Origin of the sequence: Candidatus Tisiphia endosymbiont of Nedyus quadrimaculatus, from assembly GCF_964059235.1 — a bacterium.
Classification (GTDB): Bacteria; Pseudomonadota; Alphaproteobacteria; order Rickettsiales; family Rickettsiaceae; genus Tisiphia.
This window is the reverse complement of record NZ_OZ060452.1, coordinates 519,045-576,715: the sequence shown is the minus strand read 5'-3', so window position 1 is coordinate 576,715 and position 57,671 is coordinate 519,045. Positions and strand designations below refer to the sequence as shown.

Genomic DNA, 57,671 nt, shown 5'->3' with positions numbered 1-57,671 from the left:
TTAGCTGTTTATCTATTGCTGATTCTTGTATTAATAACGTAGCAATTTCTTCAGCTATTACCTTCATTTCCTTATACATTCTCTCTGAAATCACACCAGCATTTTTGGCATCTTCTACTATATTTAATGCCTCACGGGCAAATTTAGATTTACTCATTTTTATGTAATAACCAAATTCAAGTAAATCACTCATTAAACCATTACTATATTGTACTCTTTGTCTAATAATATGTTGCCGACGTTTATGTAACCAACTAATCTCTTGTTGTGATATATTTTTTATACGAACCGATTTTAACTCCGGATCTTTTCCTGCTCTTGCTATTGCCAAAGCATCATTTGTATCATTTTTTTGCCGAGTTTTTGCAAAAGCTTTTACATCACATGGTTTAAGTAATTTTACTGTAAAACCTGATTCCATAAACTTATTGCTCCAATAATGACAACTGCCACATGCTTCCATTACCAATAAACTATTCTTGGGAATGTTTGTTAAAATGTAGTCTTCAAATTCTTCTCTGTGTAATTTTTTAGCTAATATTTTTTCACCATCTTTATTTAATGCAACAATATGAAAAATTGTTTTTGCTAAATCAATGCCTAGTATGTTAATATCTTTCATGGTATGGACTCCTTTTTAATTATTAAATAGTATAATTATGTGACCGAATTATATTCGTGATCACGGTAGTAAGTAAAGTTTCTTTTACTTACTCGTCCATACCATCATTCTTAGCAACGGCGGGAATCTAAAAAAAATAAGCCTGAAAGACTATTAAGTAATATAGATCCCGCACCGAAGCAGGGATGACATCGGTAGTGGTTAAATTTGTATCTATAGCAACTAACGATTGTGACTTTTAAATTACCCTGCATATACTGCAGCAAATAAGTTGACCATTTTACAAAAAGAGTAAGACCTATGAATAATAATTTACTTGAATTAGTATCAATTACACAAAGTTTTACAAAAGATGATCATAGTACGCACAAGATACTAGATAATGTTACTCTAAAACTAAAACCTAATGAGATAGTTGCGATACTGGGAAAATCTGGATCTGGAAAATCAACATTACTAAGAATTATCGCAGGTTTTGCAAAACCAGTTAAAGGTAAAGTAATACTAAATAAAAAACCTGCTTTTCGTGATCGTTGCGATATTAGTATGATTTTCCAAACATTTGCACTTTTTCCATGGTTGACTGTTTTTGAGAATGTTGAGCTAGGTTTAAAAAGTTTCAATATTTCTGAATATGAACGTCGCAAGCGTGCATTAGAGGCCATAGATATGATAGGACTTGATGGTTTTGAGTCAGCATACCCAAAAGAATTATCAGGTGGTATGAAGCAACGAGTAGGTTTTGCTAGAGCATTAGTTCTCAGACCAGAAATTTTACTTATGGATGAAGCTTTTTCCGCTCTTGATGTTCTAACGGCTAATACCTTAAAGAATGATTTTCTTGATCTGTGGAGTAGTGGAAAAACTCAAATGCAGTCGGTGGTACTGGTGACTCATTCGATTGAAGAAGCAGTAACTATGGCTGACAAAGTGTTAATACTTTCATCTAATCCTGGGCGTATTGTATCAGAATTAGCAATTACCCTCCCTCGTTCACGTGATGTTCAAAATATGGAATTTCGTACTGTGGTAGATAAAATTTATGCTCTCATGGTATCAGCCTATGAAAAACCACCTTTGCCTATTAGTAATAAACAGAAAGCTATTGTTGGCAACATCGATCAAAAAATTCATTTGTCGGTAACTGAACTGATCGGTAGCATTGAGGCACTTTCTGCATTGCCATATAAAGGTTCTGCAAATTTATCAGAATTATCTAAGATTTTTCACATTAACAATATGGAGGAAATTTTACATATTGTTGGAGCTTTACAAATATTAAATTTTGCTAATGTTACTTCTGAGAGTATAAAATTAAATAAACATGGCAAGCTTTTTTTCACAAGTAGTTTAGAAGATAGAAAAAAAATGCTTGCTCAGCATTTACTTGACAATATTCCTCTTGCATCCTACATCTGTGAAATTTTACATCAACGTTTAGATCATAAAGCACCTCTTTCGCGTTTTAAGACACAGCTTGAGGATACATTATCTAGTGAAGATGCCACTATAACTTTAAAGTCTATAATAGGTTTAGGAAGATATGCAGAAATCTTCTCCTATGATGATAATAAAAAGGTTTTTAGCTTAGATAATCCAACAGCTTGAAAGTCGAATTGTATATATCGTATTATTTAGTAACTATTAATCTTTTTAATACTTTATACTTTGAAGTTACCGACGTCCCACAAATCTAGAGATGTGGGTAATAGGAAGCTACTTTCGCAGGGGTTGTTTTTACTACTAGACTTCTTGCATAATTCGCTTATGCTGAGGAATTTAAAGAAGCCACGGAACGCAGAACCGCAGCAGACGATGATGTGTGTGAGAAGCAGAGTACCGGGAGCACGAATAAATTACCAGCAGAAGTAGAGTGTCGAAAGATATCTATTTTTTAGCTCACTATTGTATCAACCTGATCAACACATGTTTTTTCTTACCTGCAGAGATCTTAATAAGCTGGTTATCCTGCATAAAGGTCAAGTCAATAACCATGTTTTCGTCTTGGATTAATTGATTATTGATTTTTGCTCCAGCCCCTCTAATCAACCGACGCCCTTCGGATTTTGATTTAGCAAGACCTGCTTCATAAAGTAATTCATATGCTGGAATACCTAGAGCTAACCTCCCCTGCTCTACATAAACAGTTGGTAAATTTGTGTCAATTTCTCCTTGTTCAAAAACCTTGCTAGCTGTTTCTAAAGCTGTCATAGCTGCCTCTTCACCATGACAAAGTTTGGTTAAATTAAAGGCTAATTGCTTTTTGGCACTATTAATATCAGAGGCACTAAGTAAGATAAACTCTTGCATGGCATCTTCCCCTAACTCACTATATAATTTTGCGAACTTGACTACATCTTGATCTTCACAATTCCGCCAATATTGATAATAATCGTACGGGCTTAACATATCCTCATTTAGCCACACAGCTCCACCAATAGACTTGCCCATTTTGTTGCCAGAAGCAGTTGTTAGTAAGGGCGTAGTCATACCAAAGACTTCATTACCTGTTAGTTTCCTTGTAAAATCGACGCCCATTACTATATTACCCCACTGGTCGCTACCACCTATTTGTAAAGAACAACCATATAGTTTATTTAAATGATAAAAATCGTAGGCTTGTAGCAACATATAATTAAATTCTAAGAAACTCATATGTTGCTCTCTCTCTAAACGTAATTTTACAGAGTCCATAGATAACATACGATTCACAGAAAAAAAACTACCAAAATTGCGAAGAAAATCTAAGTAATTTAACGATTCTAGCCAATTTGAATTATCAACTAATATTGCATCATTTTCCCCAGTACCAAATTTAATAAATTTTGATAATGATTTTTTTATACCTTCAGCATTTTTGGCAATTTCTTCTTTTGCTAAAGATTTCCTTGCCTCATCTTTACCGGTAGGATCACCAATTTTACTAGTTGCCCCTCCTAGGAGTACTATTGGCTTATGACCATATTGTTGCAATAAACGCAGTATCATAATTTGCATCAGACTACCTACATGTAAAGATTGTGCTGTACAATCAAAACCAATATAAGCAGAGATTTTGCTGTTTTTCATTAGCTCTGTTAGTTTTTCTAAATCAGTACATTGATATAGAAAACCTTTACTATCAAAATTTTTAATAAACATTTTTAAAACTAATTTTTTTAATGAGAGTTCTTGCAGAATTCGCTTATGCACAAGGATTTAAAGAAGTCACAGAACTTCGACCCACAGCGTACTCAAATGTATGTGAGGAGCAGAGTACCGGGAACACGAATAAATTACCAGCAGAAGTAGAATTATGCAAGAACTCTCTTCATAATTGCTGAATTAAAGGTTATAATACTTGACAAAAATAATACTTCAACTAATTTTAGTAGTTACTAGTGTTCACCAAGTATGCAAGTTTAACTCGATAATCAAGTTTTTATTGAGTTATATAATTCATGGCAGTTTAAAAGTCATAAAAAGAAGTCGAGAAGATGTCATTCTCAGCAACGGTGGGAATCTAAAAATACAAAAACACCTTAGACGTAAAGGTTTTTGAGATCCCAGCCGCAGCTCGGATGACATAAACTACCATGAATTGTATGCCTTAGAAAAAACTTGATTATCGAGTTTAAGTAACCTAAGTTCAACACAACAAAGGTAGTGTCATTTTACAATCCCTGCTTTCGTAGGGATCTAAAAATAGGAGTTTAATTTATGTCCTCTTTGCAATATAAACGAGTCCTGTTAAAAGTTTCTGGCGAAGCCTTAATGGGCAACAAACAATTTGGTCATGAATACTCTATAATCCTAGGAATTGCTGAAGATATAAAGGAAGCAATTGATCTTGGGATAGAAGTATGTGTGGTCGTCGGCGGTGGCAATATTTATCGTGGCACTGATGTCTTATTTGGCATGGAAAGAGCTGCTGGTGATTATATTGGCATGCTTGGCACGGTAATAAACGCACTTACTCTACAAAATATTATGGAAAGTTTGGGTGTTCATACTAGAGTCCTTTCTGCAATCCCTATGATGAGCGTTTGTGAGCCTTATATACGTCGTAAAGCAAAAAAACATATAGAAAAAGGTAGAGTAGTAATTTTTGCCGGCGGTACTGGTAATCCATTTTGTACTACTGATAGTGCAGCTGTTTTAAGAGCAATTGAAATGAGCTGTGATTTATTACTAAAAGGCACTAAGGTTAATGGTGTATATGATGCAGATCCGACAAAGAATCTTAATGCAGTGAAGTATTCTACTATAAGCTATACTAATCTTTTAAAAGACAATTTACAAGTTATGGATATTGCTGCTATTGCTGTGGCTAGAGAAAACAACTTGCCAATTAAGGTATTTTCCATTAAAGAGAAAGGTAATTTTGCAAAAGTACTGCAAGGAAAAGGTGAATATACAAAAATTCAAGAAGGTGAGTAAAGTATGGATAAAGCAACTATACGCAAAGAATTACAATCAAAAATGGATAGTTCGATAAGGGTATTAGATCACGAACTTAAAGGACTCAGGACTAGTCGAGCTTCAGTTAACTTACTTGACCCTGTATTGGTTGAAGCCTATGGAGATAAAGTACCATTGTCGCAAGTAGCAAGTCTTTCAACTCCAGATGCACGGACTATTACTGTACAGGTGTGGGATAAATCTATAGTAAAATTTGTAGAAAAAGCTATTGTGGATACAAATTTGGGTCTAAACCCATCATCAGATGGACAGCTAATAAGAATCACAATACCGCTACTTACTGAAGAACGCCGCAAAGAGCTTGTTAAGTTTGCTCACAAATATGGAGAGAATACTAAAATTGCCTTGCGTAATATAAGAAGGGATGGTAATGAAGATTTAAAAAAGTTAGAAAAAAACAGTATCATAACTGAAGATGAACAACATAACCTATCAGAAGAAATCCAAAAATTAACTGATGAGTATAGTAATAAAGTGGACTTGCATGTTAAACAAAAAGAACAAGAAATATTGACTATTTGAAGTCTAAAAAGAAGTGTCATTCCTCAAAGAGATGCCACCTAAATGACTTAGGTATATTTTTTCATAAAATAGCCATAAATTATTAGTGCAAACATATTTCATGCTATAATTACTATAAATATTTAAGGTATATAAATGATTACGAATGAAGAAGTGCAAAAAATAGCAAAACTTGCTAGGTTTAATTTTACCCAAGAAGAGATAAGCAGTTTTGCCTATCAATTAACTGAGATGATGAATATGATCGACATTTTAAACGATGTAGACTGTAGTAACATTGAACCACTTACTTCTGTTTGTGATATGCACCAAAGAATGCGAAAAGACCAAGTATTGTATGGTGACATTTCTGATGAATTATTTGCTAATGTGCCTAATGATAAGGCAGAACTTGCCAAAGAAGTAAAATGTTTTGTTGTCCCAAAAGTAGTAGAGTAACATATGTCGGAAATTATAAAATTAACCATTACACAAGCCGTTAAAGCCTTAAAAAATAAAGAATTTTCGTGTGTTGAGCTGACTAAAGCACATATTAAGGAAATGGATAAACATAAAGAGTTAAATGCTTATATTACTGAAACTACAGATATTGCTTTAGAGCAAGCTAAAATTGCTGATCAAAATTATCATAATGGAATAGCAAGACCATTAGAAGGAATTCCTATTGCTGTAAAAGATCTTTTTTGTACAAAAGGAGTACGAACTACTGCCGCCTCAAAAATACTCAGCAACTTTGTACCAACATATGAATCTACTGTAAGTAAAAATGTTCGAGATCACGGCACAATAATGCTTGGTAAGGCTAATATGGATGAGTTTGCTATGGGATCGGCTAATATTACTAGCTATTTTGGTAACGTTATTAGCCCTTGGAAAGCGGTAGATGCACCTACAACTCCGGTAGTCCCTGGTGGATCTTCTGGAGGCTCGTCAGCTGCTGTCAGTAGCTTTTTAGCTATGGCAGCTCTTGGAAGTGATACAGGAGGTTCTGTTCGCCAACCTGCCAGTTATACTGGGATTGTCGGATTCAAACCAACATATGGTCGTTGTTCTAGATATGGTATGATTGCTTTTGCCAGTTCGCTTGACCAAGCTGGAGTACTTACAAGAACTGTTGAAGATACTGCTTTAATGCTACAAGCCATAATTGGTTTTGATGAAAAGGATTCTACTTCTATACACTCTGAGATACTAGAGCTAAGATCAGCATGTAATAGTAGTGCAAAAAACATGAAAATAGGTGTACCATTTGATATTATGAAACAAGATGGTATACAACCGGATATTATTAAGATGTGGCAGCATACTATTGATATTCTAAAAAATGATGGGGCAGAAATTATTGATATTTCATTACCCTATTCTAAATATGCTCTAGCTGCATATTACGTTATAGCACCTGCTGAAACCTCATCTAATTTATCTAGATATGATGGTATAAGATATGGAATCAGGGTAGGAAATGAGGGAATATCCATTGAGGAAATGTATGAAAAAACAAGAACTGCTGGCTTTGGTGCTGAAGTTAAAAGACGTATTATGATTGGTACTTATTTGCTTTCATCTGTTTTTATGGATGCTTATTACTTAAAAGCCCAAAAAATAAGACGCTTGATTTCAGATGATTTCAAGAAAGCTTTTGCACAAGTTGAAGCAATAATTTTGCCATCTGCACCATCCGAAGCTTTTAACTTAGGTGAGAAACAAGATAATCCTGTGACAATGTATTTAAATGATTTATTTACTATTCCAGCTAGTCTTGCCGGTCTTCCTTGTTGCTCTGTACCTGCTGCATTATCTTCTAGGGGTTTACCTCTTGGCATGCAAGTAATAGGAAAAGCCCTTGATGAATATAATACTTTAAAGGTAGCAGCAGCAATTGAGCGTGGTTCAAGAGATATTAGTTTTGTATATTCTAATAAACGGTAAAGTTATCGGTGTTAATTTGATTATTAGAGCTTAAAATGTCCGGGTTACCAATCTTATCAATAAGTATTTTTTTGCCTTTAGTAAGTGCATTATATATTCTGCTATTTATCAACCACAGTAGGTCAGTAAATAAGCAAGCTAAAAATAAGCAAGTTTATGCGATGTATGTCGCAGTTTTAAGCTCTATCCTAACCCTAATATCTACTATTTATTTATTAGTTCAATTTGATAATACATCAAAACTTTATCAGTTTGTAGAATGCTATAGTTGGATTCAATCTATAGGTCTTGAATTCCACATTGGAGTTGACGGAATCTCAATATTTTTTGTTGTTCTGACAAGCTTTTTAACCCTTATCTGTATTATAGCTAGCTTATTTACCGTCAAAAAATATATCAAAGAATTCTTATTTTGTTTTTTATTAATTGAGTCTTTTTGCATTGGGGCTTTTTGCTCAATGAATTTACTATTATTTTACTTATTTTTTGAAGTAATATTGATCCCTATGTATATAATTATAGGAGTTTGGGGAGGTGAAAATAAAGTTTATGCTGCCGTAAAATTCTTCCTCTATACTTTTTTGGGGTCGGTATTTTTCTTATTGTCACTCATATATATTTATAGCCAAGTTCATAGTTTTAATATGCTTGATCTAAACGAATTAGTACCTTCATTAACATTACCGGTGCAGAGAGTTTTATGGTGGGCAATCTTTATAGCCTTCGCAGTGAAAGTTCCTATGCTACCGTTCCATACGTGGCTTCCTGATGCACACGTACAAGCACCAACTGCTGGATCTGTCATTTTGGCTGGTATATTGTTAAAACTTGGAGCATATGGGTTTTTACGTGTATCATTACCAATGTTTCCAAATATATCAAAAGAATTTGCATTTTATGTATTAGTGCTGAGTATTTTTGCTGTAATATATGGTTCACTAGTAGCACTGACTCAAAGAGACATGAAAAAGATGATAGCTTATTCATCGATAGCTCATATGGGCTATGTGACTGGAGGAATTTTTAGCTTAACAGAAGCTGGGATTAAGGGAGCCGTATATCAAATGATTAGTCATGGCACTGTGGCATCTGCTTTGTTTTTGATAATTGGTACTTTGTACGATAGATTGCATACTAAGGAGATAGACAAATATGGTGGAGTGGCAAATAAAATGCCAATACTCGCCACCTTTTTCATGATTGCTATGCTTGGCTCTATAGGTTTACCAGGTACTAGCGGTTTTATAGGAGAATTTTTAAGTTTGGTAGGTATTTATCAAGCTAATGCAGTAGCAGCTATTATAAGTAGTGTTGGCATTATTCTTGGAGCTGTTTATATGCTAAAACTTTATAAGGAAGTAATGCTAGGACAGATTACTAATAACCAGGTTGTAAGTTTTAAAGATCTATATCTCTATGAGATACTAGCAATTATGCCGCTTTGTGTAGCAATAATTTATTTAGGTTTGTTGCCAAATACAATTATGAACATACTGGATTTATCAACTCATAAAATCTTATCACAAATACCTGATGTTGTAAAATAATTACTTAAATTAACTTAATTATTATTATTCTAATGATTTAACGATTTTTTTAGATATTTATAAATTAATTTTATATTATTACTTGTAAGACTCAAACAACTATGCTAGGCTCGATTAAAAATCTTCTTAACTATAGAATTAATAGGTTATACAAATGTTAAAAGACAATTTAGATTCAGAAATTATTGCTAACGAATTAAATGTTGAAACAGAAAAGATTGAAGAAACAGAAGAAGAAAGAGAAAACCGCTTGGATCGTGAAGAATCAGCTAGAAAATTAAAGGCAATTATATTTGTTGTTATCCCACTTTTGGTTGGGTTTCTAACGTTTACTTATTTTTTTCTTAACTCAATAGAGGAGAAAAGTAAGCTTTTGAAACAAGAACAGTCAAATCAACAGCTAGATCGACAGACTGATCAAAATACCCAAACAAAAACCAAGTAAAACATAATTGCACATGCTCTGTTGAATATAGGGGTATTATATCCTAGTTCAACATTCCTGCAGGGGCTGTCCTTGCAAGCAAGGTTTTGTTACGTGTATACTCGAATGATCCTACGAATTGGATTTGAAAATGAGGGGCGAGTGAGCGAAGCGTACATTTAGTCACACTACTGGACAAAAATGAAAAATGGTTAAAACAACTATATTAGTTTAAGTACAAAATGTTATTTTTTGGGGTAATAATTGCTCAAATTTAGTCTGAGCAGATAACAATTTTTGTACTTTTTCAACCATTTTTTGTCCAGTAGTGTGACATTTAGTACGTGGCTACCTACGATCCCTGAAGATGACAACACAATTCTTGATTTTCATCGAGTATATATGTAGCATCCCTCTGCACTAAAGTACCCACTTTGTCTAGACCAATTTTTATCTAAATTAACCTGAGTTCGATATAAAACATCGGTTTAATCCCGATATCTTCCCTACACCTTCGGATGTCACCCCTGCGAAGGTAGCGGTCTAAAATAACTTAACCTGAATTCGATGTAACAAGTTACATCGAATTCAGGTTTAATTAGCAATTTAGAAGCATTGGAATTATCAATAGTAAAGTTAGATAAAATACCAAGACAATATGCTTGAAAATAAGGCACAAGCCTATCTTACCTTTCGGAAGCCGGATGCGGTAGCTCTGCATGTCCGGTTCTGAGAAGAAACCTAATTAAGTGATTGGTTAGGTCTACTCACAAGTTAATATATATGCGAGTAAGGAAAGCCAAAAAGCCAGTGGGTAACAGTTGGAGAATGGATGAAACTTATATTAAAGTAAACGGTAAATGGGTATGTCTTTACAGAGTAGTTGATTCATTAGGAACTACTATAGATTTTTTACTACGTAAATACCGAGATGCATCGGCTGCAAAGGCATTCTTCCGTAAAGCTTTTAACATAATGGGCGTCCTAACAAACTAACGATAGATAAGAGCGGTAGTAATATTTCTACTTTTGAGAATTTTGTTATGCTCATGGCATCATAATGTCCAAAACCTGAGGTTTTACGATTTTCGCTAGATCACGATTTACAAATGCGACAAAACCTATAACCTAAATTTCTCTAGCACTAACCCATTGATAGGAGCTGCGATCACTAAATACTTGTCGTAAGAATTGGTTATTCAGAGCATGACTAGTTTTATAACCCGTGATGTCAGCTATTAGATGACCTCCTGTAGTATATAAATCTCCGAACAGGTCGAGAAGTTTGTGACGCACGAATTCATCAGTATATCTTAGTCCATCGTGGTTTATTATAATATCTTGATCTATACCTATAGCGTTATCGAGAGATGCCCCCCGTGCTAAGCCCTTACTTTTTAAATATTCAAGTTCATGGACAAATCCAAAAGTTCTAGCATCAGCAATATTACTTTTGAAAGACTCATTTTCTGAGAAGACTAAATTTTGCTTGCCAATAGCCTTACTAGCAAAATCTATTGTTATATCAACCGTCATGCTATAAGCAGGGCTACACACTAACTCACAATCTTTGTGAATTGTCCTAATTTCTTTTAAGATTTTTAGGTATTTCTTTGGAGCATTTTGTAATTGTCTACCAGCACATTCTATCATAAAGACGAATGGTTTACTGCTACCATCCATTATCGGGACTTCAGGACCATCGATTTCAATTATTAAATTATCGATTCCACATCCCCAAAGAGCTGCCATTAAATGTTCTATAGTTGAAACATAAATATTATGTTCATTTTTTATGGTAGTAGATAAAGAAGTTTCTGAAACATTTAAACAACTAGCTTGAATAAAATTTATCTCTTGCCTTACATCAGTTCTGACAAAAACAATACCGGTATTTTCTACAGCTGGTCTTAAAGTCATCTGAGTAATGTTACCGGAATGAACGCCCACACCATAACAACTTACTGGGTTTAGTATTGATACTTGCATTGGTTAATTTTACTAACATTTTAGGAATTCAACTTATTCTAATGCCTTAAACAATTACATGCAAGTTACATTATGTTACAAAATATTTCATCAATATATACTCTTCTGCTTTAAAGAATTGGCACTTGTTAAGATTTTTGCTATTTTTAGTTCGATGTAACAAGTTAATACTAGGCTCAGTATTATCTCCATTAGGGGTGATGTCTCCCTGTCTAGCCCCTAACTGTCGAAAGTTTACAAACACCTATACCACAGCGTCATTGCGAGCGTAAGCGAAGCAATTATATAGATAAATGATGTTACTGGATTGCTTCGCTTACGCCTTACAGCCTCCTCGCTAATAGACGTATAGGGAAGCTGTATTTACTAACTTTCGACAGTTGTGCCCTGCGAAGGTAACGGGGTCTAAATAAATCTAAACAACTTGTCTGTTTATTTTATGGATTCCGCTTTCGCGGGGAGTGTGACATCTTTCGCAATTCTTGATTTTCTATCTGAGTATATACCTTCATAGCGCCCTACATTTTTTGTGTAATCGCACCTACAGACACCACAATCGTCATTGCGAGGAGCTGCGACGTGGCAATCTTTATGCAGTATTACAGCTCACTTTACTAGATCGCCACGGCACCTAAAGGTGCCTCGCGATGACGATTATACAAAAAATGTAGGGTGCTATGATATACCTTACTCTGTTGAATCTGGAAGTCTGTTCTTCAGTATAAAAGGTAGTTGTAGTAAAAAGAAAATGATCGTTACAGGTATTGCTCCAAATATTTTAAATATAACCCATGTAGATTCTGCAAAATTACGCCATATTATTTCATTTAACACTGCCATGAACAGTAAAAAAGCAGCAGATCTATAGCTTAAAATATTCCAGTTCTTATCTTCAAGTTGGACAAAATGATTAAACATATATTTCAAAAAGGCCTTATTTCTTACGGCACTGATAAAAAATGTACTAGCAAAAATTACATATAGAATAGTTGGTTTGATTTTGATATACATAGAGTTACCACTAATCAAAACTATACTAGCTGAGACTAACAACACTCCAGAAGATATTAAGGAGGATTTGGAAACTTTGCCTTCTATAAGATAACACAGACTAACACAAATAATTGAAGTAATAAGTATATATAACGTCGCACTTTGTATACTACCACCATAAAAATAGCCAATAAAAAAAGCTATAAGCGGAGCAACTTCTGATAAAAAATTAATCATAAATAGTTTTATTTCTCTGTTGCTACTTTTGTGTGTCTGATTTTTATTTGTATTAAGATATTAATTAAACCTAGAGTGCAAATATAAAACACAACTTGTAACCCGTTAGGTCTAGCAATATATCCAGTAATCATTTTTAGGAATTTACCATAGATACTTCTGTCAGAAATGAGCCAAGAGCTATCCCAAAGCTGGTCGGATAAAATAGTAATAATCCCTGAAGAGCTCAATATACCAGCAGCTTCTGCTGCAAAGCCACTAGCAACAAACATTAATAAAATAGAAGATATGCGAAATATATATTGTTGGTTTACTATTTTTATTAAACCTAAATAGATAATGACACCCAAGGTTAGGCCACTGACCATACCAATAATTAATCCTAGTAGATAGCTATTACTGTCAATAATTTCGACTGAAGAAATACTATAAACTAATATAATAATTTCCATTCCTTCTCGAAGAATAGTTGCCGCAACAATCAGTACTAGCATTATATAACTACTATCGCCGCTACTAATTTTTACAGACAAATCATTAAGATTTTGTTTTATCTTAATACCATAACCTTGCATCCATACTATAGTCCAACCAATTAATCCAACTGTTAACAAAATAATTCCAGAGTTAAATATCTCATCACCTAGACCACTAAATGCTACGGTTATACTACGAGTAAAGAAAGCGAATAACGCAGCAGAAACTGTACCAAGCATGACTCCAGCAATTATATAAATTCTAGATTTTTCTAATTGTTTTGTCACAGCAAGTATTACACCAAGCAACAAAGCTATTTCTAGGCATTCCCTGAATACCACTAATGCTATTTTAAACATCTAAACCTAAATAAATTTAATTAACAATGAGAGACCCTTGTGCTGTCTCTTGATGAAAGTCTCCAAAAAAATCATATTTACCCGGGGCTAAAGGGGCAAGGATGATATTTATAGAGTCATTTGGCATAATAATCTTTTCGCGGTGCAGATCATGACTCTCAAACTCTTCTACTGTACTATCTTGGTTGTGGATAGTAAAACGAATCTTCTTACCACTTTCTACTCTAATAATATTTGGCTCAAATCTATGATTTTTTATAACCGTTACAATTTCTACTATATTAGTATTTACATCATTCTTAGATGTGCTTCGATGATTAATTGCAAAAATTATTACACCTATCAATAGAATAATACCTCCAAAAAATTGAAGGATAGTTTTTTTTTCCATAGTTCTAACTTGAAAGCTTTATTAAAGTTACAAAATACACCAATACAATCATAGCTACAAGCACATATAACAAAGTGTAGTTTTTTTGTTTTTTATGGTTCTTCATTTTTTTGGGTAAATTCATAAGCACCCTCCCTATATTATACAATATATTAGATTTCCACTAAGTCATCAAGGATCAAATATTTTAACAATACGTTGTTTCTCCTCTAGCCAACTCTGACAGTTTGTACAGTAGGTAATTATAAATGATCACCAATAAAAAGACAATTATAATCACTGGAGCTTCTAGCAGGGTAATTAGCTATTGACAAAATGATAAAATCTTGTATACAGAGTATCTGTATAATGGGTAAAGTTTAATTGGCGACCAAGTAAATAATAGTGTCTATAAGTTCAAATCTTCTACAATTTTTTATGCTAGACAATGTTGCTAAGATTTTTTTAAGTTTTAGTCATGATATAGTCATTATCCCACTACTTATACTAGGCTATATTTGGTTAGAGCAAAAAGTGTTTTTTAATGCAATATGTTTAATATTAGTAAGTATGTTATTTAATTTTGCTCTAAAAATTATATTTCAAATACCACTATCTGCTCATATTGGTAAACAAGGTTTTGCTTTTCCAAGTGGTCATATGCAGTCTTCAGTTGTTTTGTATGGTTGGCTGATGACAAAAACACAAAGCCGTATATGTAAAATTCTGATAACTGGCTTGCTATTTGGAATAGGAATGAGTTTAGTTTATTTTGGCTATCATAATTATTTTGATATTCTAGGAGCCATATTTTTTGGTTCTTTATTAATAGTCTTTTATACATTTCTTGCAAGCACAAAACAGCAAATATTGCCACCAGTTTTATTGACTTTTACTACATTTTTGATGTTGTACATTGCATCTATACATAAGGTAGAAGAACATCTATATATGGCATATTACGCTCTTATTGGAGTAATATTTTCTGAGAACATTTTTACAAAAAAAATAACAATTATAAATCTACGAAGCAAAATATTAGCAACAATACTGTGTTTTTTCATGCTCTTTATAGTCAAAATGCTTTTTACAGTTGGTTATATCTCCTCTTTACCATTAGCTATCAGGCAAATACAATGGGCTATAATCGGATTTTGTATCCCAGCATCAGTTTTTATTGCAAACTATATCAATCATTATAATAGTTCTTTTCATGATAGATCCTAGTTGGATTGTAGAAATAAGAACAGATTTTCTAACAACCATATTTAAGTTATTTCCATTTTTTGCTAGTGATTACTTTTACATTACCCTTACTGCTTTAGGATATTGGTTAAATCCATCGGCATTATTATTTAGATCATTAGGATTTTTAATACCTTTTTGTACTTTACTTAATTGCTTGTTAAAGAATTTATTTAAAATATCGCGCCCTGACATATCTTTACATTTAATATCTGTGTATGATCCTTTTGGCTTTCCTAGTGGTGATGTTCAAGTGGCAACCACTTTTTGGCTAGCAATCTTTTTAAGTCTTAAAAATAGTCCTTTCAAGTATTTATGCTTATTGCCAATAATTGGTATTGGTTTTTCAAGAGTATATCTTGGTGTTCATAGTATATATGATGTAATTGGTGGTTTGATATTTGGATTTTGTGTTTTCCATATATGGAAAACATATTTAGAAAGAGCATTGCTTGTAGAAGTGTTTCAACATAGTTGCAAAAAATTTTGGTTTTTACTTGCTATAATAATTTCACTATACACCATAGTGTCTCAATCTTTACCATGGCCACCTATGATACCGATGGCAATAGGAACTCTCATTGGCTTTGGGTTATCCTTACGATGGATAGAAAATCAGGCAATTGGTCGTCTACAGCACAAAATTAGTATTCCAACCGCTCTAATATCCCTAGCCATTTTAATTGGCATAGCAAAATTCATACCTACTGTAAAAATAAACATTTTTATTTTCTATTGTAGTATTATATTAAAATATAGTGTTCTTGTTTTTGGAATTTTTGTATTAATTCCTAGTACTATCTCTAAGATCACTAGATCTAATAAAATTGATATATTATAAAATACCCCAATTCGGGATAAGAATTGACAAATTCTTATCCCGAGTTCGCGTAAAATGCAATAAATTATCCGTTATTTAGATACTAAGGCAGCATATGGCAAGACCAGATTTCATCAATTCAGACAATATTATAAAAGAAATTATTAGAGTGAATCATGCTGGAGAATATGGGGCTAAACGAATTTATCAAGGGCAATTAAATTATTGCAAAAACCACGAAGCTTCCTCTACAATAAAACATATGATGCAGCAAGAAGAAGTACATTTGAGCTACTTTACTAATTTGTTATTACAACGTAATGTTAGACCAACTATTTTGATACCATTTTGGCATATTATTGGCTATATACTTGGTAGTGGATCGATATTGATAGGAACAAAAACTGCCATGCTATTAACGCAAAGTGTAGAAGAAGTGATTGAACAACATTATCAAAAACAAATAGATTATCTCGAATTGTATAATTTAGAGAAAGAATTAGTAGATAGCATAAAACAATTTCAGGCTGAGGAAATTGAACATAAAGATATAGCTCTAGTACAAGGTAGCAGTAAGGTAGTATTTGCTTCCTTAATCAATAAAGTTATTAAATTAATGTGTAATATGGCTATTAATGTGAGTAAAAAAGTTTAACTCGATAATCAAGTTTTTATTGAATTATACAATTCAGGACAGTTTAAAAGTCATGAAAAGAAGCTGAGAAGATGTCATTCCTGCGAAGGGATTGTAGGGTTTATGTCATTCCTGCGTAGGCAGGAATCTAAGAAAAATAGACCAAGAAGGTGTGTTATACTGATTATCTTTCAAAATAGAATTAATAATTTAATTCTAACTAATGATAGACCTAATACTAAATGATACCATGTTAATTCTATTTTGAAAGATAATTAGTATTAGACTTTTTTAGACCCCTGCTTTCGCAGGGGTGACATCGTAAGGAAGGGATGACATACACTGCCATGAATTGTAGCCCTTCAGAAAAAAACTTGATTATTGAATTTAAGTTAACTCAAATAACCTGATTCGATGTAACTTGTTACATCGAACTTTCGTGTTATATTTTAACAATCAGGTTTGAAGCGGCTGCCCACCTGATTGTTAAAATATAACACTCCATTCAATATGTGATTTTAATTATTAAAATCACATATTGAATGATAAAAAAAGTTAAAATGCATTCGTGCCAGCCGTTTCAAGAGTGCATTTTTCCTTATAACAAAGCCAGTTCGATATAAGAATTAAATGAATGAATTACAACAACAAGCATCTGACCCAGAATATTCTGTTTGGGTTTCTGCCTCAGCTGGTACAGGCAAAACCAAAATTTTAACAGATAGGGTGCTGCGGTTACTAATTAAGGGAGTCCCATTTGAAAAGATCCTATGCTTAACTTTTACTAATGCAGCCACCCTTGAAATGCAGAGTAGGATTAAAAATAAGCTTGCTAAATTTGCTGCAAACGAAACCGCTAAATTAACTGAAGAGTTAGGTTTATTACTTACTAGAGAGCCTTTAGAAAGTGAGGTACAATATACCAAAACTTTATATCACAGACTACTAAACTCTGAAGATGGTATTAATATTTACACTATCCATGCTTTCTGTCAGAAGATGCTTAAATTATTTCCTTTTGAAGTTGGTATTAATCCAAAATTTCAGATTCTTGACGAGATTACAGCACAAGGGGTTCTTAGCAAAATAAGAAACCAAATCTATTTAGATCCGACTTATAATGAGCTGATTAGTTTTTTTCTGACAAATTTCCATGAAACAACTATCAATGATATTTTCTCTGAAATAATCCAGCAAAAAATTAAGTTTAAGAAATTATTTGCCAAACAAATGGATTCTGTAGAGTACGATGCTCAAACTATTTTTGCACAATTATCAAATATTTATGACCAAGCTAAGCAATTATTAGCAAAATACTCAATATCTATTGACCTAGATCAAGAAATTCAACAATTTTTCCTTACTAAAGAAAACCTGAAGCGTAAGAACATATTGCCTAAATCTGTGGCAATGCAGTACCCAAAGTTATTGAATGAACTTGAATATATTCAAGAGAAAATTTTTCAGCTAGATCAACAAGCTAAAATGCAAGATATGGAGAATTACTCAAATTCGTTACGTAACTTGGCAAAGATTTTTCTTGATAAATATGATTCCTACAAAACCCAGCATAGTTTGCTTGATTATGATGATTTAATTTATCTTACGCAGTTATTATTAACGGATAATGCTGCAAAAAATTGGGTGGCTTATAAACTTAATGGCGGGATTGACCATTTGCTTGTTGATGAAGCACAAGATACTAGCCCGGAACAATGGGGCATTATCACTGCAATTATAGCAGACTTTACTTCTAGCACTAAGCAAAAAAGTACTATTTTTGTCGTAGGCGATGAGAAACAGTCGATTTTTAGCTTCCAAGGAGCAGATCTTAGCTCTTTTAGTTATGTTAATGAAAATTTGTACAAAAACCTATCTGATGCAAATAAGAATTTCAGAAATATTACCCTCCAGTGGTCTTATAGATCTACTAAAGAAATTATTGATATTGTCTATCTAATTTTTCAACAAATTAAACATACTACCCCACAATTATTTACATCTGATAATCCTAAAATTTTGCCATTTCGTCAAACTCATAAAGGTAGAGTTGAAGTTTGGCCATTAGTTAAGGGTGAAAAAGAGAATAAGTTGTTTTGGCCTTTACTAGAAGAGCATAATAAATCCAAATCTGCTCAGCAATTACTTGCACAACAAATTGCTAGTTTTATAAAAAGCCAAATAGCAAGTCGAAGAATCCTGCCTGCTACTAATTCCGAAGTCAAAGAATCAGATTTTATGATTTTGGTACGCAAGAGAGATGAGTTGATTTTTGAGATTATTAACTGCCTTAAGCAATATGGTTTGTCAGTAGAAGATGTTGATCGGATCACTTTAAATAAAAGTTTGTCAGTATTAGACTTAATGAGCATAGCGAAATTTGTACTACTACCTCAAGATGATTTGAATTTGGCTAGTCTGTTAAAATCACCAATAATCGGTATGAGTGAACAGGCACTACAAACTATTGCAATTTCTCGAGGCAAGAATTCTATTTGGGGTTACCTACAAACTATCCCAGACTATGCAAGTATATATAAGAAACTGTGTCATTTCTTGCAACTATACAAGGTTGCCAATTGTGAGAATTTTTTTTCACTTATTGTCGATTGTTTGGATGTTAGAAAAGTTTTAGTTGAATCTAATGGATTTGATAGTAATGACGTAATAAATGAATTGATATATTTGAGTAGCAATTATGCTAATAATATAGATAGCTCTTTGCAAAGCTTTGTTTATTGGTTTGAAAATAACAAAATTGAGATTAAAAGAAACTTAGAATCGTCAAGTAAGATAAAAATTATGACCGTGCATGCTTCTAAAGGTCTGCAAGCACCTATTGTTATTTTGTGCGATACTAGTTCAGTACCAACTAATAGTAATAAATTCATTTGGGACGAAAATCAAGTGTTCTCTACCACTCAATCAGCCAATAGCCCAGAATTCTTTAAAGCTCTCAAAGAAAAGGAGCAACAAAAAGACTTACAAGAATATATCAGACTACTTTATGTTGCAATGACTAGAGCCGAAGACCATTTAGTGATATGTGGTTATCAGTCAAGTAGTAAGCTGCCACAAAATTGTTGGTATGAGTTGGTTGCTAGGACAATGAATATGCACGGGAAGGTACAGGAAAATGGTATTATAGTTTATGAATCAATTATTGAAGGAAATGGAAATGGGCTATGTCATCTTGCTTCGGTGCAGGATGTAAGTACCATAGAGTGTTACCCTTGCGAAAACAGGGATCTAGATTCCCGCCTTCGCGGGAATGACATAAAGGAAAGTAGGGATGACATAAAGGGAAGCGGGAATGACATATACGATGAAACGATGTCATTCCTGCGAAAGCAGGAATCTAAAGAAATAAACCAGAAGGGTGCTCTAGATCCCTGCCTTCGCAGGGATGACATAAACCATTGCAGGGATGACATTGAAGACAGCGGGAATGATATTGAAAATTGGATACCAAATCTTTTTTTAATTAATAAAATCACCAAAAATACAAAGCAAAATTATTCAGTCAATTCTCCTCTTATAGTTAATGATCATTTGGAATATGGTAAGATATTTCATAAAATTCTAGAAGATGCCACAAAGATCAATGATTTTTCTAGTATGAATAAACATCCGTTTATTTACAAGTTACCAACAACTCTGCAAGAAAAGATTCATAGCAATATTGATAAATTACTGAATAATATAGAATTTATGGCACTTATTTCTCAGGAACTAAAAACTGAGGTGACGATAGGAACAACTATAAATGATGAGATTAAGATAGGACGAATTGATTTACTTGCTATTGATACGGGGAAAATAACCATTATTGATTACAAATCTGATGCTAGTCCACCTAAAACCTGTCAATTAGTTAAGGAATCTTATATTGATCAGTTGAATTTTTATCGACATATAGTAGCAAAACTGTATCCTAACAGTGAAATCATTTGCAAAATTCTATGGCTAGAAAATGCCAATTTTATGACTATTAGTTAACCTTCAACCTATAATCACCTGAATTCGATGTAACAAGTTACATCGAACTTTCGTGTTATATTATCTAAAACAAGAGGCTGGTATTATCATAGTTAGAGTATTACACAAACATATGTGCTATAAGCTTCATAACTTTCCAAACCTTAAATAAAATCATTCCAAAAAAAATATGTCATCTTTTTTACAGTATTATATATAATGCAACCTAATTTATTTTTGTTAAGTAAAAAACGTGAAAAAAAAGCTTTTTATTAAAACTTATGGATGTCAAATGAATGTATATGACTCCATCAAGATGCAGGATTTGCTAGAGCCATTCGGTTATCAGCCAACTGATTCTATGCACCAAGCTGATATGATTATTTTAAATACTTGTCATATTAGGGAGAAAGCTGCAGAAAGAATGTATTCCGAGCTTGGTCGCATCAAACAAATTAAAGATGATAGAAAGTCAAAGGGAGAAGGTAATGTAATCGTTACTGTTGCTGGATGCGTTGCACAAGCTGAAGGTGATGAAATTTTTAGAAGAGCAAGTTACGTAGATATAGTAGTAGGACCACAATCTTACTACGATTTACCAGAGTTGATAGCAAAGATTGCTAGACATGAAAAACATGTAATTAAATTAGATTTTGTTGAAGAAGCTAAATTTGATAAGCTGCCTGAACAGTCTAATATACAAGGGGTAAGTAGCCTTATTTCAGTTCAGGAAGGTTGCGACAAATTTTGTACTTTCTGTGTTGTACCTTATACTCGGGGTGCAGAATTTTCAAGGAATCTAGAACAAATATACATAGAAATTGTAAAATCCGTTTCAAACGGAATAAAAGAAGTAATCTTGCTAGGTCAGAATGTTAATGCTTATCATGGAAAAACTATTGAAGGCAAAGAGTGTAGTTTAGCAGATCTAATCAGCTACGTAGCAGAAATACCAAATCTTGAGCGTATTAGATACGTTACTTCTCATCCTATTGATATGACAGAAGATTTAATTATGTTACATGGGTCTGAACCAAAATTAATGCCGTTTTTACACTTGCCAGTACAGTCAGGTTCTGACAAAATTTTAAAATCAATGAATCGTAGACATAACAGAGATTATTATTTCGATATTATTAATCGTTTAAGAAATGCGAGAAGAGATATAGTCTTTTCATCTGACTTTATTGTAGGATTCCCCGGAGAAACGGATGAAGACTTTGCTGATACTTTAGATCTAGTAAAGAAGGTTGGTTATGGTCAGTGTTATTCTTTTAAATATAGTCCAAGACCTGGTACACCTGCTGCGGTTAAAGAGCAAGTGCCTGAACATATCAAATCTAGGCGTTTAGCAATTTTACAGCAAGAAATCTCTCGCCAACAATTATTGTTTAATGAAAGTTGTATTGGTAAAATAATGCCAGTATTGTTTGATCGTGACGGTAAATTGGACAATCAACTGATAGGGAAAACATGTTATATGCAGTCGGTGCATGTAATAAACCCTGCAAGAGATTTGTTCGGTCAGATTATCGATGTAAAAATTATCAAGGCTGGGGCAAGTAGTTTGAGCGGAGAAATGGTGCTGTGACCTGAATTTAATTTTATAGTTTGGTTAAAATTATCTGTCAGGAATATGAAGACAAAACCGTTGACTACGGTTTATTATATGTTACTATGTTACCTATAATTAAAAAAAGGAACTAATATGCCTATGACCCCTAATGAATTACTATCTTCTATAACAGAAGATGATATAAACACTGCCGATACTCCTTATGCTGATTGCAACCCTGACCTAAAAATCCGAGTAGCAAATTATATTAGGATTCTAAAACTAGCTCCAAAGTTTTTAAACTTTATTAAAGATTCATCAATATACATAAGTACTAAAAAATATTCTGATGATTGTATATCTACTGCAGTTACCATGCAGCCAGTTGAATTAACCTCAGACAATATTACTTACAAGGTCTTAAATGACAAAGATGAAATAATAGACGCTATTGTAGATTCAGAAATAATAGAAAAAACTAAAAAAATGTTTCATGCTGACCCTAGATCATGGGAGAATATCTCTAAAAGCGGAATATTTTCCTTTGAAATAACAAATTTTTTTCAATTTATGGTAGATAGCCAACAATTAGAAAGATTAAGATCTATAATCCAGCCTAACCTTGTTTCAGAAGAAGAATGGACAGCAGCATTAAGCTTAACCAAAAAATATAAGATAGTATCTAATTATATTCATACTAATTTAGAACATCATGATACTAGAATATCAGAAGATAATACAATACATGATGTGGTAGTAGCGGCACAAAAAATAGAGAAAATTGTTTCTGACGGTGATGTTGTAGTATTTGTAGGCAACACACCTCAGCTAATTCGCTATCCTTTCGAAAAAATTACTACCCATACTAAACCAAATATAAAAACCGTATCCCTAGCAATTTCAGGTCATCCTGATCAAATTAAAGAAGATCAGCTCACCGGTATTATTCAAAATGTATTAACCTGTGAATCACATGATATATATAAGGAATATATGCGTCATATGGGAATTACTAAAGAGTATGTTAAAAATCACAAAGTTTATTTAATAGATTGCGTTGGTTCTGGTGGTGGGCTCGCATATTTAGCGAGATGCATTAATGAAATTGCTTATGATGGCAAGCTAACAGATGATGCTATTAAGGATGTTAAGATCATAGCTTTAAATGAAATAGATCCGCAATATGCAAAATTTAGTGACAAAATAGAACAATATAACTTAAAAATGAATAAATTGACACAGACTTTAGATCGCGTTTCAGATAATGACTCATCTTTAAGACTCATGCCTAGTGCAAGTTCATATAAATGGACTTCAGAATTTATTAAACAAGTTGAAGAACATTCGATGCATATTTTTGATCACTTAAATCCTTTTTTTACAAGAGTATTTAATGAAATAGATATGAAAATGGAAATGCTTTTAGGTCAAGTTTCAGATATGGACTAGAAATTTACTTTATAGTCTATTGAGGAGAAGTAGGTAGTGTTGTCTTCGATCGCTCGCCTATTACATATAGGTGTCGCTCCATCGCTCCTGCTACCCAATTCTCCTGAATTGACTATAGACAAAAAGCTGATAGCAGAAATATTATCTAAGATAAAACTTTTACTTAAATAAATGTGAGAAACACTTTGTCAAAAATGCTCAAATTTTTTTATATATCTTTTAAATTATTTATAATATCAGGCATAATAGCTCTTAGTGCTTGTATATATTTGTTGTATCATTACTCTAAAGATCTACCTGATTATTCTCAACTTGCCGATTATCATCCACCATCGGTAACAAGAGTTTATGCACAAAATGGAAAATTAATGGAGGAATATGCTTTGGAACGTAGAGTTTTTGTACCTATTAGTAGTGTACCACGCTCTCTTATAGAAGCGTTTATTTCAGCAGAAGATAAGAATTTTTTTGAACATCCAGGAGTTGATTTTATAAGTATAATCAGAGCAGCCATATTCAATATCTCTAATATTTTGCATCATCGTAGAGTAGAAGGAGGGTCAACTATTACTCAACAAGTAGTCAAGAATTTTTTATTAACCTCTGAAGTATCAATAGAACGTAAGATCAAAGAGGCAATTTTATCCTATAGGATATCAAAAACCTTTACTAAAGATCAAATTTTGGAGTTATATCTTAATCAAACATTTTTTGGTAGGGGAGCTTATGGAGTTGCCATGGCTGCTCAGAATTATTTTAATAAGTCTATTGAAGATTTAACTGTTGCCGAATCAGCTTTTATCGCTGGTCTACCAAAAGCACCATCAAATTTTAATCCGGAGAGAAATTATGCTAGGGTGAAAGATCGTAGAGATTATGTTATTATGAGAATGTTGGAAGATGGTTATATAACGCAAGAAACAGCAAAAGAAGCAATAGATAGCCCTATTACTTTGCAAAAGCGGGATCGTAACGAAACCGTTACAGCCGGTTATTATGCTGAGCAAGTACGGGAAGAAGTCATTAGTAAAATTGGCAGTAAAGAATATTTCTATACTGGAGGGTTAACGGTCATTACTTCACTTGATGCTGGTTATCAGCAAGCTGCAGAAAATGCTCTTAGGCAAGGCATAAGAGCATATGACAGGAAGCATGGTTTTAGAGGAGTCATAACTAATATTGATCTAAATAACTGGCAAGATAATTTAAATAAAGTAGCAAAGCCTCCAGCTATTTTAGAATATCAGTTAGCTGTTGTGTTAAATGTTTCGGATAATCAAGCAGAAATTGGTCTTTGTGACTTGAGTCAGTCAAAAATAGTTTTATCAGAAATGAAGTGGGCAAAAAGTGATCTTAAATCAGTAAAAACTCTTTTAAAGAAAGGTGATGTTGTAGTAGTCGAAAAAGTAAATGCTAATTACGGATTAAGGCAAATTCCTACCGTTAATGGTGCGATTATAGTGATGAATCCTACAACAGGTCAGGTACTTGCCAGCGTTGGTGGATATGATTTCACAGTTAGTAAATTTGATCGTGCTACTCAGGCACTGCGACAACCAGGGTCACTCAGTAAAACTTTTGTTTATCTTGCTGCTTTAGAAAACGCAATCCAGCCAAATAGAATCTTTGAAGATGGTCCAGTAGAGATTCCGCAAGGTCCTGGCATGCCAGTTTGGCGACCAAAAAATTATAAAGGGAATTTTTTAGGTGCAATTACTATGCGCAGTGGTCTTGAGAAATCACGAAATCTTGTTACTGTTAGGGTAGCACAAGCTATAGGACTAAGCAAAGTTGCTGAGATAATCAAGCGATTTGGTATTAATAATGAGCCGAAGAGATTTTATTCTATGGTACTTGGTTCGCTCGAAACCACACTAGAAAAAATGACCAATGCTTATGCAATAATTGCCAATTCAGGAAAAAAAGTTACGCCGCATTTCGTAGAGCTAATTAAAGATCGTAATGGTAAAATAATTTATCGTAGAGATAATAGAGAATGTAAAAATTGTAATGTATCTGACTCCCAGCTTACTGATAACTTATCACTCCCTATCCTACCTCAACCCGACTATCGGATGATTACCGATGAAGCAAGTGATTATCAGATTATCTCATTTCTCACTGGAGCAGTTGAAAGAGGTACGGCAACCACTGCAAAAAAACTTGCTAAGGTTATAGCTGGCAAAAGTGGTACTACCAACGATAGTATGGATACTTGGTTTATTGGTTTTACTCCAAAAATAGTTGTCGGAACATATATTGGTTATGATACGCCAAAAACACTAGGAAAAACTGCAACAGGGTCAAGTGTTGCCTTGCCTATATTTATTGATTTTATGGAGAAGGCTTATTCTGATATTCCATCACTGGCATTTAAAGTACCAGAATCAATTAGATTGTTACCAATAAATCCAACAACTGGTAAAGTTACTTCTTCTAGTAGTATTATGGAAGCATTCAAAATTCATGATATACCAGTATTAGATTATCAAGAAGAAAACCAAGGTCAAGATAATGATGCTTTCCATAATATCCCTCCCGAAAAAGATACTTCTCAGGAGATATATTAAGCTCAAATATACTCAGATAGAAAATCAAGAATTGCGTTGTCGTCTTCAGGGATCGTAGGTAGCCACGTACTAAATGTACGCCTAGCACCTCGACCCCTTTGACCATAGTACCCTACATTTTTTGTATAATCGTCATCGCGAGGCGTCTTTAGATGCCGTGGCGATCCAGGTAAACAGCGAAGCTGTTTTTTTAGAGTAACGCTTCGCGTATCTTGGATTGCCGCGTCGCCGCTTTCAGCGACTCCTCGCAATGACGATTGTGGTGTCTGTAGGTGTATCGCGATGACGATTACACAAAAAATGTAGGGTACTATGCCCTTTGACTCCTACTCTACTATCATAATTTTAATCTTCGTCTATCAACTCTTCATTTACGACTAGTATATCATGAAAAGGTAATAGTTCAGGTTCATTTTTAAGATTTTTAATCTTTTCCGGTAAGTCTAAATAAACGGCTATAGCTAAAAATAGCCCTAAATATTGTTTAGGATTCACTAAAATTGCTAGATCTTCGTAAATTCTTGAAGGGGTTACAGAGGAGAATTGTTTATATAATTCTACAATCTCAAAAGAAGGGTTATGTGCGAAGGCAGCTTTTAATATTTCAATGTTTTTATTATTCCAGCTAGAAGAATTTAGAGGTAGATAAAGATTTAATGCGAAGGTATGTGAAGGTATAAGTTTAATAGCTGATTCTAAATAATGTATAGCATCTTTTTCTTCATTAGCTTCCAGCATATTTTTGGCAGCGTCAACATAGTAATCAGCAATTTTGTTCTTTATAGAGTCTAGTTTTTGTGCGTCAACTCTGCTAAGTTTAGATACCACAAAGATAAATTTTGTCCACAGAGAAAGTTGAGCATAACAATCAAGTAAAATTTCTAAAGTTTCACTATCAAATTCATTTAGGTTAAATGATCTAACAGCATAATTCTCAGCTGTTTCATACATATTATTTTGATAAAATATTTGTGCAAGTCTTTTGGTAACAAAGGCACTATAATGTTTAGATTGCTCTAATTCCTGAAAATATTTTATTCTTATTGAAGGATCTAATTCTGCTTCTGCTAAAAGTAAAGTATGAAATACCTTGTTTTCTTCGCTTAAACGGTAAGCTATTTTTTGGATCAAAGCTACTGACTTTGATTTTTCACCAGCAATATATTCTGCCATAGCCTTCATCAGTAGGTAATTATCAGTAGTGGCTCTTTTGGAAAAGAAAAGATCTTTTAAATTAGCAGGTAGGTCAATAATTAGAAATATTATTTTTAAAAAAATAGCACTAAAAAGTGTAAATAATATATATAAAATAATGAAAGTAAAAAAGGAGGTTTCTATATAATAATCATATAAATTTAAGGTTAATGTTGAGTCAAGCTGATTTAAGACAGAAAAGCCTAAATATAATAACAAAAATGTAATACAAATTATTAATAATCTTATCATTATTTTACTCTACAAATTTTTGCTGTAATTCTTCTGAATAAAAGAAATTAATAAAAAAATCTAGATCGCCTATTATTCTCAACTTTAGTTTTTCTTTATCTTTGGTAAAACTAGATTTTCTTTCAATCTTAATAAATTTCTCGATCCAACAATTTGCTTTTGGAAAGATCTTGACTAAACCTAAACTATTATTAAGTAAATAATTTTCATTATAATTGTGTAGGTCTAGCAAAATATTTTTTATTTTTGTAGGTAACTCTACAGTTTCAATTTGACGAATTTGCTGTGTATAATCTTTATCTTGTAAAAAATTCATCACTAAAAGATTAACGCTAAGTAAATAAATGGTATAATTAGGGGGGGTCTTAGATGGTTCGGGCTGGTGGTTTAATAAGACCTTTTCTTGTTCTGGACTATTATCTTCTTGAATTACATCATGTTCTGACATATCTTCTGTTTTAGAAATAGTTGTATTATTGGGTAATTCAGAATCGACCTTTTTATTATTTAAAAAAGTCATATATGTTACCGATATTGCAAATAACACAATTAGAATAATTGTGAGAATAATAGGATTATTACTACGAACTTTTATTATATTAGTTTCTGATTTTTGCATTATAAATTAATAACTCTAACATTTGTTGTGGCTGTCCATTATCACAATAAACCACATTTTTGGCAAAATATCTAATAATATTTGCCACTTTTTCACTTATAGTAATCACTAAACTATTATCTAGTAGTTTTAGCAAATTATTTTTTATTAATAATTCAATGAAAGTCTTAGTGCTGTTCTGTGAATATAGTAAAATAAAATTGATGCCCTTTTCAATCTCTGCTATTTGGTATAGCTGGGTCGCGTATTTTACCTGATAAATAATGTGTCTTTTTATTTTTTGGGGCAAATCTTGAGTAATTTCATTTGACGATAAATATATGGTTTGATCATATATTTCTTGAGGAATGTTTTCTAGTAGATCTTGAATATTTGTAGCAACATATCGTACTACAAAATTTTTTTGTTCTAGAATTAACTTTGATGAATTGCCGACTATCCATACGTTCTTTTGTTCTACCTCTTGATGTCCAGCAAGGATTCTAGCAGCAAATTTACTGGTGACAATTATGTTAACATAATTATGCAAAATAGTGCTATTTAATGGCAAAGCTTGATATTCCACTAAAGGAGAACAGATATATTTAAAACTACAATTTTTCTCCAATTCTCTAATGATTTCATCATTATCCTCTAAACTTCTAGTTAATAGCACCGATTTCATAGAGCTAGCTTATGGCATAATTCTTGATAATCTATGGCAAGTGGTTTAGGACCAATAATAGATAAAGTAGGTTTTGTAACAAATATTTTGTTAGCAATATTTATTAGATCTTGTTTTGTTATATTCATAATATGTTCAATAATTTGTTCAGTAGGTATATATTTGCCAAAAACAGCAAAATTCTTACCAATTTCTTCTGATTTATAAGAAGATTTTTCTTGAGCCATATAGATACTAGTTTTTAGTTGTATTTTAGCCCTATCAATTTCTGAGTCTTTGATGTCTGTAGAAATTTTTTTTATTTCATTAACTAATTGTTCTGCAAGGAATGGTAGTTTATCATGATTAGTGGAGGCATATATGCCAAAAATTCCACTATCATAGTAGGAGCTATTATAGCTACCAATTGAATAAACCAGTCCAAGTTTTTCCCTGATTTGTTGAAATAATCTCGATGACATACCATTACCAAGTATTAGTGAAAGAACTTGCGTATGATATAATTGTTGTATGTTAAAATATGGCACACTCTCAAAACCTAGAACTAGGGTAGTTTGCTCAAGATTTTTAGTGATAAAGCTATGTCCCCCAGTATATCTAACTTTCTCAAAATGACTATTTTGTTTATTTTTTAATGAACAAAATAATTTTTTGGCAAATTCTACAACTTGCTCATGGGAAATATTTCCTGCTACTGATAAGTAAATATTTTCGGCATTATAATGTTTGTCAACATAATTACTAAAATGTTCTCTATCAAATTTAGCCAAACTGTCGTGAGTTCCTAGAATTGACCTGCCAAGTGCTTGATTCTCATAAGCACTACTGTAAAATTTTTCGTGGATAAGTTCATCAGGGTTATCTTGAACATGAGCAATTTCTTGTAGAATCACCTGATATTCTTTGGCTATTTCTTCCTTTGAAAAAACTGAATTTTGTATGATATCCGCCAGTATTTCTAAAGCTTTATAGCAGTTTTCATTCAATATTTTTGAATAATAAACAGTTTGTTCATGCGAGGTATATGCATTAAAATGTCCTCCTATAGAGTCAAATTCTTCAGCAATTTGTTTAGCAGACCTAGTTGTTGTGCCTTTAAATGCCATATGTTCAAGAAAATGGGATATGCCTATTTCTGAAGATTGTTCATAGCGGCTACCTACATTGACAATGACATTAATAGCTACAGAATTTACATTAGACATATGGTAAGTAACAACGGTTAGTCCATTGTTAAGTTTGCTTGAGTTGAAAGTCATTTTATCACTTATTTAGATTCCAATGACCTTAAAATAACTCTTTACAACTAGTTATGCAATAGGTCTATTATTTTCTACATAAATTTCATAATATTTAGTATAATAACCTCAAACAACTAAAGATATTTTCGTGTCCCAAAAAATCAATTTCGCTAAAATGCATGGATTAGGTAACGATTTCGTGATTATCAACCAGCGTGATTTACCTAAAAATTGTGATTTGCAACAATTATCTCTAAAGATTGCCAATCGCCATACTGGTATTGGTTGTGATCAGTTCATTATTTATGATAAAAAACCAAATTACTATGAGATGATTATATATAACCAAGATGGATCAAGTGCCAAATTATGTGGTAATGCTTCAAGATGTCTTACCAAGCTGATATATCTTGATTTAGGTATAAAGGAAATCACTTTGAGGGTAGACCCCTTACATAATTCTACTTCTGCTGGTAATTTGTGTGTCGATCCGGTACTCGAATCCGTAACAAAACTAGAGTACGCTCCGGTTCGTAGTGAAGTGTCTCCTACAAATTCCTCAGCAGAAGCTAATTCTGCAAGAGATCTAATATACGGAAAAGAATTATCTTGTAAGATACTGAATGAGAACGAGATTGAAGTAGATAGCGGGATAGTTAGTTTCGAGGAAGATTGGATGCCTTCATCCGAAAAAATTTGGCCGGTTGTAGAGCGTTATATGATCGACATCAAGGAAGTTATTTGTGCCGATATTGGTAATCCACATTTTGTTATTTTTAGCGATCTCACTATTGAAGATAAAGAAATAATAGGAGAGAAATTACAGGAAAAAGAATTGTTTGCTGATGGTGTTAACGTTAATTTTGCTTCAATCAAGGATAATAAAATTTATTTATCGGTTTGGGAAAGAGGTACAGGCTTAACTCTTGCTTGTGGTAGTGGAGCATGTGCTAGTTTTGCTTCTGCGGTAAAGCTTGGATTTATTAGCTCTCCTTGTCAAGTGGTGTTTCAATTAGGTAGTCTACAAATGTCAAAACAAGGCGAGAATATAATTATGACCGGTCCTGCCGCTTTAGTTTCACGAGGGGAGTTTTTTTATGGCTAAATTACAAACAGTTGTAACCCAAGAAGTTGTAACTTTTGGTTGTAGATTAAATATTTATGAAAGTGAAGTGATCAAAAATAACTTAGCTATTTCTGGTCTCGAGAATGTCATAGTATTTAATACTTGTGCGGTTACTAAGGAAGCTGAAAAACAGTCGTGTCAAGCAATTCGTAAGGCTAAAAGAAATAATCCTGATGTAAGAATTATTGTTACTGGTTGTGCTGCTCAGAATAACCCAGCTATTTTTGCTAATATGGTTGAGGTTGATAAAGTAATTGGTAATGAAGAAAAATTGATTGCTAGCAATTATCAATTTACCGAAGAAAAAGTGGTGGTAAATGATATAATGTCGGTTACTGCAACTGCTAATCATATGGTGAGTAGTTTTGACGGTAGGTCTCGTGCCTTCATTCAGGTGCAAAATGGTTGTAATCATCGTTGTACGTTCTGTATGATACCTTATGGTAGAGGTAATAGTAGGTCAGTACCGATGGGTGTTATAGTGCGGCAGTTAAGGGCATTAGTAGAAAATGGTTACAATGAAGTAGTATTTACAGGAGTTGATGTGACGGCTTATGGACCAGATTTGCCAGGAAATCCAACTTTTGCCCAGATGATTAGACGAATTATTGGCTTGGTTCCAGAACTAAAGAGGCTTAGATTATCTTCAATTGATGTAGCTGAGATCGATGATGATTTGTTCGATCTTATGGCTTATGTACCAAAGATTATGCCGCATTTTCATATTAGTTTACAAGCTGGTGATGATATGATACTTAAGCGTATGAAACGTCGCCATAATCGTCAAAATATTATTGATTTTTGTCATAAATTGCGTAATTTAAGGTCAAATGTATCATTCGGTGCAGACATTATAGCTGGTTTTCCGACGGAAACTGATGCAATGTTTGAGAATACAAAAAGACTGATCTCTGAGGCAGATTTACAATATTTACACGTTTTTCCATATTCTGAACGCGATGAAACTCCGGCTGCAAGAATGCCACAAATAGCAAAATCGATTAGAAAAGCAAGAGCAGAAATTTTAAGAACTGCCGGGGAACAACAATTACAAAAATTTTTCCAAAAGAATATAGGGCAGGAAGTAGAGCTACTTGTAGAACAAAATAACATAGCTCATACAGAAAATTTTATTCCGGTAAAACTTGAAGGTAATTTTGACGTAGGACAAATTGTTAAGGCTCGGCTAGTTGCTATAGAAGATAATCATATGATTTCAGAAATTTTGGTATGAACAAGTTTAAAAATATTGCTGTTTATGGTGGCGGTAGTTGGGGAACTGCACTAGCCTGTCAAGTGGCAAGATGTTACGATAATGCTCCAATATTTTTACGTGATAATAATATTGTTGAAGAAATAAAAAATAATAAAACCAATAGCAAATATTTGGGTAGCGATATTACATTACCAAGTAATATAGTACCTTATAGTGAGTTGGCAGCTATTTTAGATCAAGAAGTAATAATTATTGCTGTACCATCTTTTGCTTTTCATGATACTCTGAATATATTAAAAGATACTGGGATATCTAAGGATGTGGCGTTATTAGTTGCAACTAAGGGCTTTTCTAGAGATCCTACAGAACTACTATCCGATAAAGTAAAAAAGATATTACCAAATAATCCATTGGCGTTTATTGCTGGACCTAACTTAGCTAAAGAAGTTGCCCAAAATTTATTAAGTTCGGTAACTATTGCTTCTGTAGACATTGACCTTGCAAGAAGATTGGCAATTAGTTTAATATCACAGCAATTTAAGGTTACTGTAACTGACTATGTGGTAGCAATTCAAGTGGCATCTGCTGTTAAAAATATTGTAGCAATAAAAAGTGGTTGGTATGAGGCAAAAGGTTATGGACAAAATGCTAAAGCAGGTCTGATAACGGGGGGGCTTCAAGAAATAAGAATTTTATCTGAGGCCATTGACGGAGAACTAGGGGATAGCTCTATTTTATATGCTCCAGGCGTATTAGGGGATTTGGTGCTAACTTGTTACTCTAAAGAATCACGAAATAGTAGATTTGGTTATGAATTAGGGAAACATTTAGATGTTAATAAATTTTTAAATGAACATTTATACTTAGTGGAGGGTCGAGAATCTGCTAAACTGGTATTGGATCTCATAAGAAAATATGATCTAACATTACCGATTATTTCATCAGTAATTAAAGAACTGAAATTAGTATGAAGTTTTTTGGCAATTTATCACCAATATTTGGTAAAATAATATTATTAGAATTCTGTTTGTTATTATTAATTTTTCCGTTAGAAAATTTTAGAATTAATGGAGAATCTATTATTTTCCCAGCTTTTGAAGTTAGTTTACTCTACTATTTTTCCACATTTTATCATATTGGTTTCTGGCTAATATTTTTAGCAGGAATAATTTTTGACCAGTTATATTCCATGCCAATTGGTACAAATTCTTTGGTTCTGATAATTGCTCACATAATTTTAGAATTCACAGGAAAATTTTTTGTACTTAGAAGTTATTTAACAAATTTTATCGTCTTTTGTTTCTATTATTTCTTTATATTACATTTTAGATATTTGCTAATTTTAAGCAAAGGCTTATCTTCGGAGGGGTATTTTATGATGTTAATGCAGTATCTAACTACTATATTCTCATATAATTTGCTACGAATTCCACTTGATAAAGCATTAGAATATTTTAGAAAACATGCTAAATAGTAAAATATTATATAGCCAGTTAATATCAAGAAGGGCTTTTCTCATAGGTTCAGGAAAACTGACATTGCTTTCGCTATTGGCTGGAAGAATGTTTTTTATGGAGTTGCTTGAAAATGATAAATATCGTACTTTATCTGATAAAAATCGTATAAGTTTTATTCTAATCCCACCTTTTAGAGGGCAAATTTATGATATCAGCGGTAACATTATGGCTACAAACCAAACTTGTTTTAGGTTGTTACTTGACATACATGATGGCAATGATTACAAAAACGAATTAGCTCTAGTTGCCAATATCCTAGAATTATCCGAGGAAAAACAAAATTACATTAAGCAAAAAATAAAGAAAGCCAATAAACATATTCCTTTAGTTATACTAGATAATCTTAGCTGGCAACAAATGTCACTTATTGAAGAACAAAAGTTAAATTTAAGTTCTATTTTTGTAGATGCTGGTTATGCAAGATTTTACCATTTTTCAGAAGCGACTTGTCATGTGATAGGGTACACTGGGCAGATTAATGAGCAAGAAAAACAAGATTTACAAATTAACAATTTAGGGGATTTTAATATTGGAAAATTTGGTGTAGAAAAATATTATGAAGACAAGTTACGTGGCAAATTTGGTTATAAGCAGATAGAAGTAAATGCTTTGGGCAAACAAGTAAGAGAAATTACCAATATTCAAAGCCAGCAAGGTGAGGACTTACATCTAAATATTGACGTGGAACTACAACAAAGAGTGCAGCCATACTTAAATAAACAAGGTTGCTCTGCAATAGTTATCGATACCAATAATGGTAATGTGCTAGTGCTGGCTATGTCACCAGTATTTGAGGCCAATAATTTTATAAAATTATCCCAAGATTACTGGCAAAGTTTAGTCAATGATCCCTATAAGCCGTTGATTAATAAGACCATACAAAGTACTTACCCACCTGGATCTATTTTTAAAATTATTACAATTTTAGCTGGATTAGAGAATGGCATTAAACCAACTCAAACTGTTAATTGTACTGGTGCTTCAGTATTAGGTAATAATAGTGCTAGGTGCTGGAATCGTCATGGTCATGGCATCGTTGATATGTATAATGCTATCAAACATTCTTGTAATACTTATATGTATGAAATAGCTCGCTTAATAGGGCATAAAAGAATATTAGATATGGCAAAAAATTTTGGTTTCGGTACAAAAACTGGCATTGATTTAACCGGAGAAGCATCAGGTTTTATCCCTTCAGAAGAGTGGAAAATGAAAAAATTTAACTCTAAATGGACGATTGGTGATACTCTTAATTTATCGATAGGGCAGGGATTCTTATCAGCTACTCCAATCCAGTTAGCTAGATTTGTAACGGCAATTGCCAGTAATGGGAAATTGTATAATCCTAAAATTGCTAAAGATATATCAGTAAAAGATGGACCAGTATTTGATCAGGTTAATATAAATCAACAATATCTAGATATTTTAAAAGAAGGCATGTATAGAGCAGTTAATACGCAAGGTGGGACTGCCTATTATAGTAGAATTTTGACAGAAGGGCATCAATTAGCTGGTAAAACAGGTACGGCACAAGTGCAATCAAAGGCTAATGTCAATGATGATTTAAATAGAGAGTCAATTGCTTGGGAAAGGCGTAACCACGCTATATTCGCTGGGTTTGCTCCTTACCTACAACCTCGTTACTCTATTTTAGTTTTTGTAGATCATGGTGGAGGCGGAAGCAGGGCAGCAGCCCCTATAGCTAGTAAGATTATGGCTATGGTACTTGATAAATATAGCTAACCCGTTAAGGTTCTAGATAGCCTCTCCGTCATTGCGAGGAGCTACTTTAGTAGCGACGAAGCAATCCAAATTTAACCATTTTTATGGATTGCTTCGTCGGTCTTATGACCTCCTCGCAATGACATTTAGGAACTAGTTAATATCAAGAACTTACTCGGGAGCTATATAATTGAATATTTTTTACTATTCGTACTTAGTGCTAGCGATTTTATAGTATATATTAGCATTTATATAAAAACTTAGAAACTCGCAATATGACAGACCCAATTCTTAAACAATTTGTAATTATTTTACCTGAGATAATGCTGACCTTACTAGCTTTGTTTACTCAGACATATGCAGTGTTATTTAGTACAAAAACTAAAACCATTAGCAATATACCCGATGAATTTCAAGAGTTGGCTAGGCGTACGAGTGGCGAGCGAACGGAGCGTAGTCAAACCTACGTGAGTACGCGAAGTCCCGAAGTACAACAACGCCAACACTTGAAAGGCAAAGGGTATACTCAGATATTACTATCGGCAATATTACTTATTGTTGCTTTTCAACAGTTGCAGTATCTTGCTTTACAAGGTTCAGATAATGATGTAATAGCTTTTCATAATTCTTTTGTCGTTAATCATTTTACTGTTGGTTTTAAATTCTTTGTTTTATTATTTTCAATAATGACCATGATGATTTATCAGGCATATTGTAAAATCACTAAGGAGGAGTTTAAAACAGAATTTATAACCTTAGTGCTACTTTCTACTGTTGGTGTTTTTATTACTATATCAGCCCGTAATTTTTTACTTTTATTTGTTGCTATGGAGTTACAGGCACTGGTAGCCTATGTATTAGCTGGCTTTAATCTGAATAATATTAAAGCATCAGAAGGAGCGTTAAAATATTTTATCCTTGGGTCTTTGATTAGCTGCCTAACGTTATTTGGCATTTCCTTTATTTATGGATTTGGCGGTAGTTTAGATTATAGTAATATTTTTCAGCAATTGAATCATTCACTGCAGCCAAATATTGGTTTAATAATGGGCTTAGTGCTTTTTTTAAGTGGTATCTTATTTAAATTATCAGCTGCTCCTTTGCATAGTTGGACTCTAGATGTATATGAAGGCTCTCCCATTCCTTCAATTACCTATTTCTCTGCTGCCACAAAAATTGGTAATGTGGTGGTATTATTAAATATAATGACTATGGTAATTGGAGATTATAAGCAAATTTCAGTTGATCTAATAAAAATCACTGCGATTTTGTCCATGCTTATTGGGGCAGCTGGTGCTATTAGACAAACCTCCCTTAAAAGGCTAATGGGTTACAGCACTATTCTAAATATTGGCTATGTTTTAATGGCTATTTCTTTTCATACTCCTCACGGTGATAGGGTAGCATTACTATATATGATTATTTATGCTGCTTCTGTCACTGGCTTTTTTGCCTGCCTAATTACTCTGCTGGGTGAAAAATCAGATTCGGCAACTTTTGATGATATTAAAGGCCTTGCTTCTACCCGTAAGGCGTTAGCTGCTGGGATTGCGATTATCATGTTCTCTATGATAGGCATTCCACCACTGGCAGGATTTCTTGCGAAATACAGCGTTTTCTATCAGGCTATTATAGAGAAGCAATTTACTCTAGCATTTATAGCTATTGGCACAAGTGTTATAGCGGCTTATTATTACCTGAAAATAGTTAAGTCTATGTACTTTTTTGAGGTGGATAAAAGTTTAAAACGAGTTTTAGTACCAACACCTAAGAGCTTAAAATTTATATGCTATTTGATTATTGGAGTTTTATTGCTTCTGTGTGTTTTTATCCAGCCACTTGCTGATACTATGGATGGTTTATAGCTATGTCATGGCAGGAAAAATATAATCTACTAATTTTTGATGAGATAGATAGTACCAGTTCTGAAGCTATTAGGATGGCTAAGGCTTGTCCTGATAAAAATTATGTAATATTTGCTAAAAATCAAACAAAATCGCGTGGGAGAAATACAAAAACTTGGCATTCTAGTCTAGGAAATTTGTATGTTAGTATATTATTAAACCATAAGATTGATCTTAACTTTATTCCACAATTATCTTTTGTTATGGCTATTGTTGTTTATAAAACCATAAGATCTTTGTGGGTGGAATCAGAGAATTCTATCAAATTAAAATGGCCCAATGATGTTTTGATAAACGACAAGAAAGTATCTGGTATATTGCTTGAATCTATTAGTATAAATGATAATAATTATCTTATTATAGGTGTTGGCATCAACGTTAAGGGAAGCCCTTTAAATATTGATCAATTGGCAACCAATTTATCCGATGAGAATATAGAAGTAAAAGATCTAGAATATTTATTAGAGCTTCTCATGATTAACTTTGAAAAATATTTTAGTAGATGGAAACAAGAAGGGTTCAGTAAAATAAGACAATATTGGCTTAAAAGAGCTTATAAGTTAGGTAAGATGGTTACCGTAAATGATGGAAACACAAAGATCTCAGGAATTTTTAAAGACATAGATGAAAACGGGAGCATAAGGATTGAGCTTGCCTCAGGGCAGGTTTGTTGCGTTAATTATGCTACGGAAATAATTTATTAATTCACCTTACGTATAGCATTTAAAAATTGCAGAAAAGTATAAGACGTCTATTAGCGAAACCACGTGAGTGTAGTGGCAATCATAGTACCCTACATTTTTTATATAACCACTATTAAAATGGCTACTGATCGTCATTGCGAGGAGTCGCTGAAAGCGACGACGCGGCAATCCAGGATACGCGAAGCGTACTAGAAAAAACAGCTTCGCTGTTTACCTAGATCGCCACGGCATCTAAAGATGCCTCGCGATGACGATTATAGAAAAATGTAGGGTACTATGAGTGGCAATCCACATTCATTAGATTGCTTCGTCGCCACAAAGTGACTCCTCGCAATGACGCTAGGCTGTTTTTCCTATGACTTTTAAATTGCCATGGGAGTTATGCGTAAGGTGAGTTATTAACTGATATTTTTTTGATAAAACTCTATAGCCTTGTTTAAATCCTCTGCTGTATCAACAGAGATAGGGATGTTGTCAACATAACATACCCCTATGGACATATTATTTTGTAAGGCTCTTAGTTGCTCAAGTTTTTCGGTTAATTCTAAGGTTGAGATAGGTAAGTTTATGAATTTAGTCAATGCCTCTTTGCGAAACCCATAAATTCCTACATGATATAAAAATTCTTCAGCACCATGAGGAATAAGGCTACGAGAAAAATACAAAGCCTTATCATTATGGTCAGTAATAACTTTGACATTACTATGACCATTTACGGCATCTATACCAACTTTTACTACTGGGGTCATAATATCATGGCTACTGGACTTTAGGTTTTCAATAACTTTGATAATTGATTCCGGTTCAACAAAAGGCATATCACCCTGTACATTCAGGATATAATTAATATGGTGATTGTTAGGTATTGCTTGAAATGCTTCGTATACACGTTCGGTACCAGTTTGACATTCTTGGTTTGTCATAATAAATTGTCCACCGCAATCAGTAACTTTTTTAGCTATAGTTTCTGAATCAGTTGCCACATAAATATTTTTTAGTTTGGTTAAATATACTTGCCTAAGAACACGCTCAATTATTGAGATTCCCCCTACAAGTTGTAGAGGTTTTTTGGGAAGTCTTACTGAATCAAGTCTTGAAGGGATAATAATTGCAACATCAGAATGCATAAACTACCATATAATTATATTTAACCTCATGTATGGATCTGCCGTAAAATGTTGTCAGTATGAAATTAGCTAATTATTAAAGCAGATGATAAATTTACTGACACCACTGCAACTTACAAATCTTGCCTCTGAAGCCTATGAGACTTTCAAAGGTTCTGAAAACCCTCAAAAACGTAAAATGATAAGTTTCATATTTCAGAACCTCAAACTAAACGATCAGAAGCTAGAGTTTACCTTGCGTTTCCCGTTTTATATATTCGAAAAAACTACTACTAGTCTTGAATGGCTCCCCGGGCCGGACTCGAACCAGCGACCGAACGGTTAACAGCCGTTTGCTCTACCACTGAGCTACCGAGGAACATTTGCCTTTATAGACTAGGTTTCTTATAACAAATCTTTTGACTATGGTCCAGTATTTTCTTATTTGATCTATAAAAAATAAATAGACCTCTTGCAGAATTCGCTTATGCTGAGGAATTTGAAGGAGACTTGGAATCTCGACCCGCAACGTATATCACGCGAATTCGGGATAAGAATTAATAATTCTTATATCGAACTGAGGTTAATTAAGAAACATTACTATGCTGGTGAACCTGAGCATTCATTACTAATCCAAACCCAATAAGCATTGATACCATCATTGTACCGCCGTAAGATATAAAAGGTAAAGGCACACCTACCACTGGCAATAATCCCATCACCATAGCTATATTTATAAATACATGACTAAATAGGGTTGATGTTATGCCTATTACCATCAGTTTACTAAATATAGCTCTACAATTCACAGCAATCATTAGTGAAATTATTATAATTGCACAATAAAGAATTAACAGAAACAAACTACCAACAAAACCAAATTCTTCAGCAAAAGTAGCAAAGATAAAATCGGTCTGATGCTCTGGTAAGAAATCTAGATGGCTTTGGCTACCTTTAGCTAACCCCTTGCCCCACAACCCACCAGAACCAATAGCGATTTTTGATTGAATAATGTTATATCCAGCTCCAAGAGGATCTTTCTCAGGATCAAAAAAAACCATGATTCGTTTTCTTTGATAATCATGCATCACTTGCCACATAACTGGTATGCAAGTAAGGACTATAATACCAATTATCACAAAATTTCTTACTCTAAAACCAGCAGCAAAAAAAATAATACTAGCAATAATGATATTAATCACTCCAGTACCTAGATCAGGTTCTTTTATTATCAGTATAACTGGTACTATCACACCTATTATAGGCAATAATATCTTGTAAAATCTAGCAAAATCCTCAATCTTTAGTTGATGAAAATACCTAGCTAACATTAACACTACTGCTAGTTTTGTTGGTTCAGAAGGCTGCACACGGATAACTCCTAAATCTATCCAACGCTTTGCTCCCATAGAAATAGATCCAAAAAGCTCAACACTAACTAATAAGATAATAATAGCAATATAAAATATATATGAGAATTTAAATATATATTTTATATCAATGGTTGCAATAATAATCACAACTGGTAAAAACAGGAAAAAATGCATCATCTGCTTATACGCCCAAGGGTGAATATTACTGTCTGAAGCGGAATATAGTACAACAAAACCAATGCTACAAATCACACTAATAAGCATAATTAAAGTAATTGGTAGTTTTTTTAGTTTTTCAAAATAATTTCTTTGAATTGACATTCTAGGTAGATATCCATAAAAATTAGCTGTAAAATGATATTATTAATTACGATTAAAAAACATGAAATTATTATTACATAACACACTTACTCACAAGAAAGAAGTTTTCATACCGCTAGATAGTAATTTAGTAAAAATGTATGTTTGCGGTCCAACCGTCTACGATCATCCCCATATTGGTAACGCTAGGTCCGTAGTAGTATACGATATTTTATACCGCTCACTAAGCAAAATATTTGGTCAAAATCATGTAAAATATGTGCGTAATATTACCGATGTTGATGATAAGATAATAAATAGAGCCAAAGAACTCAAAATAACGATTTCTGACTTAACAGTTAGAATTACCGAAGAATTTCATGCTAATATGCAATATCTAGGTTGCAAAACGCCAAATATCGAGCCAAAAGCCACCTTGCATATTGATGACATGATTGTGATTATTCAAAAATTACTTGACCTAAACCACGCTTATATCGCAGATAATCATGTTTATTTCGATATTTCTACCGCCCCAAATTATACAAAATTATCAAATCGTAATCTTGATGAAATGCTAGAGGGGGTGCGTATTGAAAATAATCCATCAAAAAAGCAACCACATGATTTTGTATTATGGAAACCAGCCAGTAAAGATGAAGAAATATTGGCAAATTTCGATAGCCCTTGGGGAAGAGGTAGACCAGGCTGGCATATAGAATGTTCAGCGATGAGCTATAAATATCTCGGAGAAAATTTTGACATTCATGGTGGAGGGGCAGACTTAATTTTTCCTCATCATACTAATGAGATAGCACAAAGTACATGTGCTTTCCCAAACTCTCACTTTGCTAAATATTGGGTGCATAATGGATTTCTGACCTGTAATGGTGAGAAAATGAGTAAATCGCTCAATAATTTTATTACTGTAAAAGACTTGATAGATAAAAAAATCCCTAGTAGCGTAGTTAGATTACTGTTACTGAGTAGCCACTACCGTAAACCATTAGATTACAACAATAAAGCTCTAGAAGATGCTACAAAAACAATGAATTATTGGTATAGAGCGATAGAAAATTTGGACATTAACAAACTTGACGTTCAGAACATTCCAAAAGAATTTTTATCTCATTTATTCGATGATCTGAATACACCTCTAGCCATTAAAATAATAAACGATTATGCTAAACTGGTCTTTGCGAGTAACAAAGAAGATGATAAGTACTTATATGCCTCTTACCTACTTTCATGCAGCAATTTTATAGGTCTAATGACCCAACCAGCTAGTAGGTGGTTTTACTGTGAAATAAATGATGAACCGATTCTCCAGCATATTGAGCAACGTAGGCAAGCCAAATTACAAAAAAATTGGTTATTAGCCGACCAAATTCGTCAAAATTTATCAAAAGATGGCATAATTCTAGAAGACAAACTAGATGGATCAACTAGTTGGAGAAAAGTTTGATTAAGAATACATTTACTAACTATTAAGGAATGTTTTTTTATATTTTCTTGATTTAAAATCAAAAATGTTTATATGACTAGTTAAAATCGTTTTTACCGGTTTTGAATTTCAGCTACTTAATATAAAAGAAATTAAAGGAGGATTATGAAAAGGACAGTAAGTTATGTAAATGACGTTCTACGTAACATTAAAAATGAACCCTGTGACGACTATGAATCATTAAATCAACATACATTTTATGAAATGCCTAGAGTAGACACTCTAAATGTAAAATTAATAGGTCCAGGATTGAGTGTATTTAATGCTCTGCACTCCCCTATTAGCAAAGAATCCTTACAATCCGCAGGACATACACTAGTTTTTGGTCATGATTGGTATGGATGGAATGATTTAGGTAAGATATATGAGATCACAAAGCCTTATATAGAAAAATATAATATAAAAAAACTTAATATAATTTTGCAAATGCATGGTATTATTAAAGAAGGGCTATATCACCTTGGTCTAAGTTATGATCCTGAAGGAGCAATGGGATCACCGAAAATGTTACCTGCTTCTTTAATTATAGATCAAATATCAAGGTTAACGCAGGAAGTAGATTCTACCGAACTCACATCTGTATCTTGCTACGGTACTCACTTATTAGATAATCCAGTAAAATTTAAAAATACTACTTGTAGTTTTTTATCAAGTGATGATGTGACTTGGCAGGGCGATTTTGCTAGCAATTCGAAAGTATTAGATAACTTTTTTATATCATTTGGTTTGAGTGTTATGGGAAAGAGTTTACTTTCTTATGCTGCTAATGTTAAAGAAAAACTGCACGTGCCGGATATCTTTATAACTAATGAGGGGATAATGACAAAAATAGATTTTTCTAACTATTTAAAAGAATTACAAAAATCTATTACCACTAATTCTTTTGTGCAAGAGTTAATTAAAGCAAAGATTATTAGAGAAGAGGAAGTTACTAATATAAAATTAGAAGAATTAGAGTTTACAGATATTGCCCAGCAACATCCATCACTTTTTGGAACGATTGTAGGAGCATGTATGTTTGCACATTTTACACAAGCCAAAGAAAATAATAACAGTAACAGTGTCACTACAGTAAGTCAAATTAGTAATGACGGTTCATCCGCTATAGCACTTGATGATATTTATGCTTCTGATACTCAAGTTGAGCTAGGAGGAGAGAATACTGTAAATATTATGGAATTACCTCTATAAATTACAGGGTAATTTATAGAGGTAATTAATAGTTGTTATAGATATAAATTCAACCATCATCGATGTCATTCCCGCGTAGGCGGGAATCTAAAAAAATAAGCCTGAAAGACTATTAAGTATTATGGATTCCCGCCTACGCGGGAATGACATCGAGTGCATATTAAGCACTTTTTCCTTTATCTATTAGGCTTGCAGCCCGACTTTTAAATTACCCTGATAAATTACGTTCAACATAACCCTTGCAAATATGTTGATTGAATATATAATTAACCTTGCTTAAAATATATAGCTAACCTGATTAGCATTACTCAGTCATTGCGAGGAGGCGTAAGCCGACGAAGCAATCTAGATATAATCACTTTCTTGGATTGCTTCGTCGCCACTAAAGTGACTCCTCGCAATGACGCTAGTTTGCCTATGGCTAAATGCTAGTAGGGTTAACTATAATAAGCAAAATTCACACGTAAGAGCCTAGTTGTTAGTCCAATTTCTTTGGTATCAACTCTTGCGGAGGAGTACCTATAATATGTAGGTACATAACTAACATTTTAAGGAGATTTAATAATGTCTAAATTACAAGCTGTTAATGTCAGAGATTTACTTGATGCTGGGGTACATTTTGGTCATAAAACCTCACGTTGGAATCCAAAAATGGCATCTTACATTTATGGTGTCAGAGATGATATCCACGTAATTGACTTACAACAAACTGCTGCCCTAATGCAGATAGCTTTGGGTGTAATTTATGAAACTGTCAAGAAAAACGGTAAAATATTATTTGTCAGTACTAAAGTTCAAGCCAGTGATATAATAGCTGAGTATGCGGAGAAATGTGGGCAATATTACGTTAACCACAGATGGCTTGGTGGTATGTTAACCAACTGGGGGACAATTTCTGGCTCAATAAAAAAGCTGGATAATCTTGAGAAAGTTTTGGGGAATGAAGAGGAATATTCCGGTTATACTAAGAAAGAAATACTGGAAATGACCCGTAAAAAGGATAAATTACTTAAATCCTTAGGGGGTATTAGACATATTGGGACAAGACCCAATTTGCTTGTGGTAATTGATACTAATAAGGAGCATTTAGCAATCCAAGAAGCAGTAAAGTTAGGTATTCCAATAATTGCTATTGTTGACACTAACTCTAATCCAGACAATATAGACCACCCTATTCCCGGTAATGATGATGCAATAAGATCTATAAGACTTTATTGCACCTTGTTTGCTGATGCAGCACTTGCCGGTATAGAAGAGGCTTTAGCTGCATCTGGTGTTGATTTAGGAAGCATAGCTACTCATGAAGAAAAAGGTACAAATATAAAAGGTATTACTAAGTTAAAATCAACCAAGAAATTTTCTAAAACTCTAGACCTAAATAATCAAGAAGCACTAGAGTCAGAGTTTGAGACAGCTTTAGAGCTTGCAGAAGTTGCTACAACAAAAAAATAACTAGTATTTGGGGGGTGTCAATTTAAGTAGCCTCGATGTCATCCTGAGTTTATTTCAGGATCTAGAAAATCAAGTAGTTAGCGTAAATTATCGTAAGTAACCTGAATTCGACATAAAAATAATTATTATTCTAAGCACCTTCGATGTCCTGCCTACGCAGAGGTGACATTGAAGGTGAGGGAGCATCAACCCTAACAGGGATGACATCGAAGATGTAGGGATGCATCGAGATTATTAAACCGATATCTTACATCAAACTCAGGTTAAGTTAACAGCATATATACTGCTATGATTTCAAGAGTTGGTAGACTCCTCAATCCAATAAAAATAACTATAAACCTTAAATAAAGGAGAGTAAAATGATAAATGCTGGACTTGTAAAACAATTAAGAGAGAAAACTGGTGCAGGAATGATGGACTGCAAGAAGGCTTTGCTTGAAACAAAGGGAGATTTTGAAGCAGCTATTGATTGGTTAAGAAAAAAAGGATTATCAGCTGCAGCAAAAAAAGCAGATAGAATTGCTGCTGAAGGACTAACAGCAATACACATTAAAGATAATGTTGGGGCTATTATAGAAGTAAATTCGGAAACAGATTTTGTTGCAAGAAACGATAAATTTCAACAATTGGTTAGGAATATTGCTGAACTAGCTTTGAAACAAGATAATTTACCATCACTAAAATTAGCAAAAACATCAACAGGTAGATCAGTTGAAGAAGAAATATTAGATAATATTGCTACAATTGGTGAAAATTTAAATCTACGTCGTATGGATGTCTTACAGGTATCAGAAGGTATAGTTGCATCTTATGTACATAACACTGTTGCTGATGGTTTGGGTAAGATTTCTGTCATTGTTGGTTTACAATCAGCTACCAAAGATAAAGCTAAGCTCCTAGAATTAGGACAGAAAATTGCTACCCATATAGCGGCAAGTAATCCTTATAGCCTTGATACATCAACTTTGGATCAAACATTAATTGAACGTGAGAGAAATATATTTTTTGAACAATCAAAAGCTTCCGGTAAACCGGACAATATCATTGAAAAAATGGTTGAAGGTAGAATACGTAAGTTCCTAGCAGAAGTTGTTCTGCTTGAACAAAACTTTTTATTTGATGATAAATTAACAGTTTTTGAAGTTATGGATAACACTGCAAAAGAATTAGGAACTTCGATTAAAATTACACAGTTTATAAGATATGAACTAGGTGCAGGCATAAAGCAAGAAGATAAAAATTTTGCGGACGAAGTTGCAGCTGTCATGCAAAGCTAGGAAAAAGAGTATACTCAAATGATTTGGTCAGCAAAAGACTTGAGTAGTGCGTTGAATATTGAGGTACATCCTGATATTCAGGGGAGGCAAATTCAGTTTAATTCCAACTCCGTTGCAAACGGCGATTTATTTATTGCTCTGCAAGGTAATAATGATGGACATAATTATGCCTTACACGCTCTAGAACGAGGAGCAAATGCAGTAATTATTAGTAAGGCAATAAAAGGGTTACCTGATAATAAAGTAATTATGGTCTCTGATACCTTAGCTGCTCTACACCACATGGCTGAGTATAAACGTAAAAAATCTAAAGCAATGTTTATTGGTGTTACCGGTAGTATTGGTAAAACGGGTACTAAGGAAGCAATCAAAACTATATTAAGTTATTTTGGATCTACTTTTGCTAGTAGAGGAAATTTTAACAACCACCTTGGCGTGCCTATAAATCTTGCTTCGATGCCTGATGATATAGAATATGCTGTTTTTGAAATGGGTATGAATCATTCAGGAGAAATAAGAGAGCTGACAAAAATGGTACGACCTAACATATCAGTAATCACTACAATAGCAGAAGCCCATCTTGAATTTTTTGAATCTATGCTTAGTCTGGTTGATGCCAAATGTGAAATTTTTGAAGGAATGCCAAAAAATGGCATAGCTGTTGTAAATTCAGACCATCAATATTATGACCGAATTTTACAGAATCTTAAACAATTATCGATTAATAATATATATAGTTTTGGTAAGTCCGAAGGCACAGATTCTAGATTAGTATCATATGAGCATATTGGACAAGAAGTACATCTACATTATTCTATCTGTAATACTAAAATAGATATTAGAATTCCTTTTGTACCGGAACATTATGCTAGAAATTATACTGCTGCTCTTCAGGTAGCAGCAATACTGAACTTAGATATTAATGCTGCAGCAACACAATTAAGCAAAATATCATTAACTGAAGGACGTGGGAAACTAGTCAACGCTAAATATAATGGTCAGAACTATCAAATTATCTGTGATTATTATAATGCTAATCCAGTATCAGTAAAAGCTGCTTTATTGTATCTAAAACAGCTTAGTGGACAGAAAAAAGTTGCTATACTAGGTGATATGCTAGAATTGGGAGAAAATTCGATAAAATTCCATAAAGACTTAATACCAGCAATTCTCGATTCTAGTGCTAAGAGAGTTTTTTTAGTAGGTAATCTTACCAAACATATATACGATTCTTTGCCAAATGACATAGAAAAAATGCATTTTGATAATGTTGATTTGTTGATAGAAAACTTAAATGAATTACTTAAAGGCGATGAATTACTCTTACTAAAAGGATCTAACAGTATCCAACTTAGTAAAATTATACAATCTTTTGAATTACTACAATGATATACAACCTTCTTGCCCCCTATATACATAAATTACATATAGCCAATTTATTCCACTATGTTACTTTTCGTATTGGACTTGCCATATTATTTAGCTTGACCATTTCTTTTTTAATAGGACCTAGGTTAATTAGGTTTTTACAAAATTTACAAAAATATGGTCAACCAATTCGTGACGACGGACCAGAAACGCACAAAGCAAAAGTAGGAACACCAACTATGGGAGGGATAATGATTCTCTTCACTGTTTGTCTTTCCACTATATTATTCTCTGACCTTACTAATAAATATATATGGATAGTGTTATTTGTCTTTGTTAGTTTTGGTGTACTTGGTTTTATGGATGATTATGCTAAAGTAACAAAAAACCACCATAAAGGCGTTAGCGGAAAGAAGAAATTACTATTTCAGTTCACTATTTGTCTAATTGCCTGTTTACTATTAAGAGATTCCAATAGTCAGGGAAATAATCTGCTCACTATTCCATTTTTTAAAAATTTATTGATTGATTTAGGTTTGTTTTATATACCATTTAGCATGTTTGTGATAGTTGGTGCATCAAATGCGGTGAATCTAACAGATGGTCTTGATGGTCTTGCCATAGTACCTATTGCTATTACTGCAGGTTCTTTTACCTTAATTATTTACTTGGTCGGTAATAGTTTCTATGCAAATTATCTACAAATTATGTATATACCAAATATTTCTGAATTAACTATCTTCTGTGCTTCAATTGTTGGTGCTAGCCTAGGATTCTTATGGTTTAATGCACAGCCAGCAGAAATTTTTATGGGAGATACTGGAAGCCTAAGTCTTGGTGGCGTTCTTGGTGTTATTAGCGTTATAACCAAACATGAAATTGTACTAGCAATTATTGGCGGATTATTTGTTATTGAAACTTTATCAGTAATTATTCAAGTATATTATTTTAAAGCTACTAATGGTAAAAGAATTTTCAAAATGGCCCCACTGCACCATCATTTTGAGAAACATGGCTGGCCAGAATCAAAAGTTGTGATACGTTTTTGGATTATAGCCATAATATTTGCTCTAATTGGTTTATCTTCACTAAAACTGCGGTAAAAAAGCTATAATCAATTCAGGAGGAGCGATCGAAGACGGCACTACCTACTTCTCATCAATTGACTATATATATTATTGTTACTGATTATGACATATAACAATTATTGATTGTGATTTTAAATTATTTTTTAATCTACAATTAAATTGTTGTTGATTATTTAATTATTTGGTATATAGTTGATCTAAGATAAAAAAATAGCTTTATGAAAACTACCTTACCTAGCCGATCATTAGTTATTAAAGAAAAACTAGACAATATTATTAAAGAAATTCTAGACGTAGGAAAATCAAAAATAGCGATGATTATTTTATTTGGTTCTTATGCTAGAGGAGATTGGGTACAAGACATATATCAGCAAGAGCATATTACCTACAGCTATCAAAGTGATTTTGATCTTTTGTTGATTTTAAAGAAAGGCAAATATGCAGGTCATCAAGCTAGAGAACTACAATATACGATAGAAAAAAGGCTCGATAAAAAATTCCCAATGACTGTAGATAGCATGATGAAAAGGCAGCCAGTTACCCTGATATTTGAGCCTATTAAGCGGGTAAATAGCCAATTGGAAAAAGGTCAGTATTTCTTTTGTGATATCAAGAAAGAAGGAGTTCTTTTATATGATAGTGGTGAATTTATATTATCTGAAGCCAAAAAATTACCATGGTCGGAACGAAGACCAATAGCTGAGGAAGAATATGAATATTGGTTTGGAAAAGGTAAAGGATTTCTTATTGGTGTAAATGCTTATCTTGAAAATAATGAAAATGCTTTATCAGCCTTTTCGCTTCATCAAGCTACCGAGAGCTTTTATAATGCTATTCTGCTAGTTTTTACTGGTTATAAACCAAAGTTACATGATATACTGGAACTTGGCAAGCAGGCTAGAATTTATCATTATGACCTCTATAAGATATTTCCACATGAGACTCTTGAACAAGAAGAGTGCTTTAAGTTACTCCTAGGTGCTTATGTTGGTGCAAGATATGATAAACACTATAAAATTAGTAAAGAACAATTACTTTACCTGATCAACCGGGTAGAAGAATTAAAGACAGTTACTGAAAAAATCTGTTTAGAAAGAATTAATAATACAGAAGTAACGTAATTGTATATACTCAAATGATTTGGAGAATTGGAAATGATACTTATAGCTAACCCGAAAAGGTTTAAGGCATAGTAATGGTGATAGCCTTGATGTCATTCCCCACGGGGAATGACATCTAACGCGAATTCGGGATAAGAATTAACTAATTCTTATCCCGAATTGGGGTGAAATGATACTTACAAGTTCACCTTACGCGTGGCATTTAAAAGTCATAAGGAAGAAAACAGCCCGACGTCTATTAGCGAGGAGCTACTTTAGTAGCGACGAAGCAATCTAATAAATGTGGATTGCCACGACCACTACGTGGTCTCGCAATGACTCTTGTACTTTTCTGCAATTTTTAAATTGCCATGGGGGTTATGCGTAAGGTGAGTTACAAGACCAAAAACGATGTCATTCCCCACGGAGAATGCTATCTAGGCTTTTTACTAATCAAGAATAGGAGTTATGGATAAAAATTTAAAACAAACTAGTTTTTTATTTGGTAGCAATGCTGTTTTTATAGAAGAACTATATCAGCTATATTTATCAGATCATAAAGCAGTTGATGAAAGCTGGCAAGACTATTTCCAAAATATTGGGAATAATAATAGTTACCAAGTTAATAAAACTATTGCTCATGTTATTACTGCACCTCAAGAAAAACCCTTGCCGTATGTTACGGAATTTTCCGCTACAACTAACAAGCTCAGAGCAAAAGCAATGATTGCCAGCTACCGTAATTATGGACATTATTTAGTCAAGCTAGATCCCTTGAATCTTGAGGTTCTTAAGACTAAAAATGAGTTGAGACTTAATATAGAAGATTTTGGTTTTACCACAGATCAGTTGAATAATATTATAGAAATTGATGATGAATTTTTTGGAATAAAAGCATGTTCTCTTAAGGAATTAGTTAATTTGCTTGATCAAACTTATACTAAAGATATTGCCGTAGAATTTGCTCATGTGAGCAATGAAGATGAGAAAACTTGGTTTTCTGAACAAATGGAAAGTAACGTTCAAGCTTTTAATATATTGGAACAAGATAAGAAGGATATACTAAAAGACTTAGTAGAGATTGAAGGATTTGAACAATATCTACACACAAAATTTCCTGGGGCAAAGCGTTTTTCAGTAGAAGGTGGAGAGGCAGCTGTAGTATCTATAGATAAAGTCATAGATATGTCTATTATCCATGGAATAGAAGATGTCGTAATAGGTATGGCACATCGAGGAAGACTTAGCACCTTGACCAAGGTAATGACTAAACCTTATAAAGCCATTTTTTCTGGATTTATGACAGGAAGTGTCTTGCCGGATGATTTAGGTATCTCAGGTGATGTGAAGTATCATATTGGCTATTCATCAGATCGGATAAGAGGACAATCTAAAGTTCATCTCTCTATGGCAGATAATCCCTCGCATTTAGAAGCGGTAAATTCAGTGGTAGCTGGTAAAGTACGAGCAAAACAGGACAACATGCAAGATGTTAACCGTAAGAAGGTAATGAGTATTTTAGTGCATGGTGATACTGCTTTTTGTGGTCAGGGTGTAGTAGCTGAGAGTTTATTTATGTCGGATCTAAAGCCTTATAATGTTGGCGGGATTATTCACTTTGTCATTAATAATCAGCTTGGATTTACAGCGAATAGTTATGACACTAGACCAGGTAGATATTCTACTGAGTTTGCTAAGATAATTAATAGTCCAATTCTACATGTAAATGGTGATGACATTGAAGCAGTGATCAAGGCTACCAATATTGCAGTGAATTACCGGTATAAATTTGCTAGAGACATAGTCGTTGAGATCATTTGTTATCGTAAATATGGTCATAATGAAGGTGATGAACCTATGTATACTCAAGCTGTTATGTATAATGTAATAAAAAATAAGCAATCCCCGGCAACTATTTTTGCAAATAAACTAGTAGCAGGTGGAATAATTGACCAAAATTATTTTCCTACATTAAAAGAACAATTTAAACTGAAATTAGATCAAGAATATGAACAAGCCAAAAATTATCAGCCGCAAGCTCAGTTTTTGGAAGGTTTATGGTCTAGTTATACTAGGTCAAATGCCCAAATGCTCTCTACTGGTGTTAACAAAAACACCTTAAAAGAACTTGGTATAAAGCTTTGTCAGATACCAAAAGATTTTCCTTTAAATCCCAAACTTGTAAAATTATTTGAATTAAGAGAAAATACTTTAAAGCAAGATAAACCTATTGACTGGGCAACTGCAGAACAGTTAGCCTTTGCCAGTTTATTAAATACAGGTACTAGAATACGTTTTACTGGTCAAGATTGTGGGCGTGGCACTTTCTCTCACCGTCATGCAGTGTTACATAGTCAAGTGGATGATAGCACTTATACACCATTAAATAATTTATCGCAAAGCCAAGCAAATTTTGAAATTGCTGACAGTAATTTATCTGAATATGCAGTTTTAGGTTTTGAGTATGGTTATTCATTAGTTAATCCAAAAGATTTAGTAATTTGGGAAGCTCAATTTGGCGATTTTGCTAACGGAGCTCAAATAATTTTCGACCAATTCATTTCCAGTAGTGAAAGCAAATGGCTCAAGATGAGCGGTATAGTAGCACTACTACCACATGGACTTGAAGGACAAGGTCCAGAGCATAGCTCTGCAAGACTCGAGAGGTTCTTGCAGCTTGCTGCTGAGAATAATATTCAAGTTACATATCCTACGACGCCAGCTTCATTTTTTCATTTATTACGTCGTCAAATATACAGTAATATTCGTAAACCACTAATAGTAATGTCACCAAAATCTTTATTAAGACATAAAATGGTTGTATCACCTCTCTCCCAGCTTGATGAGAATACAAGCTTTATACCTGTGCTAGACGAAATTAATGATGCTATAAATGCCAAGGAAGTGAAACGAATTATATTATGTAGTGGTAAAGTCTACTATGATTTATTAGAAAAAAGAGAAGAAAAGAATATTTTAGATATAGTGATTATTAGACTCGAACAGTTATATCCGTTTCAAACGGATATTATCGTTAAAATATTAGGTAAATATAATAAAGCTACAGAGTTTATTTGGTGTCAAGAAGAACCTAAAAATATGGGGGCATGGAATTTTGTTAAAGATCACTTAAATGAGAGCCTAAAAAATGCATCAATTAATAATCAATTTGTATATGTTGGTAGGAATGAGTCTGCTTCACCAGCAGTTGGCTCACCGATCATACATAATGAGCAACAGAAAAAATTGCTTGAAGAAGCCTTGATAATTAACCTGAATTCGATGTAATACCATTTCCCATTATTAACTACGCTATTTAGTGCTACAGTGTAGTACTAATGTCAAAACGATGTCATCCCAGCGAAAGCTGGGATCTAATAATGTTTAATAGTCTTTTAGGCTATTTTTTTAGATTCCCGCCGTTGCTAAGAATGATGGTATGGACGAGTAAGTAAAAGAAACTTTACTTACTACCGTGATCACGAATATAATTCGGTCACATAATTATACTATTTAATAATTAAAAAGGAGTCCATACCATGAAAGATATTAACATACTAGGCATTGATTTAGCAAAAACAATTTTTCATATTGTTGCATTAAATAAAGATGGTGAAAAAATATTAGCTAAAAAATTACACAGAGAAGAATTTGAAGACTACATTTTAACAAACATTCCCAAGAATAGTTTATTGGTAATGGAAGCATGTGGCAGTTGTCATTATTGGAGCAATAAGTTTATGGAATCAGGTTTTACAGTAAAATTACTTAAACCATGTGATGTAAAAGCTTTTGCAAAAACTCGACAAAAAAATGATACAAATGATGCTTTGGCAATAGCAAGAGCAGGAAAAGATCCGGAGTTAAAATCGGTTCGTATAAAAAATATATCACAACAAGAGATTAGTTGGTTACATAAACGTCGGCAACATATTATTAGACAAAGAGTACAATATAGTAATGGTTTAATGAGTGATTTACTTGAATTTGGTTATTACATAAAAATGAGTAAATCTAAATTTGCCCGTGAGGCATTAAATATAGTAGAAGATGCCAAAAATGCTGGTGTGATTTCAGAGAGAATGTATAAGGAAATGAAGGTAATAGCTGAAGAAATTGCTACGTTATTAATACAAGAATCAGCAATAGATAAACAGCTAATAGCAATAAATAAAGAATCTGAAACAGCTACTTTATTAAAAACAATACCAGGTATTGGAGAAATTAATGCTAATATACTAAGCATAGCAGCTTATGAAAATTATGATGATTGTCGAAGTTTTGCTGCAAGTTTGGGATTAGTGCCTAAGCAAAATAGCACAGGTGGTAAAACAAGTCTTGGATCTATCACTAAGAAAGGAGATAGATATGTTAGAACTATGCTGATACAAGGAGCAAGGTCTATTGCAATCAGAGCAAAAATACAAAAGGACCCCACTGATCATTTAGTGCTATGGGCAAAAAAATTGTTGGGAAGGATGAGCTTTAATAAGGCTGCTGTGGCAATAGCAAACAAATTAGCTAGAATAGCGTATGTATGTGTTACAAGAAAATGTGCATATGCTTGATAGTTGGTGGTGTATATAGATTTATCTGTATTTTATCTATATAAAAGAAGAAGTAAGTAAATAGGATTTAAGAGGTACGATATAAGCGAAAGTGATTGGAGATAATAAATGGGCATTCCAAAAACAAGTCCGAGATTTTATGTCAAGGCTCTAGAAGCCGTAAGAATGAGTGGATAACTCCAAGGATTGCGTGGAATGCGAAAACTATTATGGCACTAGATGCCGAATATATGACAGCTTATTTTTTTATTACTCCCGCATCATTTTTCTTATTGACTTACTTACTCGTCCATATATGACAGCTCTGGGTAGTAACTACAACTGTAGTATTAGCGTAGTTAATAATGGGAAATGGTATACTTGTCACATCGAACTTGCGGGATACATATAGAAACAATCAGGTTTGAAACGGTTCTTCACCTGATTGTTAAATATTAATTTGCTAATAATCTTATTTTTATACAATATAAAAATAAGATTATTAGCAGTAATAGATTAAAATGCATTCGTGCCAGCCGCTTCAAGAATGCATTTTTCCTTATAACAAGCCAATTCGATATAAGAATTAACAATTCTTATATCGAATTGAGGTTAATTAAGGAGTAGAGTTAAGTTAGGAACGTCAGCATAATTATTTAATTATTCAAATCTAATGCACCATAGTACCCTACATTTTTTATATAACCACTATTAAAATGGCTGCTGATCGTCTATTAGCGAGGAGTCGCTGAAAGCGGCGACGCGGCAATCCAGGATACGCGAAGCGTACTAGAAAAAACAGCTTCGCTGTTTACCTAGATCGCCACGGCATCTAAAGATGCCTCGCGATGACGATTATAGAAAAATGTAGGGTACTATGCTAATGCACCTAAAGCCAAGATTAAGCCAACGTAATTATTATTTTTAAACCTAGTAAGACAATTTTGTGGGTCTGAGATTTCTAATGTTACTACCTGCCAAGTTAGCATTATATAAGCACAGAGAATAGCTATATAGTTAGGTCGATGGGTTGCTATAATGTTAGCAAGTATGAATAATAATATGAAGATGGTATAGTAAATATATAAATGTAATTTATAATTTCTCTTTTCTAAAAAAAGTGGCATTGACTTGATCTTAATCTTCTTATCGTCCTTTATATCCATAAAACCATAAATAGTGTCATAACCAATAATCCAAAAACAGCAGGCAATATACATAATACCCGATTCTATTGATATTTTATCAATTACGGCACTACTGCCAATCAATACTCCATTAAATGTTAGCCCTAGAAATACTTGCGGGAAGCTTGTCATTCTTTTCATTAGCGGATATAAAACAATCATGATAAAGCTAAGAAACCCTAGGCAAATCGCTGTTTTATTTAATGATAATAAAATTGTCAAGGAACAGACTGATAATATAGTTAGCAAAATCATCGCTTCATTTACATTTAATGATCCATTAGCTAGTGGTCTATCCTTTGTTCTTAAAACATGCTTATCAAAATCTTTATCAAAAATATCGTTAAGAACACAACCAGCTCCCCTAGTAATGATACTTCCGATAAAAAACAATGATAATAATTTTACTAAATTATAAATTGCAATATTGGTAAGAAGTACCCCAAAGCATGCTGAGAAAAATAGCAACAGATAGCCAGTAGGGCTTTGCAGCCTCATTAATTTAAGGCTCAGAAAAAATTTATTTGGCATTGCTATTAATTATGATATATCTTTGTTAAAAAAAATGAGCAATATACTGCTCGTAAATGAAAAGTTGGTAGACGATAGAATCAAAATCAAGATAGTAGCAGGAGTGTCCAAGCCGAGGAGTACAGCGTACATTAGTACGTAAGCACCGCAGGTCTTGGACAACGACAACGCAATTGTTGATTTTCATCGAGTATACCACAAAAATAATTGGGAATTGCTATTAGTGGATCAAAAAAATCTGCTATATATATAAATATAACCGAATATCGAGTTCAGGTTAGTTAGTAACACTCCTTATATAATTAAGATATTATTATGACCGAATTTCCAAAAGATTATAGCTTTAGTGAAAGCGAAAGAAAATGGCAAAAATTTTGGCAGGAACAAAAAATTTATCTTTGGGATAAGAATGACACAAGAGAAAATAGTTTTGTAGTAGATACGCCACCATTAACAGTCTCAGGACAACTGCATATAGGACATGTTTACAGTTATACTCAGGCTGATTTTACTGTCCGTTTCCAACGGATGTTAGGTAAAAATATTTTTTATCCAATTAGTTTTGATGATAATGGTTTGCCTACCGAACGTTTAGTTGAAAAACAAAAGCAACTAAAAGCAAACCGTATGCCAAGAGATGAATTTATTGAAATATGTAAGGAAGTTGTTATTTCTGAGGAAGAAAAATTCCGCTCATTATTTAACCAAATAGCTTTGTCTGTTGATTGGACTTTGGAATATCAAACGATTAATCCATTATCACAAAAAATATCACAAATGTCCTTTCTAGACTTAGTCGACAAAGGAGAAATTTACCGCAATAATCAACCAATATTGTGGGATCCAATTGATCAAACAGCTTTATCTCAAGCTGACATCGAGGATCAAGAAAAAACGTCAATGATGAATGATATAATTTTTCACACCAATAATGGTGAGAAGATTATTATTGCTACCACTAGACCAGAATTACTACCAGGTTGTGTTGCGGTATTTTATAACCCAAATGATGATAGATATAAACATTTGCAAGGTCAATTTGCCATAACACCGCTATTTGATGTTAAAGTACCTATTTTAGCAGATGATTTAGTTAAAATAGATAAAGGAACTGGACTTGTTATGTGCTGTACTTTTGGTGACACAACCGACATAATTTGGTGGAAAACTTATAATTTACCCATGAAAATCATTATAGATGCACAAGGGATCATAAATTGCCCTGCTGAATTATCAAATTCACGTTTTTATAATCAAATAAATGCTTTAAAAATAAAAGATGCTAGAAGTAAAATTATAGAAATTTT

At 33.2% G+C, this 57,671-nt stretch carries 46 protein-coding genes, 1 tRNA gene and 2 pseudogenes (2 of these 49 cut by a window edge); 34 read left to right on the top strand and 15 right to left on the bottom strand.

What is annotated here, in order from left to right; all coding sequences use genetic code 11:
• On the bottom strand, nucleotides 1–622 hold the 5' portion of the coding sequence (locus tag AB3211_RS02865) for an IS110 family transposase (protein ID WP_367363657.1). Its footprint begins 407 nt before the window's first position; the window shows 622 of its 1,029 coding nt (coding positions 1–622); the start codon lies at nucleotides 620–622; its stop codon lies beyond the left edge, outside the window.
• Between the two features lie 300 nt (nucleotides 623–922).
• On the opposite strand from AB3211_RS02865, the gene AB3211_RS02860 reads away from it, so the two are divergent.
• Nucleotides 923–2,230: a nitrate/sulfonate/bicarbonate ABC transporter ATP-binding protein gene (locus AB3211_RS02860; RefSeq protein ID WP_367364625.1), complete on the top strand. Its 1,308-nt coding sequence runs from the start codon at nucleotides 923–925 to the stop codon at nucleotides 2,228–2,230.
• Nucleotides 2,231–2,524: 294 nt separating this feature from the next.
• Here the strand turns inward: AB3211_RS02860 and tyrS are convergent, their stop codons facing one another.
• A complete protein-coding gene (gene tyrS / locus AB3211_RS02850; protein ID WP_367364624.1) occupies nucleotides 2,525–3,763 on the bottom strand; it encodes a tyrosine--tRNA ligase in 1,239 nt (412 codons plus the stop codon).
• Between the two features lie 199 nt (nucleotides 3,764–3,962).
• On the opposite strand from tyrS, the gene AB3211_RS02840 reads away from it, so the two are divergent.
• From AB3211_RS02840 to AB3211_RS02805, 8 genes and pseudogenes are all read left to right on the top strand, one after another.
• Nucleotides 3,963–4,163, top strand: coding sequence for a hypothetical protein (locus AB3211_RS02840; protein WP_367364622.1), 201 nt, complete (start codon nucleotides 3,963–3,965; stop codon nucleotides 4,161–4,163).
• Nucleotides 4,164–4,321: 158 nt separating this feature from the next.
• Nucleotides 4,322–5,041, top strand: a complete 720-nt coding sequence (pyrH, locus tag AB3211_RS02835; RefSeq protein WP_341758657.1) for a UMP kinase — start codon at nucleotides 4,322–4,324, stop codon at nucleotides 5,039–5,041.
• Nucleotides 5,042–5,044: 3 nt separating this feature from the next.
• Nucleotides 5,045–5,605 (top strand): ribosome recycling factor, encoded by a 561-nt coding sequence (gene frr / locus AB3211_RS02830; RefSeq protein WP_367364621.1) that lies wholly within the window; start codon nucleotides 5,045–5,047, stop codon nucleotides 5,603–5,605.
• A gap of 135 nt (nucleotides 5,606–5,740) precedes the next feature.
• The gene (gene gatC / locus AB3211_RS02825) at nucleotides 5,741–6,043 is read left to right on the top strand and encodes an Asp-tRNA(Asn)/Glu-tRNA(Gln) amidotransferase subunit GatC (RefSeq protein ID WP_341753664.1); all 303 of its coding nucleotides are present in this window, start codon (nucleotides 5,741–5,743) and stop codon (nucleotides 6,041–6,043) included.
• A gap of 3 nt (nucleotides 6,044–6,046) precedes the next feature.
• Complete coding sequence (gene gatA, locus AB3211_RS02820) at nucleotides 6,047–7,534, top strand: Asp-tRNA(Asn)/Glu-tRNA(Gln) amidotransferase subunit GatA (RefSeq protein WP_367364620.1); 1,488 nt, start codon at nucleotides 6,047–6,049, stop codon at nucleotides 7,532–7,534.
• A gap of 35 nt (nucleotides 7,535–7,569) precedes the next feature.
• The gene (locus AB3211_RS02815) at nucleotides 7,570–9,081 is read left to right on the top strand and encodes an NADH-quinone oxidoreductase subunit M (protein ID WP_367364619.1); all 1,512 of its coding nucleotides are present in this window, start codon (nucleotides 7,570–7,572) and stop codon (nucleotides 9,079–9,081) included.
• Between the two features lie 154 nt (nucleotides 9,082–9,235).
• On the top strand, nucleotides 9,236–9,526 hold the full coding sequence (locus tag AB3211_RS02810) for a hypothetical protein (RefSeq protein WP_341753667.1): 291 nt from the start codon (nucleotides 9,236–9,238) through the stop codon (nucleotides 9,524–9,526).
• Between the two features lie 771 nt (nucleotides 9,527–10,297).
• Nucleotides 10,298–10,524: pseudogene (locus AB3211_RS02805) on the top strand (DDE-type integrase/transposase/recombinase); the annotation flags it as partial.
• Between the two features lie 109 nt (nucleotides 10,525–10,633).
• Here the strand turns inward: AB3211_RS02805 and lpxC are convergent.
• The 4 genes from lpxC to AB3211_RS02785 form a co-directional block, all read right to left on the bottom strand.
• Nucleotides 10,634–11,494, bottom strand: coding sequence for a UDP-3-O-acyl-N-acetylglucosamine deacetylase (gene lpxC / locus AB3211_RS02800; RefSeq protein ID WP_367364618.1), 861 nt, complete (start codon nucleotides 11,492–11,494; stop codon nucleotides 10,634–10,636).
• Between the two features lie 687 nt (nucleotides 11,495–12,181).
• Nucleotides 12,182–12,724 (bottom strand): septation protein A, encoded by a 543-nt coding sequence (locus AB3211_RS02795; protein ID WP_341753674.1) that lies wholly within the window; start codon nucleotides 12,722–12,724, stop codon nucleotides 12,182–12,184.
• Nucleotides 12,725–12,732: 8 nt separating this feature from the next.
• Nucleotides 12,733–13,560, bottom strand: a complete 828-nt coding sequence (locus AB3211_RS02790) for an FTR1 family protein (RefSeq protein ID WP_367364617.1) — start codon at nucleotides 13,558–13,560, stop codon at nucleotides 12,733–12,735.
• Between the two features lie 16 nt (nucleotides 13,561–13,576).
• Entirely contained in the window at nucleotides 13,577–13,951 is a 375-nt protein-coding gene (locus AB3211_RS02785; protein WP_367364616.1) for a cupredoxin domain-containing protein, read from the bottom strand.
• A 417-nt stretch (nucleotides 13,952–14,368) separates the two neighbouring features.
• Between AB3211_RS02785 and AB3211_RS02780 the strand changes: the two genes are divergently transcribed.
• From AB3211_RS02780 to AB3211_RS02745, 8 genes and pseudogenes are all read left to right on the top strand, one after another.
• Nucleotides 14,369–15,157 (top strand): phosphatase PAP2 family protein, encoded by a 789-nt coding sequence (locus AB3211_RS02780; RefSeq protein ID WP_367364615.1) that lies wholly within the window; start codon nucleotides 14,369–14,371, stop codon nucleotides 15,155–15,157.
• Nucleotides 15,144–16,016 carry a phosphatase PAP2 family protein gene (locus AB3211_RS02775; RefSeq protein ID WP_367364614.1) on the top strand — a complete coding sequence of 291 codons (873 nt, stop codon included), beginning with the start codon at nucleotides 15,144–15,146 and terminating at the stop codon, nucleotides 16,014–16,016. Before AB3211_RS02780 ends, AB3211_RS02775 begins: the two co-directional genes overlap by 14 nt.
• A gap of 94 nt (nucleotides 16,017–16,110) precedes the next feature.
• Nucleotides 16,111–16,650, top strand: a complete 540-nt coding sequence (locus AB3211_RS02770; RefSeq protein ID WP_367364613.1) for a demethoxyubiquinone hydroxylase family protein — start codon at nucleotides 16,111–16,113, stop codon at nucleotides 16,648–16,650.
• Between the two features lie 609 nt (nucleotides 16,651–17,259).
• Nucleotides 17,260–19,737: pseudogene (locus AB3211_RS02765) on the top strand (UvrD-helicase domain-containing protein); the annotation flags it as partial.
• On the top strand, nucleotides 19,738–20,628 hold the full coding sequence (locus AB3211_RS02760) for a PD-(D/E)XK nuclease family protein (RefSeq protein ID WP_367364802.1): 891 nt from the start codon (nucleotides 19,738–19,740) through the stop codon (nucleotides 20,626–20,628). It begins immediately after the preceding pseudogene.
• Between the two features lie 232 nt (nucleotides 20,629–20,860).
• Nucleotides 20,861–22,198, top strand: a complete 1,338-nt coding sequence (gene miaB, locus AB3211_RS02755; RefSeq protein ID WP_367364612.1) for a tRNA (N6-isopentenyl adenosine(37)-C2)-methylthiotransferase MiaB — start codon at nucleotides 20,861–20,863, stop codon at nucleotides 22,196–22,198.
• A 117-nt stretch (nucleotides 22,199–22,315) separates the two neighbouring features.
• Complete coding sequence (locus AB3211_RS02750; protein WP_367364611.1) at nucleotides 22,316–23,611, top strand: hypothetical protein; 1,296 nt, start codon at nucleotides 22,316–22,318, stop codon at nucleotides 23,609–23,611.
• A 194-nt stretch (nucleotides 23,612–23,805) separates the two neighbouring features.
• Nucleotides 23,806–26,181, top strand: coding sequence for a penicillin-binding protein 1A (locus AB3211_RS02745; protein ID WP_367364801.1), 2,376 nt, complete (start codon nucleotides 23,806–23,808; stop codon nucleotides 26,179–26,181).
• A gap of 345 nt (nucleotides 26,182–26,526) precedes the next feature.
• Here AB3211_RS02745 and AB3211_RS02740 read toward each other — a convergent pair whose 3' ends face one another.
• From AB3211_RS02740 to AB3211_RS02725, 4 genes are read right to left on the bottom strand one after another with little or no spacing between them, the layout of a single operon-like run.
• Nucleotides 26,527–27,627 carry a tetratricopeptide repeat protein gene (locus tag AB3211_RS02740; RefSeq protein WP_367364610.1) on the bottom strand — a complete coding sequence of 367 codons (1,101 nt, stop codon included), beginning with the start codon at nucleotides 27,625–27,627 and terminating at the stop codon, nucleotides 26,527–26,529.
• Between the two features lie 4 nt (nucleotides 27,628–27,631).
• The gene (locus tag AB3211_RS02735) at nucleotides 27,632–28,246 is read right to left on the bottom strand and encodes a hypothetical protein (protein ID WP_367364609.1); all 615 of its coding nucleotides are present in this window, start codon (nucleotides 28,244–28,246) and stop codon (nucleotides 27,632–27,634) included.
• The gene (locus AB3211_RS02730; protein WP_367364608.1) at nucleotides 28,227–28,910 is read right to left on the bottom strand and encodes a uroporphyrinogen-III synthase; all 684 of its coding nucleotides are present in this window, start codon (nucleotides 28,908–28,910) and stop codon (nucleotides 28,227–28,229) included. Before AB3211_RS02730 ends, AB3211_RS02735 begins: the two co-directional genes overlap by 20 nt.
• A complete protein-coding gene (locus tag AB3211_RS02725; protein WP_367364607.1) occupies nucleotides 28,907–30,169 on the bottom strand; it encodes a M16 family metallopeptidase in 1,263 nt (420 codons plus the stop codon). The genes AB3211_RS02730 and AB3211_RS02725 overlap by 4 nt, the downstream gene beginning before the upstream one ends.
• 130 nt (nucleotides 30,170–30,299) lie before the next feature.
• Here AB3211_RS02725 and dapF point away from each other — a divergent pair, with 130 nt between their 5' ends.
• The 7 genes from dapF to AB3211_RS02680 all read left to right on the top strand — a co-directional run bounded on the left by dapF (nucleotide 30,300) and on the right by AB3211_RS02680 (nucleotide 38,340).
• Entirely contained in the window at nucleotides 30,300–31,256 is a 957-nt protein-coding gene (dapF, locus tag AB3211_RS07880; RefSeq protein ID WP_410521605.1) for a diaminopimelate epimerase, read from the top strand.
• Complete coding sequence (gene mtaB / locus AB3211_RS02705; protein WP_367364606.1) at nucleotides 31,249–32,511, top strand: tRNA (N(6)-L-threonylcarbamoyladenosine(37)-C(2))-methylthiotransferase MtaB; 1,263 nt, start codon at nucleotides 31,249–31,251, stop codon at nucleotides 32,509–32,511. Before dapF ends, mtaB begins: the two co-directional genes overlap by 8 nt.
• The gene (locus AB3211_RS02700) at nucleotides 32,508–33,464 is read left to right on the top strand and encodes an NAD(P)H-dependent glycerol-3-phosphate dehydrogenase (protein WP_367364605.1); all 957 of its coding nucleotides are present in this window, start codon (nucleotides 32,508–32,510) and stop codon (nucleotides 33,462–33,464) included. Before mtaB ends, AB3211_RS02700 begins: the two co-directional genes overlap by 4 nt.
• On the top strand, nucleotides 33,461–33,967 hold the full coding sequence (locus AB3211_RS02695) for a hypothetical protein (protein ID WP_367364604.1): 507 nt from the start codon (nucleotides 33,461–33,463) through the stop codon (nucleotides 33,965–33,967). The genes AB3211_RS02700 and AB3211_RS02695 overlap by 4 nt, the downstream gene beginning before the upstream one ends.
• Nucleotides 33,957–35,753: a penicillin-binding protein 2 gene (mrdA, locus tag AB3211_RS02690; RefSeq protein WP_367364603.1), complete on the top strand. Its 1,797-nt coding sequence runs from the start codon at nucleotides 33,957–33,959 to the stop codon at nucleotides 35,751–35,753. Before AB3211_RS02695 ends, mrdA begins: the two co-directional genes overlap by 11 nt.
• 254 nt (nucleotides 35,754–36,007) lie before the next feature.
• Nucleotides 36,008–37,597: an NADH-quinone oxidoreductase subunit N gene (locus tag AB3211_RS02685; protein WP_367364602.1), complete on the top strand. Its 1,590-nt coding sequence runs from the start codon at nucleotides 36,008–36,010 to the stop codon at nucleotides 37,595–37,597.
• Between the two features lie 2 nt (nucleotides 37,598–37,599).
• Complete coding sequence (locus AB3211_RS02680; RefSeq protein ID WP_367364601.1) at nucleotides 37,600–38,340, top strand: biotin--[acetyl-CoA-carboxylase] ligase; 741 nt, start codon at nucleotides 37,600–37,602, stop codon at nucleotides 38,338–38,340.
• A gap of 398 nt (nucleotides 38,341–38,738) precedes the next feature.
• Here the strand turns inward: AB3211_RS02680 and AB3211_RS02675 are convergent, their stop codons facing one another.
• The 3 genes from AB3211_RS02675 to rodA form a co-directional block, all read right to left on the bottom strand.
• Nucleotides 38,739–39,467: a 3-deoxy-manno-octulosonate cytidylyltransferase gene (locus AB3211_RS02675; protein WP_367364600.1), complete on the bottom strand. Its 729-nt coding sequence runs from the start codon at nucleotides 39,465–39,467 to the stop codon at nucleotides 38,739–38,741.
• A 283-nt stretch (nucleotides 39,468–39,750) separates the two neighbouring features.
• Nucleotides 39,751–39,825: transfer RNA gene (locus AB3211_RS02670), tRNA-Asn, on the bottom strand.
• Between the two features lie 208 nt (nucleotides 39,826–40,033).
• A complete protein-coding gene (gene rodA, locus AB3211_RS02665) occupies nucleotides 40,034–41,134 on the bottom strand; it encodes a rod shape-determining protein RodA (RefSeq protein ID WP_367364798.1) in 1,101 nt (366 codons plus the stop codon).
• A 67-nt stretch (nucleotides 41,135–41,201) separates the two neighbouring features.
• Here rodA and cysS point away from each other — a divergent pair, with 67 nt between their 5' ends.
• The 9 genes from cysS (at nucleotide 41,202) to AB3211_RS02620 (ending at nucleotide 54,667) form a co-directional block, all read left to right on the top strand.
• Nucleotides 41,202–42,584 carry a cysteine--tRNA ligase gene (cysS, locus tag AB3211_RS02660; RefSeq protein ID WP_367364599.1) on the top strand — a complete coding sequence of 461 codons (1,383 nt, stop codon included), beginning with the start codon at nucleotides 41,202–41,204 and terminating at the stop codon, nucleotides 42,582–42,584.
• Between the two features lie 144 nt (nucleotides 42,585–42,728).
• A complete protein-coding gene (locus AB3211_RS02655; RefSeq protein ID WP_367364598.1) occupies nucleotides 42,729–43,814 on the top strand; it encodes a hypothetical protein in 1,086 nt (361 codons plus the stop codon).
• A 564-nt stretch (nucleotides 43,815–44,378) separates the two neighbouring features.
• A complete protein-coding gene (gene rpsB / locus AB3211_RS02650) occupies nucleotides 44,379–45,266 on the top strand; it encodes a 30S ribosomal protein S2 (RefSeq protein ID WP_341757808.1) in 888 nt (295 codons plus the stop codon).
• Between the two features lie 359 nt (nucleotides 45,267–45,625).
• Entirely contained in the window at nucleotides 45,626–46,543 is a 918-nt protein-coding gene (tsf, locus tag AB3211_RS02645; protein WP_367364597.1) for a translation elongation factor Ts, read from the top strand.
• A gap of 18 nt (nucleotides 46,544–46,561) precedes the next feature.
• Complete coding sequence (locus AB3211_RS02640) at nucleotides 46,562–47,932, top strand: UDP-N-acetylmuramoyl-tripeptide--D-alanyl-D-alanine ligase (protein ID WP_367364596.1); 1,371 nt, start codon at nucleotides 46,562–46,564, stop codon at nucleotides 47,930–47,932.
• Nucleotides 47,929–49,014: a phospho-N-acetylmuramoyl-pentapeptide-transferase gene (mraY, locus tag AB3211_RS02635; RefSeq protein ID WP_367364595.1), complete on the top strand. Its 1,086-nt coding sequence runs from the start codon at nucleotides 47,929–47,931 to the stop codon at nucleotides 49,012–49,014. Before AB3211_RS02640 ends, mraY begins: the two co-directional genes overlap by 4 nt.
• Nucleotides 49,015–49,217: 203 nt before the next feature.
• Nucleotides 49,218–50,120, top strand: coding sequence for a HEPN domain-containing protein (locus AB3211_RS02630; protein ID WP_367364594.1), 903 nt, complete (start codon nucleotides 49,218–49,220; stop codon nucleotides 50,118–50,120).
• Between the two features lie 447 nt (nucleotides 50,121–50,567).
• Nucleotides 50,568–53,387 carry a 2-oxoglutarate dehydrogenase E1 component gene (locus AB3211_RS02625; RefSeq protein WP_367364593.1) on the top strand — a complete coding sequence of 940 codons (2,820 nt, stop codon included), beginning with the start codon at nucleotides 50,568–50,570 and terminating at the stop codon, nucleotides 53,385–53,387.
• Nucleotides 53,388–53,638: 251 nt separating this feature from the next.
• Nucleotides 53,639–54,667, top strand: coding sequence for an IS110 family transposase (locus AB3211_RS02620; RefSeq protein ID WP_367363657.1), 1,029 nt, complete (start codon nucleotides 53,639–53,641; stop codon nucleotides 54,665–54,667).
• A gap of 854 nt (nucleotides 54,668–55,521) precedes the next feature.
• Here AB3211_RS02620 and ubiA read toward each other — a convergent pair.
• The gene (gene ubiA / locus AB3211_RS02615; RefSeq protein WP_367364797.1) at nucleotides 55,522–56,370 is read right to left on the bottom strand and encodes a 4-hydroxybenzoate octaprenyltransferase; all 849 of its coding nucleotides are present in this window, start codon (nucleotides 56,368–56,370) and stop codon (nucleotides 55,522–55,524) included.
• A 19-nt stretch (nucleotides 56,371–56,389) separates the two neighbouring features.
• Complete coding sequence (locus AB3211_RS02610; RefSeq protein WP_367364592.1) at nucleotides 56,390–56,551, bottom strand: hypothetical protein; 162 nt, start codon at nucleotides 56,549–56,551, stop codon at nucleotides 56,390–56,392.
• Between the two features lie 128 nt (nucleotides 56,552–56,679).
• Between AB3211_RS02610 and AB3211_RS02605 the strand changes: the two genes are divergently transcribed.
• A protein-coding gene (locus AB3211_RS02605) for a valine--tRNA ligase (protein ID WP_367364591.1) crosses the window boundary here: on the top strand, nucleotides 56,680–57,671 show its 5' portion. 1,516 nt of this gene lie beyond the right edge of the window; 992 of the gene's 2,508 nt are visible here — the first part of the coding sequence; the start codon lies at nucleotides 56,680–56,682; the stop codon falls past the right edge of the window.

Excerpts from the sequence above, each read along its gene's own strand:
- AB3211_RS02760 (WP_367364802.1), top strand. The coding sequence starts at position 19,738 with ATGAATATGCACGGGAAGGTACAGGAAAATGGTATTATAGTTTATGAA.
- AB3211_RS02675 (WP_367364600.1), bottom strand. The coding sequence starts at position 39,467 with ATGCATTCTGATGTTGCAATTATTATCCCTTCAAGACTTGATTCAGTA.
- AB3211_RS02795 (WP_341753674.1), bottom strand. The coding sequence starts at position 12,724 with ATGATTAATTTTTTATCAGAAGTTGCTCCGCTTATAGCTTTTTTTATT.
- AB3211_RS02740 (WP_367364610.1), bottom strand. The coding sequence starts at position 27,627 with ATGATAAGATTATTAATAATTTGTATTACATTTTTGTTATTATATTTA.
- AB3211_RS02735 (WP_367364609.1), bottom strand. The coding sequence starts at position 28,246 with ATGCAAAAATCAGAAACTAATATAATAAAAGTTCGTAGTAATAATCCT.
- AB3211_RS02860 (WP_367364625.1), top strand. The coding sequence starts at position 923 with ATGAATAATAATTTACTTGAATTAGTATCAATTACACAAAGTTTTACA.
- AB3211_RS02640 (WP_367364596.1), top strand. The coding sequence starts at position 46,562 with ATGATTTGGTCAGCAAAAGACTTGAGTAGTGCGTTGAATATTGAGGTA.
- AB3211_RS02780 (WP_367364615.1), top strand. The coding sequence starts at position 14,369 with ATGCTAGACAATGTTGCTAAGATTTTTTTAAGTTTTAGTCATGATATA.
- AB3211_RS02750 (WP_367364611.1), top strand. The coding sequence starts at position 22,316 with ATGCCTATGACCCCTAATGAATTACTATCTTCTATAACAGAAGATGAT.
- AB3211_RS02725 (WP_367364607.1), bottom strand. The coding sequence starts at position 30,169 with ATGACTTTCAACTCAAGCAAACTTAACAATGGACTAACCGTTGTTACT.
- gatA (WP_367364620.1), top strand. The coding sequence starts at position 6,047 with ATGTCGGAAATTATAAAATTAACCATTACACAAGCCGTTAAAGCCTTA.
- AB3211_RS02625 (WP_367364593.1), top strand. The coding sequence starts at position 50,568 with ATGGATAAAAATTTAAAACAAACTAGTTTTTTATTTGGTAGCAATGCT.
- gatC (WP_341753664.1), top strand. The coding sequence starts at position 5,741 with ATGATTACGAATGAAGAAGTGCAAAAAATAGCAAAACTTGCTAGGTTT.
- AB3211_RS02730 (WP_367364608.1), bottom strand. The coding sequence starts at position 28,910 with ATGAAATCGGTGCTATTAACTAGAAGTTTAGAGGATAATGATGAAATC.
- pyrH (WP_341758657.1), top strand. The coding sequence starts at position 4,322 with ATGTCCTCTTTGCAATATAAACGAGTCCTGTTAAAAGTTTCTGGCGAA.
- AB3211_RS02815 (WP_367364619.1), top strand. The coding sequence starts at position 7,570 with ATGTCCGGGTTACCAATCTTATCAATAAGTATTTTTTTGCCTTTAGTA.
- AB3211_RS02620 (WP_367363657.1), top strand. The coding sequence starts at position 53,639 with ATGAAAGATATTAACATACTAGGCATTGATTTAGCAAAAACAATTTTT.
- tyrS (WP_367364624.1), bottom strand. The coding sequence starts at position 3,763 with ATGTTTATTAAAAATTTTGATAGTAAAGGTTTTCTATATCAATGTACT.
- AB3211_RS02630 (WP_367364594.1), top strand. The coding sequence starts at position 49,218 with ATGAAAACTACCTTACCTAGCCGATCATTAGTTATTAAAGAAAAACTA.
- AB3211_RS02680 (WP_367364601.1), top strand. The coding sequence starts at position 37,600 with ATGTCATGGCAGGAAAAATATAATCTACTAATTTTTGATGAGATAGAT.
- frr (WP_367364621.1), top strand. The coding sequence starts at position 5,045 with ATGGATAAAGCAACTATACGCAAAGAATTACAATCAAAAATGGATAGT.
- AB3211_RS02775 (WP_367364614.1), top strand. The coding sequence starts at position 15,144 with ATGATAGATCCTAGTTGGATTGTAGAAATAAGAACAGATTTTCTAACA.
- AB3211_RS02700 (WP_367364605.1), top strand. The coding sequence starts at position 32,508 with ATGAACAAGTTTAAAAATATTGCTGTTTATGGTGGCGGTAGTTGGGGA.
- AB3211_RS02810 (WP_341753667.1), top strand. The coding sequence starts at position 9,236 with ATGTTAAAAGACAATTTAGATTCAGAAATTATTGCTAACGAATTAAAT.
- cysS (WP_367364599.1), top strand. The coding sequence starts at position 41,202 with ATGAAATTATTATTACATAACACACTTACTCACAAGAAAGAAGTTTTC.
- AB3211_RS02790 (WP_367364617.1), bottom strand. The coding sequence starts at position 13,560 with ATGTTTAAAATAGCATTAGTGGTATTCAGGGAATGCCTAGAAATAGCT.
- AB3211_RS02745 (WP_367364801.1), top strand. The coding sequence starts at position 23,806 with ATGCTCAAATTTTTTTATATATCTTTTAAATTATTTATAATATCAGGC.
- lpxC (WP_367364618.1), bottom strand. The coding sequence starts at position 11,494 with ATGCAAGTATCAATACTAAACCCAGTAAGTTGTTATGGTGTGGGCGTT.
- AB3211_RS02770 (WP_367364613.1), top strand. The coding sequence starts at position 16,111 with ATGGCAAGACCAGATTTCATCAATTCAGACAATATTATAAAAGAAATT.
- tsf (WP_367364597.1), top strand. The coding sequence starts at position 45,626 with ATGATAAATGCTGGACTTGTAAAACAATTAAGAGAGAAAACTGGTGCA.
- rpsB (WP_341757808.1), top strand. The coding sequence starts at position 44,379 with ATGTCTAAATTACAAGCTGTTAATGTCAGAGATTTACTTGATGCTGGG.
- mrdA (WP_367364603.1), top strand. The coding sequence starts at position 33,957 with ATGCTAAATAGTAAAATATTATATAGCCAGTTAATATCAAGAAGGGCT.
- AB3211_RS02695 (WP_367364604.1), top strand. The coding sequence starts at position 33,461 with ATGAAGTTTTTTGGCAATTTATCACCAATATTTGGTAAAATAATATTA.
- mraY (WP_367364595.1), top strand. The coding sequence starts at position 47,929 with ATGATATACAACCTTCTTGCCCCCTATATACATAAATTACATATAGCC.
- mtaB (WP_367364606.1), top strand. The coding sequence starts at position 31,249 with ATGGCTAAATTACAAACAGTTGTAACCCAAGAAGTTGTAACTTTTGGT.
- AB3211_RS02655 (WP_367364598.1), top strand. The coding sequence starts at position 42,729 with ATGAAAAGGACAGTAAGTTATGTAAATGACGTTCTACGTAACATTAAA.
- AB3211_RS02685 (WP_367364602.1), top strand. The coding sequence starts at position 36,008 with ATGACAGACCCAATTCTTAAACAATTTGTAATTATTTTACCTGAGATA.
- AB3211_RS02610 (WP_367364592.1), bottom strand. The coding sequence starts at position 56,551 with ATGAAAATCAACAATTGCGTTGTCGTTGTCCAAGACCTGCGGTGCTTA.
- AB3211_RS02785 (WP_367364616.1), bottom strand. The coding sequence starts at position 13,951 with ATGGAAAAAAAAACTATCCTTCAATTTTTTGGAGGTATTATTCTATTG.